Origin of the sequence: Neobacillus novalis NBRC 102450 (assembly GCF_001591805.1) — a bacterium.
Taxonomy (GTDB): Bacteria; Bacillota; Bacilli; order Bacillales; family Cytobacillaceae; genus Neobacillus; species Neobacillus novalis.
On sequence record NZ_BCVP01000023.1, the window covers coordinates 57,672 to 115,342 of the forward strand.

At 40.0% G+C, this 57,671-nt stretch carries 52 protein-coding genes and 1 pseudogene (2 of these 53 cut by a window edge); 16 read left to right on the forward strand and 37 right to left on the reverse strand.

Annotation, left to right across the window (positions count from 1 at the left end; all coding sequences use genetic code 11):
* Positions 1 to 356, forward strand: the 3' portion of a protein-coding gene (locus BANVL01_RS17200; RefSeq protein WP_066095915.1) for a guanine nucleotide exchange factor domain-containing protein. Its footprint begins 130 nt before the window's first position; only the last 356 of its 486 coding nucleotides appear in the window; the start codon falls outside the window, past its left edge; the stop codon is at positions 354 to 356.
* A 193-nt stretch (positions 357 to 549) separates the two neighbouring features.
* Here the strand turns inward: BANVL01_RS17200 and BANVL01_RS17210 are convergent.
* The 4 genes and pseudogenes from BANVL01_RS17210 to BANVL01_RS17225 form a co-directional block, all read right to left on the reverse strand.
* Positions 550 to 1,910, reverse strand: a pseudogene (locus tag BANVL01_RS17210) (arsenic transporter).
* Between the two features lie 293 nt (positions 1,911 to 2,203).
* Positions 2,204 to 3,202 (reverse strand): DUF418 domain-containing protein, encoded by a 999-nt coding sequence (locus BANVL01_RS17215; RefSeq protein ID WP_066095910.1) that lies wholly within the window; start codon positions 3,200 to 3,202, stop codon positions 2,204 to 2,206.
* Between the two features lie 31 nt (positions 3,203 to 3,233).
* Entirely contained in the window at positions 3,234 to 3,734 is a 501-nt protein-coding gene (locus BANVL01_RS17220) for a hypothetical protein (protein WP_066095907.1), read from the reverse strand.
* Positions 3,735 to 3,757: 23 nt separating this feature from the next.
* Positions 3,758 to 4,372: a class I SAM-dependent methyltransferase gene (locus tag BANVL01_RS17225; protein WP_066095904.1), complete on the reverse strand. Its 615-nt coding sequence runs from the start codon at positions 4,370 to 4,372 to the stop codon at positions 3,758 to 3,760.
* Positions 4,373 to 4,628: 256 nt separating this feature from the next.
* Here BANVL01_RS17225 and BANVL01_RS17230 point away from each other — a divergent pair, with 256 nt between their 5' ends.
* Positions 4,629 to 5,447 (forward strand): PRD domain-containing protein, encoded by an 819-nt coding sequence (locus BANVL01_RS17230; RefSeq protein ID WP_066095901.1) that lies wholly within the window; start codon positions 4,629 to 4,631, stop codon positions 5,445 to 5,447.
* Between the two features lie 47 nt (positions 5,448 to 5,494).
* Here the strand turns inward: BANVL01_RS17230 and nagE are convergent, their stop codons facing one another.
* From nagE to BANVL01_RS17280, 11 genes are all read right to left on the reverse strand, one after another.
* Positions 5,495 to 6,943 carry an N-acetylglucosamine-specific PTS transporter subunit IIBC gene (gene nagE / locus BANVL01_RS17235; protein ID WP_066095898.1) on the reverse strand — a complete coding sequence of 483 codons (1,449 nt, stop codon included), beginning with the start codon at positions 6,941 to 6,943 and terminating at the stop codon, positions 5,495 to 5,497.
* A gap of 199 nt (positions 6,944 to 7,142) precedes the next feature.
* The gene (locus BANVL01_RS17240; protein ID WP_066095896.1) at positions 7,143 to 7,631 is read right to left on the reverse strand and encodes a PTS sugar transporter subunit IIA; all 489 of its coding nucleotides are present in this window, start codon (positions 7,629 to 7,631) and stop codon (positions 7,143 to 7,145) included.
* A gap of 288 nt (positions 7,632 to 7,919) precedes the next feature.
* The gene (locus BANVL01_RS17245) at positions 7,920 to 8,636 is read right to left on the reverse strand and encodes a Crp/Fnr family transcriptional regulator (protein ID WP_425311858.1); all 717 of its coding nucleotides are present in this window, start codon (positions 8,634 to 8,636) and stop codon (positions 7,920 to 7,922) included.
* Between the two features lie 69 nt (positions 8,637 to 8,705).
* The gene (locus BANVL01_RS17250) at positions 8,706 to 10,613 is read right to left on the reverse strand and encodes a heavy metal translocating P-type ATPase (RefSeq protein ID WP_066095890.1); all 1,908 of its coding nucleotides are present in this window, start codon (positions 10,611 to 10,613) and stop codon (positions 8,706 to 8,708) included.
* A gap of 162 nt (positions 10,614 to 10,775) precedes the next feature.
* The gene (locus BANVL01_RS17255; protein ID WP_066095888.1) at positions 10,776 to 10,997 is read right to left on the reverse strand and encodes a heavy-metal-associated domain-containing protein; all 222 of its coding nucleotides are present in this window, start codon (positions 10,995 to 10,997) and stop codon (positions 10,776 to 10,778) included.
* A gap of 129 nt (positions 10,998 to 11,126) precedes the next feature.
* Positions 11,127 to 11,684 carry a hypothetical protein gene (locus BANVL01_RS17260; protein ID WP_066095886.1) on the reverse strand — a complete coding sequence of 186 codons (558 nt, stop codon included), beginning with the start codon at positions 11,682 to 11,684 and terminating at the stop codon, positions 11,127 to 11,129.
* Positions 11,681 to 12,319 (reverse strand): SCO family protein, encoded by a 639-nt coding sequence (locus BANVL01_RS17265; RefSeq protein WP_066095883.1) that lies wholly within the window; start codon positions 12,317 to 12,319, stop codon positions 11,681 to 11,683. Before BANVL01_RS17265 ends, BANVL01_RS17260 begins: the two co-directional genes overlap by 4 nt.
* Positions 12,320 to 12,400: 81 nt before the next feature.
* A complete protein-coding gene (locus BANVL01_RS17270; protein ID WP_066095880.1) occupies positions 12,401 to 14,077 on the reverse strand; it encodes a cbb3-type cytochrome c oxidase subunit I in 1,677 nt (558 codons plus the stop codon).
* Between the two features lie 15 nt (positions 14,078 to 14,092).
* Entirely contained in the window at positions 14,093 to 14,554 is a 462-nt protein-coding gene (locus tag BANVL01_RS17275; RefSeq protein WP_066095876.1) for a cytochrome c oxidase subunit II, read from the reverse strand.
* A 13-nt stretch (positions 14,555 to 14,567) separates the two neighbouring features.
* Positions 14,568 to 14,705 carry a cytochrome c oxidase subunit 2A gene (locus tag BANVL01_RS27375; RefSeq protein WP_156482348.1) on the reverse strand — a complete coding sequence of 46 codons (138 nt, stop codon included), beginning with the start codon at positions 14,703 to 14,705 and terminating at the stop codon, positions 14,568 to 14,570.
* Between the two features lie 829 nt (positions 14,706 to 15,534).
* A complete protein-coding gene (locus tag BANVL01_RS17280) occupies positions 15,535 to 16,839 on the reverse strand; it encodes an MFS transporter (RefSeq protein WP_066095873.1) in 1,305 nt (434 codons plus the stop codon).
* 120 nt (positions 16,840 to 16,959) lie between these two features.
* Here BANVL01_RS17280 and BANVL01_RS17285 point away from each other — a divergent pair, with 120 nt between their 5' ends.
* The 3 genes from BANVL01_RS17285 to BANVL01_RS17295 all read left to right on the forward strand — a co-directional run bounded on the left by BANVL01_RS17285 (position 16,960) and on the right by BANVL01_RS17295 (position 20,034).
* On the forward strand, positions 16,960 to 18,183 hold the full coding sequence (locus BANVL01_RS17285) for a helix-turn-helix domain-containing protein (RefSeq protein WP_066095871.1): 1,224 nt from the start codon (positions 16,960 to 16,962) through the stop codon (positions 18,181 to 18,183).
* 158 nt (positions 18,184 to 18,341) lie between these two features.
* Positions 18,342 to 18,920, forward strand: a complete 579-nt coding sequence (locus tag BANVL01_RS17290) for a TetR/AcrR family transcriptional regulator (protein ID WP_066095868.1) — start codon at positions 18,342 to 18,344, stop codon at positions 18,918 to 18,920.
* Between the two features lie 25 nt (positions 18,921 to 18,945).
* On the forward strand, positions 18,946 to 20,034 hold the full coding sequence (locus tag BANVL01_RS17295) for a serine hydrolase domain-containing protein (protein WP_066095865.1): 1,089 nt from the start codon (positions 18,946 to 18,948) through the stop codon (positions 20,032 to 20,034).
* A 192-nt stretch (positions 20,035 to 20,226) separates the two neighbouring features.
* Here the strand turns inward: BANVL01_RS17295 and BANVL01_RS28000 are convergent, their stop codons facing one another.
* The 3 genes from BANVL01_RS28000 to BANVL01_RS17305 all read right to left on the reverse strand — a co-directional run bounded on the left by BANVL01_RS28000 (position 20,227) and on the right by BANVL01_RS17305 (position 22,448).
* Complete coding sequence (locus tag BANVL01_RS28000) at positions 20,227 to 20,379, reverse strand: hypothetical protein (protein ID WP_174524281.1); 153 nt, start codon at positions 20,377 to 20,379, stop codon at positions 20,227 to 20,229.
* A gap of 169 nt (positions 20,380 to 20,548) precedes the next feature.
* Positions 20,549 to 21,706 (reverse strand): ABC transporter permease, encoded by a 1,158-nt coding sequence (locus tag BANVL01_RS17300; protein ID WP_066095863.1) that lies wholly within the window; start codon positions 21,704 to 21,706, stop codon positions 20,549 to 20,551.
* On the reverse strand, positions 21,696 to 22,448 hold the full coding sequence (locus tag BANVL01_RS17305) for an ABC transporter ATP-binding protein (RefSeq protein WP_066095860.1): 753 nt from the start codon (positions 22,446 to 22,448) through the stop codon (positions 21,696 to 21,698). The genes BANVL01_RS17300 and BANVL01_RS17305 overlap by 11 nt, the downstream gene beginning before the upstream one ends.
* A 169-nt stretch (positions 22,449 to 22,617) precedes the next feature.
* On the opposite strand from BANVL01_RS17305, the gene BANVL01_RS17310 reads away from it, so the two are divergent.
* Together BANVL01_RS17310 and BANVL01_RS17315 are read left to right on the forward strand one after the other, a co-directional pair.
* Positions 22,618 to 23,319 (forward strand): LytR/AlgR family response regulator transcription factor, encoded by a 702-nt coding sequence (locus tag BANVL01_RS17310; RefSeq protein WP_066095857.1) that lies wholly within the window; start codon positions 22,618 to 22,620, stop codon positions 23,317 to 23,319.
* A 22-nt stretch (positions 23,320 to 23,341) separates the two neighbouring features.
* A complete protein-coding gene (locus tag BANVL01_RS17315) occupies positions 23,342 to 24,313 on the forward strand; it encodes a sensor histidine kinase (protein ID WP_235845644.1) in 972 nt (323 codons plus the stop codon).
* 41 nt (positions 24,314 to 24,354) lie between these two features.
* On the opposite strand, the gene BANVL01_RS17320 is transcribed toward BANVL01_RS17315, so the two are convergent.
* Entirely contained in the window at positions 24,355 to 26,073 is a 1,719-nt protein-coding gene (locus BANVL01_RS17320) for a metallophosphoesterase family protein (protein ID WP_082805042.1), read from the reverse strand.
* A 452-nt stretch (positions 26,074 to 26,525) separates the two neighbouring features.
* Entirely contained in the window at positions 26,526 to 28,439 is a 1,914-nt protein-coding gene (locus BANVL01_RS17325; protein WP_066095854.1) for a Xaa-Pro dipeptidyl-peptidase, read from the reverse strand.
* 373 nt (positions 28,440 to 28,812) lie between these two features.
* On the opposite strand from BANVL01_RS17325, the gene BANVL01_RS17330 reads away from it, so the two are divergent.
* Positions 28,813 to 29,718, forward strand: a complete 906-nt coding sequence (locus BANVL01_RS17330; RefSeq protein WP_066095851.1) for an EamA family transporter — start codon at positions 28,813 to 28,815, stop codon at positions 29,716 to 29,718.
* Positions 29,719 to 29,842: 124 nt separating this feature from the next.
* Entirely contained in the window at positions 29,843 to 30,991 is a 1,149-nt protein-coding gene (locus BANVL01_RS17335) for an acyl-CoA dehydrogenase family protein (RefSeq protein WP_066095848.1), read from the forward strand.
* Between the two features lie 61 nt (positions 30,992 to 31,052).
* Here BANVL01_RS17335 and BANVL01_RS17340 read toward each other — a convergent pair whose 3' ends face one another.
* The 9 genes from BANVL01_RS17340 to BANVL01_RS17380 form a co-directional block, all read right to left on the reverse strand.
* The gene (locus BANVL01_RS17340) at positions 31,053 to 31,781 is read right to left on the reverse strand and encodes an amino acid ABC transporter ATP-binding protein (RefSeq protein WP_066097229.1); all 729 of its coding nucleotides are present in this window, start codon (positions 31,779 to 31,781) and stop codon (positions 31,053 to 31,055) included.
* Positions 31,782 to 31,808: 27 nt separating this feature from the next.
* Positions 31,809 to 32,474, reverse strand: coding sequence for an amino acid ABC transporter permease (locus BANVL01_RS17345; protein WP_066095846.1), 666 nt, complete (start codon positions 32,472 to 32,474; stop codon positions 31,809 to 31,811).
* A gap of 35 nt (positions 32,475 to 32,509) precedes the next feature.
* Positions 32,510 to 33,289 (reverse strand): transporter substrate-binding domain-containing protein, encoded by a 780-nt coding sequence (locus BANVL01_RS17350; protein WP_066095841.1) that lies wholly within the window; start codon positions 33,287 to 33,289, stop codon positions 32,510 to 32,512.
* A 1,091-nt stretch (positions 33,290 to 34,380) separates the two neighbouring features.
* Positions 34,381 to 35,136 carry a class I SAM-dependent methyltransferase gene (locus BANVL01_RS17355; protein ID WP_066095838.1) on the reverse strand — a complete coding sequence of 252 codons (756 nt, stop codon included), beginning with the start codon at positions 35,134 to 35,136 and terminating at the stop codon, positions 34,381 to 34,383.
* A gap of 260 nt (positions 35,137 to 35,396) precedes the next feature.
* Complete coding sequence (locus BANVL01_RS17360; RefSeq protein WP_066095835.1) at positions 35,397 to 35,768, reverse strand: MmcQ/YjbR family DNA-binding protein; 372 nt, start codon at positions 35,766 to 35,768, stop codon at positions 35,397 to 35,399.
* Between the two features lie 23 nt (positions 35,769 to 35,791).
* Positions 35,792 to 36,187 carry a VOC family protein gene (locus BANVL01_RS17365; RefSeq protein ID WP_066095832.1) on the reverse strand — a complete coding sequence of 132 codons (396 nt, stop codon included), beginning with the start codon at positions 36,185 to 36,187 and terminating at the stop codon, positions 35,792 to 35,794.
* Positions 36,188 to 36,394: 207 nt separating this feature from the next.
* Positions 36,395 to 36,790: a hypothetical protein gene (locus BANVL01_RS17370; protein WP_066095829.1), complete on the reverse strand. Its 396-nt coding sequence runs from the start codon at positions 36,788 to 36,790 to the stop codon at positions 36,395 to 36,397.
* A 519-nt stretch (positions 36,791 to 37,309) separates the two neighbouring features.
* Complete coding sequence (locus tag BANVL01_RS17375) at positions 37,310 to 37,741, reverse strand: hypothetical protein (RefSeq protein ID WP_066095826.1); 432 nt, start codon at positions 37,739 to 37,741, stop codon at positions 37,310 to 37,312.
* A complete protein-coding gene (locus tag BANVL01_RS17380; protein WP_066095821.1) occupies positions 37,738 to 37,947 on the reverse strand; it encodes a helix-turn-helix transcriptional regulator in 210 nt (69 codons plus the stop codon). Before BANVL01_RS17380 ends, BANVL01_RS17375 begins: the two co-directional genes overlap by 4 nt.
* A gap of 206 nt (positions 37,948 to 38,153) precedes the next feature.
* On the opposite strand from BANVL01_RS17380, the gene BANVL01_RS17385 reads away from it, so the two are divergent.
* The 6 genes from BANVL01_RS17385 to BANVL01_RS17410 all read left to right on the forward strand — a co-directional run bounded on the left by BANVL01_RS17385 (position 38,154) and on the right by BANVL01_RS17410 (position 42,673).
* Positions 38,154 to 38,474, forward strand: coding sequence for a PadR family transcriptional regulator (locus BANVL01_RS17385; RefSeq protein ID WP_172800890.1), 321 nt, complete (start codon positions 38,154 to 38,156; stop codon positions 38,472 to 38,474).
* 30 nt (positions 38,475 to 38,504) lie between these two features.
* Positions 38,505 to 39,263 (forward strand): HAAS domain-containing protein, encoded by a 759-nt coding sequence (locus BANVL01_RS17390; protein ID WP_066095813.1) that lies wholly within the window; start codon positions 38,505 to 38,507, stop codon positions 39,261 to 39,263.
* A gap of 184 nt (positions 39,264 to 39,447) precedes the next feature.
* On the forward strand, positions 39,448 to 39,783 hold the full coding sequence (locus tag BANVL01_RS17395) for a L,D-transpeptidase (protein WP_066095807.1): 336 nt from the start codon (positions 39,448 to 39,450) through the stop codon (positions 39,781 to 39,783).
* Between the two features lie 171 nt (positions 39,784 to 39,954).
* Complete coding sequence (locus tag BANVL01_RS17400) at positions 39,955 to 40,785, forward strand: DegV family protein (protein ID WP_066095804.1); 831 nt, start codon at positions 39,955 to 39,957, stop codon at positions 40,783 to 40,785.
* A gap of 407 nt (positions 40,786 to 41,192) precedes the next feature.
* A complete protein-coding gene (locus tag BANVL01_RS17405) occupies positions 41,193 to 41,924 on the forward strand; it encodes an ABC transporter ATP-binding protein (RefSeq protein WP_066095799.1) in 732 nt (243 codons plus the stop codon).
* Complete coding sequence (locus BANVL01_RS17410; protein ID WP_066095798.1) at positions 41,921 to 42,673, forward strand: ABC transporter permease; 753 nt, start codon at positions 41,921 to 41,923, stop codon at positions 42,671 to 42,673. The genes BANVL01_RS17405 and BANVL01_RS17410 overlap by 4 nt, the downstream gene beginning before the upstream one ends.
* A gap of 88 nt (positions 42,674 to 42,761) precedes the next feature.
* Here BANVL01_RS17410 and BANVL01_RS17415 read toward each other — a convergent pair whose 3' ends face one another.
* From BANVL01_RS17415 to BANVL01_RS17430, 4 genes are all read right to left on the reverse strand, one after another.
* Positions 42,762 to 43,871 carry an FtsZ/tubulin family protein gene (locus BANVL01_RS17415; protein ID WP_066095793.1) on the reverse strand — a complete coding sequence of 370 codons (1,110 nt, stop codon included), beginning with the start codon at positions 43,869 to 43,871 and terminating at the stop codon, positions 42,762 to 42,764.
* A 229-nt stretch (positions 43,872 to 44,100) separates the two neighbouring features.
* Positions 44,101 to 45,501, reverse strand: a complete 1,401-nt coding sequence (locus BANVL01_RS17420; protein WP_066095790.1) for a purine-cytosine permease family protein — start codon at positions 45,499 to 45,501, stop codon at positions 44,101 to 44,103.
* Between the two features lie 411 nt (positions 45,502 to 45,912).
* Complete coding sequence (locus tag BANVL01_RS17425) at positions 45,913 to 46,371, reverse strand: universal stress protein (protein ID WP_066095789.1); 459 nt, start codon at positions 46,369 to 46,371, stop codon at positions 45,913 to 45,915.
* 82 nt (positions 46,372 to 46,453) lie between these two features.
* Positions 46,454 to 47,830 carry a DHA2 family efflux MFS transporter permease subunit gene (locus tag BANVL01_RS17430; RefSeq protein ID WP_066097227.1) on the reverse strand — a complete coding sequence of 459 codons (1,377 nt, stop codon included), beginning with the start codon at positions 47,828 to 47,830 and terminating at the stop codon, positions 46,454 to 46,456.
* Positions 47,831 to 48,160: 330 nt separating this feature from the next.
* Here BANVL01_RS17430 and BANVL01_RS17435 point away from each other — a divergent pair, with 330 nt between their 5' ends.
* Positions 48,161 to 48,661, forward strand: a complete 501-nt coding sequence (locus tag BANVL01_RS17435) for a CarD family transcriptional regulator (RefSeq protein ID WP_066095786.1) — start codon at positions 48,161 to 48,163, stop codon at positions 48,659 to 48,661.
* A 115-nt stretch (positions 48,662 to 48,776) separates the two neighbouring features.
* On the opposite strand, the gene BANVL01_RS17440 is transcribed toward BANVL01_RS17435, so the two are convergent.
* The 4 genes from BANVL01_RS17440 to BANVL01_RS17455 all read right to left on the reverse strand — a co-directional run.
* Entirely contained in the window at positions 48,777 to 49,229 is a 453-nt protein-coding gene (locus tag BANVL01_RS17440) for a MarR family winged helix-turn-helix transcriptional regulator (RefSeq protein WP_066095782.1), read from the reverse strand.
* Between the two features lie 287 nt (positions 49,230 to 49,516).
* Positions 49,517 to 50,707: a macrolide family glycosyltransferase gene (locus BANVL01_RS17445; RefSeq protein ID WP_066095779.1), complete on the reverse strand. Its 1,191-nt coding sequence runs from the start codon at positions 50,705 to 50,707 to the stop codon at positions 49,517 to 49,519.
* 293 nt (positions 50,708 to 51,000) lie between these two features.
* Positions 51,001 to 55,827: a S8 family serine peptidase gene (locus BANVL01_RS17450; protein ID WP_066095777.1), complete on the reverse strand. Its 4,827-nt coding sequence runs from the start codon at positions 55,825 to 55,827 to the stop codon at positions 51,001 to 51,003.
* A gap of 488 nt (positions 55,828 to 56,315) precedes the next feature.
* A protein-coding gene (locus tag BANVL01_RS17455; protein ID WP_066095774.1) for a sensor histidine kinase crosses the window boundary here: on the reverse strand, positions 56,316 to 57,671 show its 3' portion. 24 nt of this gene lie beyond the right edge of the window; only the last 1,356 of its 1,380 coding nucleotides appear in the window; its start codon lies off the right edge, out of view — the gene reads right to left on this strand; it ends in the stop codon at positions 56,316 to 56,318.

Below are 57,671 nucleotides of genomic sequence, written 5' to 3' on the forward strand. Positions count from 1 at the left end.
AAGCGGCTGCTATCTCTGCCTATGAGGGGGTTGCAGGGGCCAATTATCAGGATGATCAAACGATGTACGATGCATTAACGAAAGTGGTAATTCCGAATTACAATGAATTTATTAAAGAGCTTGACTCGGTTTCAATCGAAACAGATGAGGTAAAGGAAATCCACGAGATTTTTATTACGGGGGCAGACATCCAGTTTAAAGCCTTTGGAAAAGTTAAGCAAGCACTAGAAGATCAGGATGCTGCTCTAATTGAAGAGGCCAACGATATGTTTGCTGACGCCCGAAAACAAATTCGTGATTACAAAAGTAAGCTGGATAAACTTGCAAAGAAACATGAGGTAAAAATTGAAAAATAGACTCCCAATCCGATCAATTTTTTTTAAAAAAGTGAACATGGTGATTTCAAAAAACAATCCATCCTTTGTCAGCAAAATGAGGGTGGATTATTTTTTTCCTTATTCTAAGCTGGCTGCTGCATTATCACAATTTGGTTTCCGTCATTTTACATGGTCCACGGGGAAAAAATTCATTTCCTCACTTAGCCCCCAATTACCTTAGTGCGCCGCCAAAGAGCGATGATACCCAATAATATAAAACAACTAATGTAAACAGTGTTGCTGGTGGAATAACCACAAACGTGATTTTCATATATTCCCACCATGTTATCATGATTTTCCCTTTCCTTACGATGTGCATCCACATCAGCGTGGCAAGTGTTCCCATTGGAAGCAGCAACGAGCCCATGTCACTGCCGATAACGTTGGCAAGATACGATACCTTCAAGGTAAGCAGGTCAAGGTTCATATTCATTAACGTGAGCGTGCCAACCATGAGTGCCGGGTGATTGTTAAATATATTGGAAAGAATTGAAAGTAATACCCCCATCAACACACTTGCGTGAAGCAGGCTTCCGGACACCATCGGCCGCATAAATCCAATCAGCCAATCCGTCAGACCGATATTATTCAGACCATAAATAATGACATACATACTGAATGCGAAAACGAGAATATACCACGGCGTTTTTTTCAACATATCAACAGGAGGTAGTTTTAAGTAAGCCCACCTCCAGCCTAACAGGATAAGCGAGCCAATCACCGCCATAACTGAAACAGGGATAGCGAAATAGGATGCGATAAACAGGCTGACACGCACTGCAAATACGAATAGAAGGACATTTCGCATGAACTTGGATCGTTCTTTTTCGGAAGAATATGTGGTCCGGGCTTTAGTGGATGATAGGATGAGTGGGACAGTCCGGTTACCTTAGTAGGAATCTTTTTCGGCAGTACTTTTCTAATGCGAAGGAACAGCAGGAAAACTAATAATAGAAGCCCAAGTGTTGCCGGAACAAACATCATCGCTGTATGCAAATAAAGGCTCATATCAACAATCTTCAAAGCAATCAGATTAACGATATTGCTAACTCCGATAGGGGCACTCGAAGCTGTCGCAATTAAACCCCCGGATAATAAATACGGTATCTTTTGATGATTTTTCAACCCCATATTGTTTAGCAGCATAACCAGAATCGGCGTAGTGATTAATATACTGCCATCATTATTGTAAAAAAGCGTCATTAGGAAACATAACAGATTAACATACCAGAATAGGCGGATACCGGATCCGTTTGCTTTGGCCGCGAGCTTCTCTGCCACCCAATTAAAGAAGCCGAAGCTTTCTAAGACGATTGCCATGACAATCGTTGCAATAATGGTAATCGCAGCACCGCTGATTGTTTCCGTAATAATACCTAAGTCTGTCAGCGAGACACTGCCGCTGATGAGGACAAGGATCGCACCGATTGTTGCTGGAATAGCTTCAATTATTCCTCGGGGCCTCCAGAGGATAAAGATGAGGGTGGCCACAAAAGAGAATATGGTCATCCACACCATTGGTTCAAAATGCATAATAATCTCCTTTCAAAACTAGTAATACATAATTGTCATCATAAGACAGTACTGCCTTCTCGCAGAGTTAATCCGCTAATGCCACTCCCTTCCATTTATCTCTCTTGGTACTGTGTACTCTATTTATATGTGTCCCATCTGAGACAGGCTCTGGGTTTGTACCCTTTTCCCGATAAATCCACATGAATCTAGATATAAAAGCGCAAGCGCCCTAAAAAAAGGGTGTCAGGCACCATGTGAAAAAATTCACATGGTGCCTGACACCCTTTTGGGACAACGGCTTATTTATTTGTTTACTTCCTTAGTGGCGGTATTTCAAAATAGGTTACGATTCTCCACATCCATTCCAAGGGACCGAAGCGAAAGAAGCGCAGCCAAACTTGGCTAAAAATTAGCTGGACCCCCAAAAGGGACAAACATAAATATAGTGATTGGACATAGGTAATATTGTTGAATAAATGCAGTACTTTCCCCGTGAATAAAATGATGGCAGTTTGTGAAACATAGTTAGTTAGTGCCATTCGTCCATAGCTTTTTAACGGTGATAATAATTTCTGGACAAGCGGGAATTGTAAAAGCCAAATCATGAGCCCCGCATAAAAAGCCGAGACGATCGGACCGACGGTCATTCCAATCTTTAAAAAGCGCTGGGTCTCCTGGAAATTCGCATCTGATACATTGCCGAAAACAGACGGCGCATAATGATATTGATAGATTAGACCGATGATGCTTAAAACCAACATGATACTCGTAAAAATGACGATCTGATTACGGTTTTTAGCCAGTTGCTCAAACACATGAAATTGTCCCGCGGCAATTCCCAATAGCATAAGCGGAAGAACCATGAAGAGTTTGAAAGAAAAAATGCCCATAACAATTAACATCGCAGTGCCACAGACTAGATTGACACTCTTTTTAACTTTGTAAAATGGGATAATTAAGAGGCCGCAAACAGCATAAACAGTTAGCGCTTCCCCCGGAAGGAATTGGACATGGACATAACCGATGATAAATAAGGCGATAATCCTTCTTAGGAATAAAACATACCCATTCCTTCCTTTCGCATCGGCTCGAGTGATAAACACATGAAACCCAACCCCAAACAAAAAGGTAAAAATCGTATAAAAGCGCCCTTCGACAAACAAATAAAGAAACCTCAAGTAAGACGCATTTACCGTATGTGGCGCAGGCAGCGGCACAGACAACATTGGGATAATATTCACAAAAATGATGCCCATCAACGCAAAACCCCGCAAATAATCCAGCGTATCAATCCGTTTATCGAAATCCATGGCCTCCTCCTTATTGTGGTGCCAATACCCTTTAAATGAATACAAACATATGTAGAAGAAACGCACCGAGAAATGTTAACGCTGTGAAATGGTGGAATTTCCGGCGAAAGCCTGAGGCTTTTTTATGCCGTAAGTATCCAGCAATCAAGGTTAATCCTAATAACAGCACAGCCAGATAGCCGCTCAACAATTTCAAATGGTTGTAGCCAACCAGCGGGCCAAATACATAGAAATTAATCAATGCATGTCCAGCAATGATTGTTGCACCTAGAACAGCAATCTTAATATGCCATTTCATTAGGTGGCGTGAAAATTTTGCGAGCCGGATTTTTACCTTCCGGATTGATGTCTTTCGAATCACCAAAAAGATAAAATACATATTGATATTGATGAAAAAGAGAATGAGCGCTGCCTGTGCGAGCACCTGCCCTGTCACAACTAATGAACTATCATGCGGGCGAAAAAGCCATATATACACAATCGAAATCACAACGAGTAAAATGTTAGCTAAAGTCCATATACGGTGATACATAAAAACCCATCCATCCCTTCCCCCTAATATTCCAGCCGATAGATCAAAAATCGCTCATTCGGGTTATGTTCGTACAAAAATGGCAGGATGACTTCCCTTTTTAATTCAAAAGAAGTATCGTTCTCGAGAAAATAAATATAATCCTCAGATGGGTAATACAAGACCAACTCAATCTCACGCTCTGATGTTTCCACTGACAGCAGGATGTTGTTTACGATTCTTCTAAACACTTGAATCGTAAACGGATTGAAGAAATAAAAGCGATTATATCCTGCCTCAATCTCAAATTCTTCCGCCAAGCAGCAATAAAACTGAATGGATTTTCGGCTGCTTTTCGTTCTCCTCACATAACTCCCGCGATTTTCGATGGCAGCCTGATAAAGGGTCTCATTCATTTCCACCCCGGTCACAGAAGCATGAAAGAAATAATGGATATAAAAGTTTAACCGCCCTTTCCCGCACCCAAAATCAACCACCCGATCAGTGCTTTTCACATGATAATGACGAAATAATTCCTCGAGCGCGCTATATGGCGTCGGTTCATAAGGATGATAATGCAAGGACTGGCTGGAAGGACCCCCATGCAGATCCCCGCTCGTTTTGATGTTCAATAATTTATCATAATAATGTTCTTTCATCGCCTACACCTATCAAAATATATTTAGTACTTTGGCATGCCATTTTTAGATTAAACCATTTTTTGAAAAAAAGACATGAAAACAAAGCAAGCAGTCGATTTTCCCTGATAATCAGACAATAAAGAAGGAAAAAGTGGTATAATGTCGAAAGTCTATAAATATAGAGGAATGACTGTGTACAGGTAGAATCATTCCCAACCAAATGCTTAATCATTAATCCTCTGTTTGACGGAAAAAAACAAGGAGCTGTTTTCGTGTGAAAATAAAAAAAATTCTCAATAACAATGCCGTTGTGGTTTCCGATAATAATCAAGAAAAGATTGCCATTGGCGCAGGAATTGCCTATCAAAAGAGGAAAAATGACATTATTAACCCGAGTAAGATTGAGAAACTATTTGTCATGAAAGAAAATGAGAAATTTCAGAAGCTGCTTCTCCAAATACCCGAAGAACATTTTGCCCTCTCAGAAGAAATTATCACTCACGCGGAAGAATCCCTTGGAGCCAAATTAAACGACCATATTCACATCGCCCTTACCGATCACTTATCATTTGCGATTGAACGAGTAAGGGATGGAATTAAGCTGAAAAATAAGCTTTTACACGAAATAAAAATCCTCTATAAAAGAGAATTTGATATCGGCATGTGGGCAATCCAGCATATCGAAAATAAGACAAACATTAAAATGCCGGTTGATGAAGCAGCCTTTATTGCACTTCATCTGCACACCGCTAAACTAAAGGGCGGTGATTTGAAGCAAACACTAAGGCAAACTGCAATCATCGGGAGCATGGTTCAGACCATTAAGGATTCCTTAAACATTGAAATTGACGATGATGACCTTTCCTACCAGCGCTTAATCACTCATCTTCGTTTTGCCATTTCTCGAATCAGCAGTCCTGAGCCGCAAACAATCGATGATGAAATGCTGAAAATGATCACCAATAAATTCCCTGCCGCCTACAACTGTGCAAGGAAAGTCGCTAACGTTCTATTGAAAAATCACGGCATTCTCCTGCCAGAGCATGAACTTGGTTACTTAACCCTTCATATCGAAAGATTAAGAAAACGATAAAAACGCTTGGACCCCATTCGTGTCCAAGCGTTTTTAACAATCACTTTTTATCTTTTCTTGCGGATTTTCATAATTTCATCAGCAACAAATTGTACATTTGTTCCGACAATAACTTGAATGCTTTCCGGCCCAACGATATTAATCCCTGGTACACCTGTCGCCTTAATTTTCTTTTGGTCGACGGCTTTCATGTCTTTTACTTCCATTCTTAGACGTGTGACACAATTGTCAACTGCAGTCACGTTCGCATCGCCGCCTAAGCCTTCATAAATTTGCGCTGCCATTACTGCAAATTTACTATCTCCTTTAGCAAGAGACATTTCATCAGCATCTTCATCATCTTCCTCACGGCCTGGAGTCATTAGGTTGAATTTTGTAATGATGAAGCGGAATAAGAAATAGTAAATGACCGCAAACACTAAACCTTGAACAAGTAACCAATATGGTTGATTCGCAATTGGAATTTTCAAACTTAACACAAAGTCGACAAGTCCGGCACTAAAACCAAAGCCTGCTGTCCAATGGAACATTGCAGCAATTGCTAAAGAAAGACCTGTTAACACAGCATGAACAAGATATAGCATTGGAGCAACAAACATAAACGCAAATTCAATTGGTTCTGTTACCCCAGTAAAGAAGGAAGCGAAACCGGCAGCGAGCATTAACGAAGCCACTTGTTTTTTCTTCTTCGTTTTTGCTGTATGAACCATCGCTAACGCGGCTGCAGGCAAGCCAAACATCATAACAGGGAAGAATCCAGCTTGATACATCCCCGTAACACCTTTTTCCCCTTTACTTGCCCAGAAGTTTTTAATATCATCAATTCCGGCTACATCAAACCAGAACACGGAGTTCAAGGCATGGTGCAGTCCGGTTGGAATTAATAATCGGTTGAAGAAGCCATAAAGGCCGGCACCAAAAGCACCTAACTTACTAATTCCTGTACCGAAAGAAACTAATCCTGTAAAAATGGCAGGCCATACAAAGAACAATACGACAGAAGCAACAATCATTGAAACCGCTGTCATAATTGGCACCAACCGTTTGCCACTAAAGAAGGCCAAGAAATCTGGTAACTTAACCTGACTAAATCGGTTGTACATAATCGATGCAACGATACCTGAGAGAATACCAACAAAGGCATTTCCAATTTTTCCAAAAGCGGGATCAACTTTTGCTACATCAATTCCTTGTAGCATCGCTACTGAATCTTTTGAAAGCAAAGTTGTTACAACTAAGAAGGCAACTAATCCACTAAGTGCTGCCGAGCCATCTCTTTCTTTCGCCATCCCGAGTGCTATACCGACAGCAAAGAGAATGGGGATATTGTCAATGATGGAACCTCCGGCTTTAATTAAGAACGATGCTACCGGACTGTCAGCTCCCCAGCCTGAAGGATCGATCCAGTAACCAATACCCATCAAAATGGCGGCAGCCGGTAATACGGCTACAGGCAGCATTAATGAGCGGCCAAGTCGTTGAAAATACTTCTTCATCTTATTACCTCCAATTAATTTTGATCAAACTACTAAACATCCGAAAATACGACCAATGAAAATAAATGATTTCAGCAAAAATGTGACGTATAGCAGCCTTGTGTTTATCTTACTTTTTTTATTAATCACCTCCTTAAGGCATATTTTTTTTAAAAGTGAAGTGCTGCCAGTCGAAAGCAGCCCTTCACTTTTTAGCACATTATTTAGCTGAAGCAGTGAATAAAACTGTCTTGCCGGCAGTACCTTCCTTTTCCTCGGTGAAAACATATTGTTTTTTGCCGTCTTCACTGTTGGTAATCACAATCGGTGTGATTGTGCTTTTGGCGTTTGTACTAATATATTCTAAGTCAACCTCTATAAGTAGCTGCCCTGCTGAAACTTTGTCCCCGTCTTTAACAGCAACATTGAAGCCCTTTCCGTCCAAAGCAACGGTTTCCAAACCGACATGAATCAGAATTTCTGTACCATCGTCGGCACGGAGCCCAACTGCATGCTTAGTAGCTGCCACAAGAATAACGGTGCCATTTACTGGAGAAACTATATTCCCGGCTGACGGAATCACAGCCAGACCGTCTCCCATCATCTTTTGACTGAAAACAGGATCTGGAACCTCCTCAAGCGGAACGATCTTGCCGCTGACTGGTGTATAAAAATCCACTGGTTCTTTTTTGAAAAAATTAAAACGCATATCCATTACTCCTTTGTTTTTTTGTATATGGTTCCCAAAAGATGCTAACAACAACAAAAAAGGCATGGGGGTACAAATAAACGGATTTAGAATCCATTCATTTTACCACCATGCCTGATCGTATCAGTAACATGTGATCAATATTAAACTGCACAACTTAATCATACCACTAATTCCTAATAAAACAATATGTAAGCGGTAACATTTTTTTAGTTATACACCAACAGACGAAAAAAAGAGCGCCGGTTCACCCGCACTCATCAAAAATCCTCCAGAATTGGCCCTGTTTCAGACAAACAGCAGTCCATCTAAATCTAAAATTTCAATTCGTTTGCGCGGCTTCTGCTTAATTAAGCCTTGATCTTCAAGATCAGCCAGCTTGCGGCTAATTGTTTCCGGCGTCGTTCCCAAATAGGAGGCTAAATCTTTTTTACTCATTGGCAAGACAAACTCTTTTGCATCATTTTCACTATCTAAACACTCAGCTAAGAAAAGGGCAATCCGTGTTTCAACTTTCTCAGTTGCAAACCGGGCTGTCTGCTTTTCTGACTGTTCTAGCCTATTGGAGAATTCGGTTAGTATTTTTAAAGAAATTGACGGGAATCTCATTAGAAATTGCTGCAGGTCTGAGCGATTAATCAAACAAACCTTAGTTTCTTCCATTGCTTCCGCATAAGACTCGTGAACAGCTTCTTTAAATAAAGCAAGCTCTCCTGTGAAATCCCCCGGTGTCAAGATCCTCACCAGCTGTTCTTTTCCTGACTCCGACAGGCGGTAAATTCTGATCTTCCCTTTGTTTACAATATAAAGCGAATCGGACTGGCCGCCTGCATGGTAAATGATTTCCCCTTTTTTGTACGAAACTGATTGTGCCGTTACCATGATTTCCTCCATTTGTTCCGCTTCCAAATGATTAAAGATTGGAACAAGCGAAACACACGCTTTCTGAGAGCCTATTGCATGACCATGGGCGTGGCAATGGGTATTCGTCTTTTTTTCCTCCAAATTTTTCACCCCTATCCTAAATTCATTAACAGATTACTGAAGGTGATTCTATCCTAAGATTACCACAAGTTAAACTGAAACTCCTTCAAAAGCAGCTTGTGATTTTTCTTCGACTTTTCTCCCTTTACGATTAAATCTGATTAACCTCATGGCATTTAAAATAACCAGTAGCACACTTGCTTCGTGGATAAACATCCCGGATGCCAAGTGAACCGAGCCAAAGAGAACCCCGAACAAGAGCACAAACACGATTGCAACCGCGAAATAAGTGTTTTGCTTCATATTGCGGATGGTTGCTTTTGAGAGGGAGTACGCATGTGAGAATTGCACGAGCTTATCGGCCATCAAGACCACGTCGGCCGTTTCCATTGAAACATCGGTGCCGCCTTCGCCCATCGCTAAGCCAATATCGGCGGTCGCAATCGCAGGGGCATCGTTAATGCCATCCCCGGCCATCGCAACGACATGTCCGTATGCCTTTAATTTTTTCACGTAGTTTACTTTATCTTCCGGCAGTAATTCTGCATGACATTCATCAATGCCAAGTTTAGAAGCAACTAATTCCGCTGTGTGTTTATTATCACCTGTCAGCATCACAATCTTTTTGATACCATTTTTTCTCATTTCGGCCAACGCTCTTGGGGCATCTTCGCGGATTTGGTCAGCAATAGAGAAAATTCCGGCCACCACGCCATCGACTGCGGCAAAAATGGCGGTGTTTCCTAGTTTTTCACGATTGATTGCATACAACAGTGCTTTTTCCGTAATGTGGATGTTTTCTATATTCATTAATTTACGGTTTCCTACCGTTACCGTACGTCCCGCCACCTTCGCGCGGATTCCCATGCCTTTGATAATCTCAGCATCTTTAAGTTCACCGTCGAGGTTTACTCTTCTTGCCTTTGCTTCCTTCACAATTGTCTGCCCTAAATGATGTTCCGAAATGGTTTCCGCCTGTGCCGCCAAGGTTAATAATTCCTTGGAATCAAGATGATGGAACGTCTTAATGTCGGTCACTTCCGGTTTCCCTTTCGTCAACGTCCCAGTTTTATCGAATACAAGTGTGTCCACTTTCGCGAACCGATCCATGACATCAGAGCCTTTAACCAGGACACCATTTTTCGCGCCATTGCCAATCCCGGCGACACTTGACACCGGCGCACCAATAACCAAGGCTCCGGGGCAGGCAACAACTAAGAAGGTAATCGCTAAGTGAAGTTCCCTTGTCACCGCAAAGACGATGATGGCTAATAGTACGACTGCCGGCGTATAAAAATTTGAAAACTTATCTAAAAATTTTTCCGTCTTTGATTTTGACTCCTGTGCTTCTTCCACCAATTCGATGATTTTAGCAAACGTCGTATCATCGCCGACCTTTTCCGCAACAATCTCGATATAGCCATTGTCGACAATCGTGCCGCCAAAGACTTTATCGTCTAAGGCTTTCATTGCCGGCACCGATTCACCTGTTACGGCTGCTTCATTCAATGCTGCTTGACCCTGAACAACCCTTCCATCCACAGGAATTTTTCCTCCTGAGCGAATGATGGCACGGTCCCCTTCCACGACCTCTTCAATGGAAATGGTCATTTCGATTTCATCACGAATCACAACCGCTTCCTGCGGCGCCATATCGACTAGCTCTTTTAAAGACGAACGTGTTTTTTCTAATGTACGTGCTTCCAAGTACGCTCCAAACAAGAATAAGAAGGTAACAACCGCCGATTCCAAGTACTCGCCAATAAAGAGAGCGCCGACAACTGCAATCGTTACTAATAATTCAATACTAAAGGCTTTCATCCGCAGTGCCTGACACCCTTTTACAGAAATTGGAACACCCGCGATGATTGTTGCGATAATTAGTGCGGGAGTCCTTAGTGCGCTGACACCTAGCAGACTTGCGGCAAAGGCAATGCCGATTAAAATTCCGGACGTAGCAGTTATATGGTTTTTATGTTGATGTAAAATGTTAATCACTTGATTCTCCCCCTTTTTCAATTCCCTTACCTATATGGTAAAGCAGTTACCATTTAAAAAAATTGACGGTTATCAAGAACAATAGAAAAAGACTGATAACCATGACCATTGCCAGTTCGGAGCAATGCTGATTATCAGTCTTTAAGGGTGCCGCCAAAATGATTAAGAAACTTTCGCTGATAATACCGGGTATCCCAAGTTTTTAATTACATCTCCTACCTGAGCTGCTTGAATTTGTGCTCCATCAAATTCTGTTTTCACCTTGCTAGAATTAAATAATACTCTGGCTGAATCGACACCCGCTGTTTTATTAAGTGCGGTTTCAATTTTTTTAATACATGACGGACAAGTTAATGGTTCTAATTGAAAAACAGCTTTAGCCATTTTCCTAACCCCCTTCGTTTTTATACTCTCATCATAGTCCACTTAGGCATTTTAAAAATTGACCGCCATCAAATTTGAACTTTTTTTAAAAAACAAAAGCCAGTCGATTGACTGGGACTTATGTTTTCATTATTCATATTTTGTTGGGTCCGTAAAGGTGACGTATAACAGGTAGATGACCAGGCAGATTGCTGTCGTTAAAAATCCCCAGCCGAGCGTTAATTGGTCGATAATGAGGTAGTTGTTACATAATTGCACGGGTGCCTTAATATATAACAATCCCATCCCAAAATACTTAATGGTAAATATAACGATAATCGCATTTTTTCCTATCGTACTAAGTTTTTTCCAGCTATCACGAAGCGGTATCCCTGCTAAAATGGACAAACTGAAAAATTTAAATACCTCCATACTAGGGAAGGTTAATGCTTCATCCATTGCTCTTGGTATCGTCCAGAAAACTACGATGATGAGAAATAAAATAATTCCCGGGATGCCATTTCCATTCCATTTTTCAAAAAAGGCTGGAAAGCGCAGTTGAAAAAGACGTGCCATTAAGAACCCAGCAATAACCAGCATCGGCATTTGCATATGCATGTGGACAATCATAATCGATTCCAATAAATGGGCAACCGGAGGGAGTGCTAAGAAAATAAGCAGCAGTAAACCATAAAAGAATTGGTTCATCGCTTACTCCCCCTATCCTTGTTAAGAATGTTGACAAGTTTCTTACCTGCTTCATCAATCTTTTTATAGTCCATGACATCGATGAGCGTGCCTTGTTTATCCACTAAATAAAAGGCAGAGTTATGGGCAAAGTTCCCATTTTCATCAGGAATTACCGTGACTCCAAATGCCTTTAACAATGAATCTAATTCCGCTTGGTTCGAAATCCTTGCCATCCGCCAGGTTTCGCCATCACTTTTGAAATAGCCGCGATATTTTTCCAATGTAGCCGGATCGTCTCTTTTTGCATCAAAGCTGATGCTTAAAAAAACAATATCTTTGCCGATATATTTGTTTGGCAGCAAATCATACACTTTGGACATGTTCATTTCTAATTTAGGGCAAACCGTTGTACAGGATGTATAAAGGAAGGTAATGAATACGTATTTATCCTTAAACTCAGAAATTGAGTATGTTCGTCCTTTGCTATCCTCAAACGTGACATCGGGGAATTTAGGCTTATTGTCGATTAGTTGATTAACCCTCGCTGTTTCCGCTGTAAAAGCAGTGAATCCAGCTGTCCCAAGATAGAACAATATACATCCAAAGATGATAACAAGAAAACTTGCGAATGCCGTATGCCGGTTCTTGATCACGGAGATCACTTCCCAAATCTATTTTTACTTTAAGTAGAAAGAGATAGCTCTAAGCCTCGAGCTATCTCTTTTTTTGAAAAATCACCAAGTCTTAAACGGCGGTGATCCTGGAGGTGCGTTAACGATAAATTCTGTTAGCGGGATCACATAAGCCATACCGACAAAAATCAGCATTATTACAATCCATAGACCCCAGCGCTCTGTCCAATATGGAGTTTTCGAAGCGCCCTCTTCCTCTTCAGCAATCGGGAATTCTGTCTCTCCTTTTGGTGCAAAGAACATCATATTGATAACAGCATACACTTGAAGCAGAACACCAATAATTAACAGTGTGCCGCCGACAGCTAACATGAGCAAATATGGATCCCAGCCTAACGCTGTGGCATTGTCACCATAGGTTGTATAAGAGGTTCTTCTTGGTGAACCAAGCAATCCGACCGTATGCATGGATCCTGACATAATAATCATACCGACTGTCCAAATGATGGTTTGGATAACACCCAATTTATTGATTGCTGGTGTTAAGACACGTTTTGATACATAAGGAACTAACCAATAACTAATACCAAAGAATGTCATGACCACTGACATACCTAATGTTAAGTGGAAATGTCCAACAACCCACATCGTGTTATGAACAACCTGGTTTAATTGGTTCGTACTTTGAACGATTCCGCCTGCCCCTGCTGGAATGAAGGCCAACATGGCAATAAAAGGTGCAAGGAAACGAACATCGCCCCATGGCATTTTTTTATACCAGCCGACTAATCCTTTTCCGCCATTCTTTCTTGCTGTCCGTTCAAATACCGCAAACATCGCCCATGCTGTCATTAATGATGGGAAACCAATCGCTAAACTCATAAACACGTGCATAAATTTAACGGATGCAGAAATACCTGGGTCAATGATTTGATGGTGGAATCCACCGGTAATGTTCATAATAACTAAGGCAATAATAACAATACGAGTTAATAGATCGCTCCAGCGTTTTCCGCCGATAATCTTTGGAACAATAACATACCATGCTGAAACGGCTGTCAGATACCAAATGTTAACTAATGTATGACCAAAGGCCCAAAACAATGTCCGGGCAACCATAACGTTGATGGTTTTCACCCAGCCGAAAGACCAAGGAATAATCATTACGATTACTTCGATTGCTACAGGCAGAGAACCGAAGAATAATAGGATAAAAACACCAGTTGCAAAGAATGATAGGATTGGAACATGTTTTCCTTTATTATTTTTTCGCCAATTTGCCACTTGGATAAACGCTCCAAATGCACACATCCAAACGCCTACGACAATTAATGCCAGACCAATATAGAACCATGGTGAAGCGGCCATTGGCGGATAAAAGGTATACATAACCGATGCGTTACCCCTTAAGATAGGAATTACTGCAAACACAAATCCGACAATCTTCAATCCAAAACCAATCCAGGCCATCTTTCTTACTATTGGAAGCAGCCCTCCTAAAGTATGGGAAAGCGCGGCATAGAAATAGCCTATCGTAAAGAAAGCTGTTAACACAAGAACCAGTAGTAAACCATGTGCGGTCAGGACTTGATAATAATTAAGCCATGATGGTAATTCCAGCAGGCCAGCCCGGTTTAATCCTTGCAGTAAGCCTAACAACCCACCAACAAGTAAGGCCATAAAGGCCACAAATAAATAGGTTTTCGTAATTCTGGCATCCTCCGTGCTGATACCCATCGCTTTATTTGCTTTTTCTTTTAAAGTTTTTGGTATTGCCATTTTATCTTCCCCCCTTTATTTAACCGTAATAGTTGTACTCATCATTTGGTGGCCGGCACCACAATATTCATTACATAGAACTAAATAAGTTCCTGGTTTATCGAATTTCTGAGTAATTTTTTGAATATGCCCTGGCGGAACCATGGCATTAATGTTTGTTCCGGCAACTTCAAATCCGTGGACAACATCTTTAGAAGTCAGTGTAAAATGGACCGTTGATCCGGCTGGAACTTCAATATTGCCTGGATTAAAACTAAACACTTGTAAGGTCATGACCACTTCATATTCCTTGTCACCAATTTTTGTAATACCAGGTTTATCAAATGGTGCGATTTGATCTACCTTTTGCGGGTCAATGATATCTTTATTACTTGGTGGTGCCATTCCTTGAGCAAATGCTTGATAACCAGTGATAAACATAAAGATCATAATCATACCGAAACTTAACGTCAGCCATATTTTTTCTTCGCGATGCATCTTCTTTCCCCCCTTATACTCTAGCCATGTAAAGCCCGTATAGTACGAAATACGTTACAAGAATAACTGCGCCAACCACTGTTACGGAAAAAATCGTCCCTTTATAAGATTCTTTTTCAGGCTTTTTCCTGTTGACTTTTGAACCTCCCATCGAAATCCCTCCTAGTTCTGTTGTTACTTATATGATAGTTGGGAACGGTTTTCAGTGAAGTGAACTGCATCACTGCTAATTGATTTTTTATGAAACGAAATTATTATAGGACGCAAATAAATAGGATCTAGAATGCTGGGAGTTCTATTAAGGAAAACAGCAATAGCACTGTTGTTAAGTGGTTTATTCACTATATTGAAAAATGGAAAGGAATGAAAAGGGGATTTACTTCGCAAGGTAATTGTGACAAATTATTGAAAAACAAACTAAATGGACAGCGCTAATAACTTTTAAAGGGTTCCACACTTATCGGTTAGGGAATCAGGTTAAGCGCCCGATCTGATAAATAGAGGTAAAATTCCGCTTAATAAGTAATTTTTATTAAAAAAAGCCTAAATAGACGGAGGGATTCCGCCTATGGAGTAATTATTATTAAAAAAGGCTTAAATAGACGGAGAGATTCCGCCTATTGAATCGAAAAATTCGAAAATGGGGGATTTTTCTTGGCATAGTCGGAAAATCTCCCCTTATTTACCCCGAAACGAGCTCCAATCTACATTTAACCGGAAAATCTCCCCTTATTTTACTTTTGCTGGTTACTCGATTAAGGATCAGACATCTTATTTAAAAGGGAGTGAGTTTTATCTCAAAAATCCAGATGGTGAACCGTATTACAAGTAAGTGGGGTTTTAGATAAATAAGGTTTTTGTATTCCTAACTAAAGAAACTCGCCAATTATGGCGAGTTTTACATTTTTATTTACCAATAAGACTGTCATTTCGGCACTTATTTTAAGAAAAGCACCACAAAACGGAGCCCTTTAATTAACTTATGCGCTGCCTTTTTTGTAAGAATAGTTGAAGGGCCTGCTTCTCTCTAACTCAGGATGTGCATCCCTTATAACTGAAGGACGTGCAAGGATAAGAATAACAACAAGAAATGCCCCTGCTGATATAAGTAAAATCCATTGCGGCGCGAAAATATCGTACAAAAAGCCGTAAAGTACCATACCAAGCGGCATCAGGGCCATTGACATCGTTTCAAGAATCGAAAAAACACGGCCTTTGTAATCATCATCGATTTGCTTTTGCATCATCACTTGGATTGGTGTATTAACAATAATTACCAGAGCACCAAGACTAAACATCATAAATACGTAAAAACTAAAAACTAACCCATACGTCATTTTGATCATCAGTGGAACCGCAATCGACCCCATAACGAACCCCATCCCAATAATGGCCCGTTTTGAAACAAGAAACGGAAATTTCACTTCTTTTCTTACAGAGAAATAGATTGAAAAGAGTAGCATTCCCACCGCAAATGCCCCTTGGGTAAAGCCAAAATGCTGGGAAACCATTTTTAATTTTTCAATCAGAATAAAGGAATAGCCAACCTCAAATGCGCCAAAGAGGAAATTAATTAACAGGGAAATCCAGATGATGGCCATTAGCAGCGGCTGCAATTTCAAATAACTAATTCCTGCCCTTATACTTTGCCACATGGATTCTTTCGGTTGACCTGACACAATCTCTTTTCGGTTCGCAAACAGTTTAAAATTCATCGTTGATTCAAGAATGACAGCTGCGATGGATGCCGACATATACATAATGAGAAATACCGGCATCGAAACGGCCCCATATAACAGTCCCCCTACTGCCGGACTGGCAATTGCGGCAAAGGAGATAGACATTTGGTTTAATGACATTGCACGCTGGACTCGTTCTTTATCCACTAGCCCTGTGATCGAGGATGTAAACGTCACCCCGGAAAACATCGACGTAAGGGACAATATACAGGAAGTGGTATAAATCGCCGCGAGTGACAATCCTGATGTGAAACTTACGACCAGTAATCCCCCTATCGCCATCGTTGTAGCAATTTGTGCTAAAACGACAATCATTTTTCTTGAATACTTATCGGCCATATAACCGGCGAATGGTGCCGCAAGTGTTCGAGGCAAAATATTGCAAATTAAGTTCGCGGCAAAACTGGTCGCCGACCCGGTTGCCTGTAAAATATAAAAACTAATGGCAAAAGCATAGACTTGTGCCCCAAAGGAAGAAATCAGTTTGCTTATCGTGAATGTCCAAAGATGATACGTTGCTTTGCGAAGCTTTTGTTGATCATCCAAAAAAATCCCACCCTAAATGTTTAATTTGGTTAAACAAATCATAACACGCAGCCTCTTTCTTTTCAAGTAAAAGTTTAATATAATTAAACAAGTTAATAAATTTAGGGATGTGCTTTTTAAATGTTAGGCGAACGAATACGTGAAATAAGAAAAAAGAAAAAGATGACACTCGAAGAACTGGCGGGTAAAGAACTAACAAAAGGAATGCTCAGCCTAATTGAAAATAATAAGGCCAATCCTTCTATGGAAAGCTTGACATACATTGCTAAGCGGCTCGATGTCGAGGTAAGTGATCTTTTGGAAGAGATTAGTACAGATGAATTGAGGGGGACTCTCGATAAAGCTGAGGAACTATTTAATGTTGATGCTGAAAAAATGACTGATAAATATAAGCAGCTTATTCTTCTTATCGAACCCTTCGTCCCAAATCTTACTCAAGGGTACGAATCGGCACGACTATTGGACATTTATAGCCGCAGTCTTTTTCGTGAAAAAAAGGCAGGTTGGGAAGCTCTTTCTAATAAGGCCGCAAATATGTACGATCGGATGAATCTGACAGCCAAACGGGCAAGTATCGGTATCTTTTGGGCGATGGTGAAATTTATCGAGCATGACTACCCACAGTCACTTCAAATCCTTTTAAATGAACGGAAAAAAATCGAATCGAACCATGCTTACATTGATCCGATGACGCGAGTGGATTTTTACTATCATGAGGCGATTTTGCATTTTGCAGTTGGTGATTCGGAGGCAGCTGCACGCGTAATGGAAAACGGGATTCATTTTTCAAAAAAACACCGGATCTTTTACCGGATTGATGATTTATATCGACTCGCCTCCGCACATGCAGAAATGACGCACAATAAAGAATTGGTAGCACATTATATCAAGAAGTTAAAACAATTTGGCGAATTTGCCGACGATCAACAGTCCCTATTGGTTTATGAGCTCTTTCAGGTTATGTCGCTCATTTCAGAAAACCATGATTATCAGACAGCAATAGAAATCTGTGAGGAGAACATAGCAAATCCAGAAACGAGTGAGATTTACAAGACTTTTTTTATCCTTGAAAAAGGAAAGGCTTTATATTTTCTTGGCAGCTTTCAGGAAGCGATAGAATGCATGGAAAATGTTTCAATTCCACCCGGTATTCATCATCCTTTTGATTTATCATTGTTATATGTAAAGGACTCGTATAAAGCACTATGCCATTTTGAGCTGGGAAACTTGAACAAGGCCCTTCAATTGGCCACAAATGCGGTGGAAAATTTCACTTCGCTTCCTCATACACCATACAAAGACTTTGCTGCTGCGACGCACAATAAAATAAAAGCAAAGCAGTAGCAGGTGCCTGACACTTGTAATGAGCCGCCTTGATTAATATTTGGGCGGCTCCTTTTTTATGAAAACATATTATCCATCTTTACAAATTGTTGGAAATAACATAATATATAACATATGTTATATATCAATTGTTATATATATTAAGTAAGGAGATTCCCATGGCACCAAAAAAGAAATTTTCAAAAGATGACATCATTGAAGCAGCATTTGAAATAGCACGAGAAGAAGGCATTGATAATATTACGGTAAGAAAGGTTGCTGATAAAATCGGGAGTTCCATCGCACCCATTTATGTAAACTTTACCGATGTTGATGAGCTAAAGAACGCAGTATTAAAAAAAATCCATGATATTTCACAACAGATGTTAATGACGAAATACAGCGAAAATCCATTTCTCAATATCGGAATCGCCAGTCTGAAATTTGCAAGAGAGTATAAAGTGCTTTTTAAAGACTTGGTGATGAATAGCAATACACACTTAAAAAATATACAGCCACCAGACAGCAGCCTGCTGGAACAAATGAAACAAGGATCCCGGCTGGAAGGTTTCACAGATGAGGAGCTTGCTGACATTTTGTTCAAAATGAAGGTGTTTCAAATGGGGCTTTCCGTGATGGACGTCTATGGATTCCTTCCAGAGGAATTTTCGGAAGAGAAGTTGATCGAGGTATTGGAAGGCGCCGGCAAGGACGTCATAGCAGCAGCCCGTTTACGCCAGGCTGGAAGGTTGGATTAACAAACTATATTGGGGGGTCTAAGAATTGAAAAAAGAACAAGTGGAGACATCGATTAAAGAGCTTTTTCGAAAAACCGTACAGAAGGATGCGAAAATACACAATGCCTATTTGTTAGTCGATTCTGCTAAACTCGGAGTTCATTTGAATTTGGCAGAGGGAGCAACGGGCAGTGCTGCATGCGCACAGCAACCTTATTATATTGCCAGTGTGAGTAAGTTGATTACATCCGTACTTACTAGTATTTTAGTAGAAAAGGAGATGATTTCGTACGAAGATCCCATCTCTCGGTATTTAGAACCCGATCTGTTGCACAACTTGCATCTGTACAAGGGAAAGGATTATACGAGCGATATTAAAATAAAGCATTTATTGAATCACACGTCCGGTTTACATGACTTTTTAGAGGATTCGCCGAAGCAAGCAAAATCATTTGTCGACCACATTATTGATGAACCCGATCGTCTCTGGACGGCAAAAGAAGCAATTGTCTGGGCTAAAGAGCATTTAGAGCCTCACTTTCCTCCAGGTCAAGGATTTCATTATTCAGACACAGGCTATCATCTGCTCGGGTTAATCATTGAAAAAATCACAGAAAAACCTTACGGTGAAGTGCTTCGGGCTTATATTTTTGAACCTCTTCAGATGAAACACTCCTATTTAGCTCCTTCTGAACCAATGGAAAAAAGTGAATACCCTTTAGCCGATTTATTTATCAGCAACATCAATATCACCCCATACAACAGTCTAAGTTTTATGCACGCCGGGGGCGGAATCATTTCGACGAACGGAGATTTACTCAAATTTATGAAGGCGTTGGTCCAACATGAAATTATCAGTGAAAAGTCGCTTTCACAAATGAAGCGGGATTGGGGCAAGTTTTTTATCGGGATTGATTATGGGTACGGCGTTATGAATTTCAAAACGATTCCGGTCTTGATGCCGCAAAAATATAATGTGTGGGGGAATGCCGGCTCGACCGGAACATTTATGTTTTACCATCCAGCCACTGACGCATTCTTAATCGGCGGGTTAAATCATTTTCGCTACCATCGAAAAGGAATCAGATTAATGCTCAAATCAATTGATAAACTATTAAAATGTGATGTTTCTTAGGTTGTACTACTGCTATTCTAAAAAAACACTCTCACACAAGCAACATAGGGCTGACCGCTTTTTTTGAGCAGTCTGCCTTTTTAATTGATTGTTGATAGATTAACACCCAACATTCGTTTATAATGGTAGAGTTTTAGGAAACAGTACTTTACTAGGTTTCCTTTACACTTACATAATCGATTTGACGCCATTTTAGAAATAACCGGGCAGTTCTTTTATGTGTTCGCCATGGCCAAGAACGCCATCATTGCCGCACCGCTCATTGCATCCTACAGCATTTTTTTCGGTCATCCTGTCGCGCATTTTCCTAAAAGAAAAACTGAGTAAACAACACTTTGCTGTCATTGTAGTTGTGATGCTAGGTATCGCCCTGCTTGGTATGGCGGATGAACTATGAGAAAACTTGAATCATCATTACATTACACAACTAATTCACAACATTAAAGTGTCCACGGGTGGTGCCTGACACCCTTATTTGATACCCCTATTGCAACACCCTTATTGACACTCTTATTTAGTTCATCACCCATTTGTCCTTCAGGAACAGGATTCTTCCGATGATAAAGAGTATGATCATGGAAATTAGGTTACTTGCGATGGTGATTAGGATGTGTTCGTAGTCGATGATGCCAAAGACTAGTTCTTTCAGCAGGCTGAAAAGGTTCAAGATCGGAACAGCAAAGTGCTGAAAGGACAATTCATTAATCCCAATACTTGAGAGAATCATCGTTGGAAACATCGCCAGCATCATAACCGGCGTGCTATAGCTTTGTGATTCCTTTACGGTCTTACCGATAATGCTGGTAAGCATCAGAAGTGAAGCAGTAAACATGGCATAGATGATCGAGACCAACACAGAAAGCACAACGATAACAATGGCATTGTCTCCAAAAGAAACGGCCTTTTTTAGATTTTCAGTCAGTAAGTTAATCTCTAAAGCTACAACAAGTAAGGTGATCATCCCGGTAACCGAGCCAATCGTGGCGATTGTCAGCCATTTAGAGAATAGCAAGGTTGATCGCTTTACCGGTGTAATTAATAAGGCTTCCATTGTCTTCTTCTCTTTTTCACCTGCAAATAAATCAGAGGCAGCAGGACTGGAACCCACACCAATGGCGATGGCGAGAATCAACGGAATGAGCATCGCAAGCAAGTTGGCATTCGGATTTTGATCAGAAATTTCCTTTTGTTCAATTGTGAAGGGCTCAACGAGGTTCCGATTGGTTCCTTTTGCCTCCAGCCGTTCGGAAATAATCGACTTCTCGTATACACCGAGCGCATTTTGGACAATATTCTTCAAATTTGATGATTTTTGGCCGAAGGAATCGCCGATAATCGTGGCCGTTGCCTTTTCCCCATTTTCAATATCGCTGGTAAAATTAGGACCAAGTATAAGTGCAGCCTGGACTTTCCCCTCTTGGAGCGTTTCCTCAGGATTAGCAGTTTTAACAAGTTCAATATTCTTAAAGCCGGAAAAAATATCCTCTACCTCACGATCAAACTCTTCATTTACGGCTAGCTTATAGCTTTCCTCTTCGCCATCAGAGACCAATTTTTCATAAAAAAAGGTTAATCCAGTCATCATGATCACCGGCAATAGCACGGTTAATAGCAACGTCCGGCGGTCGCGGAAGCAGTCTTTGATTTCTTTTAAATAGATTTTAAGAAGCATAATGTTCGTTCCCCCTTACAAGCTTGCTCATGAATATATAATTTAGGTCGCGGCTTCCTTCGGATTGGTATAGCGACTCAAGGTTACCGTGATAGACAAGTTCCCCTTTATGCATCATTGCGACAGAATCGCACAAGAGCGTTACTTCCTCCATAATATGGCTAGAAAAAATAATTGTCTTGCCCTCCCGCTTCAGCTGATGCACAAGCTGGCGGAACACATTTGAGGAGGTGATATCTAATCCGGTTGTCGGTTCATCAAAAAGAATAATCTCGGGATTATGAATTAGTGTTCTCGCGATTGCCACCTTTTGACGCATACCTTTTGAGAAGCCGCCAACTTTTCTGTTCAAATAATCGCGCATACCGAACATCCTTGACAAGTCATCAATCCGCACCTTGGTTTCATGCTTACTTAATCCGTATAGCGCAGCAAAGTATTCTAGATTTTCGCGGGCAGTTAAGCGATCATATAAACCCGTTTCGCCGCCAAACAACACGCCGATTCTTTTTTTGACTTCGTTTGCATTTTTGATGGTATCATAGCCAGCAACCGTTATAGCCCCCTCCGTCGGCGTAAGCAGTGTGGCCATCGTTCTTAGCAGCGTCGTTTTTCCGGCACCGTTCTCTCCGAGCAGACCGACCACTTGCCCTTCCATTACGGAAAAAGAGACATGCTTCAGTGCCGTGATGAATTTCTTTTTATCTTGAAATTTTTTCGTTACCTCATGGATTTCAATCATTTTTTCCACCTCATCTATTTTGTTTCTTGATGTCATCATACAAATAAACCGAGGAGAAATCTGCACTTATGTCGCGAAGCATCCATTTCATGTCGTGAATATGCCAAATTCCACCTTAAAGATGGTAAAATAATATGTGAAACTCTAGAAAGTTAAAGGTGTGGAGAATATGATGAAGGTTGGTCTGGTCGATGATCGCGACTTTGATTTAGATAAATTAAATGGGATAGTCGCTGGAATTCCCGATGTAGAAATTGTTTTCTCAACTACATCAGCTGAGGAGGCATATGAGCAAATCAAAAAAGAAGCGATTGATCTATTAATCGCCGATATTGAAATGCCGAGTTTATCGGGATATGAGCTGGCCGATATTATTCATTCGCATGCCCTCAGTATTTCGGTTATCTTTGTTACGGCCAACAGCGGCTATGCCGTCCATGCCTTTGAATTGAATGTCCATGACTACATCATGAAGCCCTATTCGAAGGACCGTTTAATTAAATCGATTGAGCGTTTAAAGGAGAAGACAATTTCGGCTGAGATTGCCGGCAGGCTATATATTAAACAAAAAAACGACATTCATATCATTCAGAAGAAGGATATTATTTTTATTGAAAGATCCGGGCGTTCCTCCACGATATACACAAAGTCCGAAGCGATAAAAACCTATCAGACTCTTAACGAATTAGAGGGTGAACTTAGGGAACGTGATTTTATCCGCTCCCACCGCTCCTTCATCATCAATATCCATTATGTAAAAAACTTTTCTCTTTATGCGAAAAACTCCTTTGTTGTATCGTTCGAAGGAATCGAAGAACAAGCGATGATTACAAAGGAAAAGGTAGACTTTCTACAGGAAAATTATTTTTAAAGGCGGGAAGAACTTGAAGCCGGTGATTATGTATTGGGTGGCAGCAGCGGTACTGGGAATCATCCATCTCCAGGCACTGCTAACAAATATACCCTGGAAAGTTCCCATCTATGTCACTTGTATGCTAGTAATAGGAACGGCCTATTTCTTTAATAAAAAAAGCATTATTTGCATTTCCGTTTTAGGCGGCAAATGGAATGTCCTGCTATTTGGTCTACAGTTGTTACTGTTACTGTTCTATTTCTCTATCAAGCCATCATGGATTTATTTAGTCCCATTGATCGTCTTTATTGGAATTGAATCGATCAGACTGGGATGTGCGCGGAAGCTGGCCGCTTTAAACCAAGAGAATCAACAGTTCAAAGAACAGACAGCCCATTTTAGTGAAACTTTTCGGATTGTCCGCAGTGAACGGCATGATTTTCTCAAGCATGCGTCCGCGATTCACTTCATGCTTGAGAATGGAAAAAATAATGAGGCAAAAGCCTATCTAGATGAATTGGTAGATGGATATGAGGAAACGAATTTATCCATCAAAGGTGAGCGCGGGACAGTCGCCGGTATATTAAACCAAATGTACCGGCAGGCCAAAGCCGCTGGGATTACTATGGTCTACGATTTCGACCTGCCGCTGTCAACGTTACCACTCGCTGATAAACACATGGTAACACTGCTGGGAAATCTGTTAGCCAATAGCATTGAGGCCTGTGAAGACTGGCAAACTGAGCATAAGCAGGAGGCCCTTATCACGTTGCAATTTTATAAAAGGAGCGGCTTGTTTTTGCTAATTTGTAAAAATAATAGTCTGCCCATTCCCACTCCCATCTTAGATGCATTGTTCCAAACCTACGGAAAAACAACAAAAAGGAACGGTCATGAGGGGCTTGGGACAAAAATGATTCACGATATCGTAAGTGAACACCACGGCTTTTTAGATTTTGTCTATAAAGAACAAGAATTCACTGTAAAAATCAAATTCCCGGCGATCCAATAGGCACGATAAAAGCCCATCCCTTAAGATGGACTTTGTCGTGTTTATTTACTTACAACTGTGAATCTTGTTTCCGCAACAGCGTCATACCCGCTGCCATAGAAATAAACGAATTTGTACGCTCCGCCTTCTTTGTATCTTGCTGGATAGAGATTATTTTTTGGATCATAGGTAAATTTATATGTTCCGTCGGTGACTTTCGTATACATCCACCAGATGGAAGCAGTAGTATTCCCGGGATTTTCACTCACTTCATAGAGTCCAACCCAGTCGCCATTCGGAACTCTAACATTTTCAACGACCACATCTACTTTATCATTGATTCCATTCAACGAATCTTTTGATAGGGTTATTGCCGGCCCTTGTGATGTTTTCCCCATCACCTTCAAAAAGTTTTGACTTTCATTGCCGAACGCATCAATCGCATGGACCTTCATCTCATAAAACGTATTCGATTTCAATCCATTGATTGGCAAGGTAAGCGGATTTGGGATTGGATCCTTGTAAAACTCGGAAAAGGCGAGCAATTCTTTCTCTACTTTCCCTGTTTCAACATCAATCGCACTTATTTTGTAATCATGGACAAGCAGGTCATCTTTCGCTTGCGTGAACATAACCGCAAGACCGGAAGCTGCCGTTTTGTCATGAACAATCGATATCAGCGCTTCATTCGTAAAGAATGGTGCTTTTTTGTCGCGGTCTTCGGTGTATTTAAATTTATTCTTCTTAGCAGGGTAGTTAAGTTCAAACGGCTCGCCTGTCCAATCGTTGTTATGAATATCCCGGCGTTTAATTATTACTTTGTTATTATGTACCTCAACAATCAAAGCTTGGTTTAGAACATCTGCTCCCTCTGGCACCTCCCCTTGAATCCTGCCACTGTCAAGCCACAAATAGGCCCCTGTCGAAGTTCCAATCGAAGTAAAATCTTTTTGATGAATGATTCTCGGATCATCTAACGGATAATGGGTATGGCCGGAAAAAGAAATGACTTGCGGATAGGCCTTTAATGTATCGTAAAAGAGGTCTCTATTTTTTGAAAAGCCCCATTCACTTCCATAAATTGTCCCTTTAATCGGTTGATGGTGGAAAACAAAAATCGGCTTATGCGGGTCATCAGCGTTTGCCTCCTTGAGCCGTTCAGCTAACCATCCAATTTGACTAACTGAAAAGGTTCCTTCCGTTAATCCATCTTCCGTACCAAGGACAATAAAATGATAGCCTTTTATTACCCGATGATAGTAGATTGATTCCATCCCTGATTTATCGAGGTATAGCTTTTGGGCATTTGCAACCGATAATCCATTCCAGTAATCATGATTTCCGATGGCAAACATCGAAACGGCTTGTGTTTGTTTTCTGGCATTATAAGCGGTAAAAAACTTATCGTATTCTACGGTATAACCGTTATCCGTCAGATCTCCAACCACGACAAAGGCATCCTGCTCCGGAACCGCTTGATTCAATTGTTCCAGCGTGCTAACAAACTTATCCAAGTTAAAATTATTACTCGATTGTATATGGACATCACTAATCACTGGGAAAACTAAATCAGGTTTGCTGCCATTTGAATTCATAACAGATGTACTGGATACGGCACTAACCGGCAGTCCGCCCGTTAGTGAACTTACTAGGGATGCTCCGACGGCAACCCCCACCATTTTCGTTGTCTTCTGTAAAAAGACACGTCGATCCATCCCCTCTTTAAATGGGTCCTTTGTTTCCTGTAAACCTGTCTCTTTCATGCTTTTTTTGTCTGTCATTAATCTTACTCCTTCCTTTAAAAACTGAAGGGATGGCCATTCACCTGGTATTTCATACCTTTAATTCTTTATAATAAATAGCATCTTTATTCCTTCAGCAAATCAGTTTAAAGAGTAATTCGACATTTTATGATAAATTCCTTCAAAATATGAATATATTTTTGTTTTTAGTATTCATATTTTGAACCTATTTTCCAAATCAAAAAAAAGAACCCTATTTCTTAAGAAATCAGGCACTCATTGCAGGGGCTCTAAATGTTTTCTTTATAATTTGGACTACTATGCAGCAATTAGGCAGGTAATTCCTCATCCTCCCACTTCTCCACTCTTTCCTGAAAAAGCGGAACCTTCATTAATATGTACCTTTTGGCTTGAACCATAGTTTTATTAATGAATTATCCTTAAACAAAAGAAGGCTTAGTCATTTGACTAAGCCTTCTTTTGTTTGTGTTTTATTGTTTAAAGGCGTTACGACCGCCGACAATTGGCAATGTTATTTCACTGCGAGTTGGTGTAACCGATATTTTTGTACCAGCATTTGGACGTATTGTATAGTCATAATCACTGGCTATGAGAACAATACCAATTCGGTGTCCCGCCTTAAATACATAGTCCTTAGGCTGCATTTCCCATTCGAAGGTGTAGTCTCTGCCCGGCACAAGTGATTCTGAACGATCTGCTGAATGAAGATTTTGCGGATCGACCCAGCCCCGGGATACAATGACAGGATTTGAACTACTGTAGTCAACAAGCAAAGCTGTTAAGTTTGCAACAGGACGGTCAATGCTTGCTCGTATACTTAATTTAGGCGTCCCACTCAACCGAGCCTCACCTGTTAATTCGGACGTTACATAAGCTAATCGGTTTGAAGAATTTAACTCTGGATTTGCTATAAGTGTATTTGCCTTTTTCATAGGATCATCAATGATTGTTTGCGTATTATGCGGTTGGTTAGGAACAGGATTTAGATGTAATGAACCTAAATCATTACCCATGCCCGTTAAATGAAGCGTTGTAGCTACTGTTCCTGGTGCCGGCCAGCTTGCTTCCTTGCTCCAAGTCTTATCCTCACGCTGGATGTCAACGGCTGGCTCCTTCATTATCCCATTTTCAATTCCATAGAGATAATAGTCAAACCATCTATTTTGTAATTGTGGCCAGTTATTTCCTGATGGGCTTGAATGGGCACCCTGATGGAGCCACAATCTGCGAGGGACATTGTTTTTTCCTAATGCTTCCCACCACTGTGCGAATTGTTTTGTCTTGACGTTCCAATCATTAAGGCCATGAACGACGAGAACACTGGCTTTCACCTTTTTGGCGTCCTTGACATAGTCGCGGTGAGCCCAGAAATCACTATAATCACCAGTATCTCTGTCTTGAGCAGCTTTTAGCTCAGCAATAACATCTTTACATACCTGAGGATTGCTACGAGTCAACACGGCTTCAGCCATATTATCAGTATCTTCACCTTGGTAACCGCCCGGGGCAATGACTGCACCGTTTGCACGATAATAATCGTACCAGCTGCTGATTGCGGCAACTGGAATAATTGTTTTCAGTCCATCCACACCGGTTGCCGCTACCGCATTTGGCAATGTTCCGTTGTAGGATGTACCTGTCATCCCCACATTCCCAGTTGACCAATCAGCGGAAACTACTTTTCCATCCTCGGAATATGCTTTAGCCCTGCCGTTCAACCAATCAATAACTGCTTTTGTACCAAGAATTTCTCTTTCATCGCCAGTTGTTGGACACCCATCCGATTTGCCTGTCCCAATACTCTCCGCAAGAATTACTCCATAACCACGGGGAACATAGTAGTTACCTAAGGAACCTAGATTGGCTGCTTGTCCTTCTGCTAACGCAAATGGCTTGCCGCCACGTCCGTTCCCGTTACCAGGGTGCTTAACTGGAATTAAGTCCACATCAACATTAAAAACAGGAACATCGAGAATTCCTGATCGGTAGGGACTCATTTCATAGATGACGGGTACTTTAATCCCAGGCTCTGTTTTAGGACGGTATACCTTAATGGAGACCCGGTCACGCTTACCGTCTCTGTCGCTGTCAACCTCTGTTTCAACAAACAAGTTTTCAATGATTGCGTCATCGGTAGAGTAGATTGGTTTTGTCATCCCATTATCAAGTTCAATTTTTGTTGCCTCTGACGCTGTTTCCGGGATCAATCCATTAAGAGGAATCCCTTTCCACTCCTGGACCTTTTCTTTACCGTTTGACTTGGATGCAGTTGCAGTTGCGTGATTTTGTTTACTCTCTGCATTTACTGTCCAAGTATCTACCCCTGCTACTAATGAAAGCGAAAGAACAGAGCACAAACTGATGGACAAGATTTTTTTCCTCACTACTTTTCCCCCTTTATGCATGATTTGAGGCAGTTAACTTCATCCTCTATTATATAACTGAATCTTTAAAAAGTTTGAAAAACTATGTTAAATAAGGAAAATCAGGGGAAAAGTGCTATTTTTCGAAAAAGCTTTATAACGAAATAGTCCCACTTTTCCTTTTGTTGAAATGCAGTGCTTAAGCCATTTGGGCTATTTCAGTTAAACCTTCTAGTAATGCACCTTATGAATCTACTTTAACTAAAAGAAACCTTTAACCTATAAATTAGATAGAATTGGTTTCAGCATTGGGTTATAATGATAAAGTTTTGGAATCTAGCGTTTCTCTTGGCCTCATTACCATTACATAAACTATAAACAAGGAGATATTACGATGTGGTTTGTTTTTTCACTTTTAACAACCCTTGCTTGGGGCGGGGCTGACCTATTTTATAAAAAAGGAACCGATAGTAATGATAAATTCAGCCATCTTAAAATTGTCATCATGGTCGGCTTGGTTATGGGTCTGCACGCAACGGCATATTTGTTCATTAAAGGGCTGGCATTTAACCCTATCGATCTACTAAAATACTTGCCTGTATCGGCCTTTTACATTTTATCGATGACGGTCGGTTATATTGGGTTACGTTATATTGAGCTTTCGATTGCCTCACCCGTGCAAAACTCTTCTGGAGCCATAACGGCTATCTTATTATTTATCTTTTTCCCGCATGAGCTTGGCATTGTACATATCGCAGGTGTGGCCATTATTACTGCAGGCGTGCTTGGGCTGGCCATTTTAGAGAAGAAAGCCGAATCAGCAGCTCTCAAACTCAAAAACGTCCAGATTGATAAAAAATATCAAATTGGCTTCCTGGCGATTACCTTTCCAATAATCTACTGTATACTCGATGGACTTGGAACCTTTGCGGATGGAATTTACCTGGATGAGTTGAAACTCATCAGTGAGGATGCTGCACTAATTGCTTACGAATTTACCTTTTTCATCTGTGCCGTGCTTTCATTCATTTTCCTTAAAGTCAAAAAAGAGAAATTTCAGATTTTCAAAGAACGCGACAAAGGATATGCCGCTATTTTGGAAACAACCGGCCAGTTCTTCTATGTCTTTGCTATGGCAAAGAACGCCATCATCGCAGCACCGTTGATCGCATCCTATAGCATCTTTTCGATTATCTTATCGAGAATCTTCCTAAAAGAAAAACTAAGCAAACAGCATTATGCAGTTATCGTGATTGTGATGCTCGGTATCGCTTTGCTTGGTTTTGCAGACGAACTATAGACCAAAGTGTCCACCCCAGGAGGACAAATGTCCACGAGTGGTGCCTGACACCCTTTAGATGGTAAAATATGAATTATAGAGTTCTGGTCAATAATTCGTATTGATTAGCTAAGGGAGGTTTCTTGTGCTTAATTTATTCGTAAAGACTGCAATTCAACAGACATGGTTACAAAAATTGCGTCAGAAAGAAGATATATTTAAAAGTAAATCGGCGGAAATTGATGAAATGGCTGCTTTTCCAGAAGAAAGTATTCAGGATTTAGTAGAGATGGGCTATACAAGTATTACCCTTCCAGCCGCTTATGGCGGAGAAGGATTAAACGTCTATGATATGGTCCTCTTTCAAGAAACACTGGCCAGTTTTGATGGAACTACCGCCCTTTCGATTGGCTGGAATCTTGGGGTTGTTGGGGAGATTTTTGAAAGAAAACTTTGGGAACCTGAGAAATTGAATTTCTTTGCAAAAGAGATTCTTAATGGGGCTCTAGTAAACCGCGCGGTAAGTGAAGCGCAAACAGGAAGTCCAACTAGAGGCGGACGCCCTGGAACAACGGCTGTCAAAAAGAATGGAGCATGGGTAATAACAGGGCGGAAAACTTTTACAACCATGTCGCCGGTCTTAACATATTTTCTAACCTCAGCTTGGATTGAAGAAAAGCAAAAGGTGGGCTTCTTTCTCCTCCATAAGGATTTAGAAGGACTAACGATTGATGAGACATGGGATGTCATTGCCATGCGGGGAACAGGGAGCCATGATCTTGTCCTCCACAATGTCACGGTTGATGAGACACAACTTGTTGAACTTCCGGAAATGCCGCGTGGAGGCAAACTGAATGGCTGGATCCTACATATTCCTGCTTGTTATCTTGGTATTGCCCAAGCGGCACGCGATTATGCTGTTCATTTTGCCAATCACCATGCGCCAAATAGTCTAAATGGACCAATTAGCCAATTACCTAATGTCCAACAGCTGCTAGGGGAAATTGATCTAGAATTAATTAGAGCGAGACATCTTATCTATAGTGTTGCAGCAGCTTATGATGACGAAGGGCGCCGAGATTACCTTGAAAATGAACTGGGGGTTGTCAAGCACACGGTTACGAATTCGGCGATAACGATAGTTGATAAAGCGATGAGGATTGTCGGGGCAAAAAGTCTTCAACGCACAAATCCCCTGCAGCGGTACTACCGCGACGTTAGGGCGGGGCTGCACAATCCGCCTATGGATGATATGACCATAAAAAAATTAGCATTGTCTGCAATTAAACAATAAAGCGATCAGATCCCCGGCACGGAAATGCTTTAGTGCGCCGGGAGTCTGACCCTTTTAATTTCTATTTAAGCATCGTTGCTTTAAGGAATTCTATTGTACGTTCTTCCTTCGGATGATCAAAGAATTCTGATGGTCTATCTTTTTCAACTATTTTTCCATCATCCATGTAAACAATCCAATCAGCAACCTCACGGGCGAAGCCCATTTCATGGGTTACAACCACCATAGTCATTCCTTCATCAGCCAACTCCTTCATGGTCGCTAACACCTCTCCAACCAGCTCAGGATCAAGGGCTGATGTTGGCTCATCAAAAAGCAAAATATCCGGCTTCATAGCCAGTGATCTTGCAATCGCTACACGCTGCTTTTGCCCGCCGGACAATTTGCTCGGATAAACATCCGCCTTATCCTCGAGGCCCACCTTTTGGAGCAGCTCCAGAGCTTCTTCAGTCGCCTGAGTCTTAGAAAATTTCTTCACTACGGTCGGTGCTTCAATTATATTTTCAAGAACTGTTTTGTGTGGAAAGAGGTTAAAATGTTGAAAGACCATACCCACCGTTTGACGGACATGGTTAAGGTTATGGGTATCTGGTGATACCTTTTCCCCACGGATAAAAATCCCCCCATTGTCCTTTTTCTCCAGAAAGTTAAGACATCTTAGTAATGTACTTTTTCCAGAACCGGAGGCACCAACAAGACACACAACCTCACTTTCATAGACAGACATATCAATATCCTTTAACACGTGCAATTTCCCAAAAGATTTATTTAAGTTTTCTGTTCGAATCATTTCTCGTCCATTCACTTCTTAATCCTCCTATCGATCACTGACTGCTAATTTCTTTTCAAACATGCTCACTGCCATTGTTAACAATGCAACTAATACAAGATAATAAATGGCAACAATTAGCAAGTAAGTCATTTCATCAAAATTGTTCGATCCTAGCGTTGTAGAAACATTGAACAATTCATTCATAGAAATAAAGGCTGCAAGCGATGAATCCTTTAGACCAATAATAAATTGGTTACCAAGGGGAGGCAGTGCCCTCCTGAAGGCTTGCGGTAGAATAATACGACGTATCGTAACACCTCTAGTCATTCCAAGGGAACGGCCCGCTTCCATTTGCCCTTTATCAACCGACTGAATTGTACCGCGGAAAATTTCTGCAATATAGGCACCGTTATGAAAGGCAAGCGCAAGTGCTGCTGCCCAAAAATCGGGGATTAGAAACAGCCCGCTGAAGCCAAAATACAGAATGAAAATCTGGACAATTAGCGGCGTTCCACGCACAAGGAATACATAAGCATTTGAAACATATTCAAGTATTTTTACCCTCGAAATTTTTAATAGTGCAAAGAATAATCCAAAGATAATCCCAATCAAAATAGAAACTAAAGTAAGCTTTAATGTTAAAAACATTGCATCAATGAAAAGTCCCTTACTGCTATTCAATGTATGAAAAAAATGCGAAAAACTAGGCAAACTCACGACTTCCTTTCTGTCTGTTAATCCATCTATTATTCTGGTTTTTTCGTTATATCCTCATCGAAATACTTTTTGCTGATTCGGGTAAGTGTGCCATTGTCACGAAGTCTTTGAAGTGCATCATTTATTCTCTTAAGGAGTTCGGGATTGTCCTTTGGAACAACAATCGCCTGCTCGCTTCGCTCAATTAGCTGCTGCCCTATAATTTTAAAACCTTCCTTCTTTGCACTTTTCCCAGTAACAAAATCGGTAATTACAGCATCATGCCGCCCAATGCTAAGCGCTTTTAACGCCGTAATATCACTGTCGTACATTTTAAGATTGCTCGTATACTTTTTGGCAGTATCTGCATAGGTGGACCCTTTCGCTACGGCCACTTCTTTCCCTTTTAAGTCTTCTACTGTTTTAATATTGCTGTCAGGTCTTGTAAAGATTTGTGGTCCTGAGTAGTAGTACGGAGTGGTAAAGGATACTTGTTTGGCACGAGCGGTGTTGATAGTGTGGCTGGCAACGGCTGCATCTGCCCTGCCTGTTTTGATACCCTCTATGAGCCCTTTGAATTTCATCCTCTTCTGGATTGGTTCAAGCCCCAATTCCTTTCCGACAGCGTTCCCTACTTCGACATCGAAACCTGTCATCGATAGATCATCATTCAGATAGCTAAAGGGTTTAAATTCACCAGAAGCTGCAAAAATAAATTTCTCCTTGTCTATCAGCTTGGTTCCATCTGAGAGCTGGTTTTTTTGGACACAGGCAGTCAGCATACCAATCATAAACAAGCTTACTAGCAAAAATATGTATGATCTTCTCATGCTTGCTCTTTTCTCCTCTCTTTATTATGCGATACTGTTATATACCCATAATGTTTGAGTTTTAATCACATGGGGGAGAAAGCTGAAAAACCCAGTATTTTAATGGTTCCTTTTGAAGCTAGACAATTCTCTATGTCGAATTTATATATTCCTATATAGTGAAAAAAAGCCCTTTTAGGGCTCGTAAATGAATGAAGAGATGCAGGTAATCTGTAAGTCTTCTATTTTCATATAGATCCAAAACCCTCTTTAAATGGTTATATTCAACAATACCCTTTTCAGAGATGGGATAAACACTACTAACCCTTCTCCTCTTGATACGCTTCAAAGGTGATAGAAAATAAAAAAGACCATAAGAAGAGCAACGGGTTCCGTTAGCTATCACAAACATTAAAAATGTAAGTAAAAATGAGTGTCAATCTGCATATGAAATTGGCGCTCATTTTTTATTGGTGCATAGCCATTCGGGTGGAAATTACATAAAAATTTGTATAGGGAAATGCACCCCAAATTGTAGGGGTACAATGGCTGTTGTGCCCCTACAATTTTACCCTCAATTTGACATACAATTAATCTTACAAAAAATGCTTAGAAAGTACGTTATAAATAGATATACTTGGTTTTTTTGAAACAAAAGAGGTCCTATCCTTAATTTAGTTATTAGTGATGGTTAAAATAAGCGGAGGTTTTCCGGCTAAATGCAGAATTGAGCTCGTTCTGGGGAAAATAAGCGGAGATTTTCCGGTTAAGCAAAGCAAAATGACCGATTTTCACGTTTTTTGGGTCAATAAGCGGAATTTCTCCGTCTATTTAAGCTACTTTTAGCGCTATTTCATAATTAAGAGGAATTTCTCCGCTTATTTATCAAACCATGCTGATTCCCTCAACTTGGTCCGCCCCTTTACCAAAAATTAGATGGCTCAGTGAACTGAGCCATCTAATTCTTCATTACAAAAGAAGATACAAAATACAGTACAAATTGAGCTGCATTTTCATGTTTTGCGACAGGAAACGGAACCCGTTATAAGAAGAGAGTGTCTTCTTACAGTCTTTAATACTCAGTGGTGTACCGGGGGTCTGACCCTTTTAAATTAAACCTCTCCCAAATAACTCCGAATGACATTGGGAATGATAATTTTCCCGTTATTGCCGTATTTTTCGAATAAATTTGTAAAGGCAGAAATAAAGGGCTCATGCTCCTTGTCGGTTTTTTTCGGAGCATAGGAAGCAGATAAGTACCTGCCCAAAAAACCTGCAAAGTCAAATTCCAAATCATTGCGAAAACGTCGAAAGTCATATTTTCCATTTTTATAAAACTGTTTAAATACGTCCTCGGTTTCCCCTATTCCACCGCTAAAACCTTTAAAATTAGGGCAGTACCTTTGACAAATCTCCGCACTTTCTATATTTAATGCACTTGATCCATCCCGACTATTCCATACGAGGGCAACTTTCGCACTTGGCCTTAATATCCGTTGGCATTCCAGTTTAAACTTTTCTTTATCGAACCAGTGAAATGCCTGTGCGGCAGTTAATAAATCAACGCTTTTATCATCTAAAGTGGTGTGTTCGGCAGCGGCCTTCATCGAAATAAAGCGGCTATTCTGTTTCAACAATTGCTCTGCTATTGTTCTCATATCGTCATTTGGTTCCACCCCGATGACAGTTAAGCCGCTTTCAAGTAATTGCCGACTTAATATCCCAGTACCTGATCCGATATCTGCCACAACATTTCCTTCATTCAAGCTAGTTGCGGTTAGTAAATATTTAATATATTCATCTGTATATCCGCGACGATGCTTTGCATATACCTCTGCCTTGTCCGTAAATTTTTCTGTTGGTTTCATAAAATCATCCTTTCTTTAGCCGTTCTCTATTGTTAAAAGGGGACAGGCTCCTTGTCCCAGACTGTTTTGCAGAGGTAAACGGCTCGTACCCTGGAGTTTTCTTCCGAAAGGAAAACAAAAAACCGTGCCTGTCCTTTGAACAATGCAACGGTTTCCGTTTTCTTAATGTAAGGTCGTGGTTTAAGGGGTGACAGGTCTACTGCCTCGATGATTTAATTGCTTTTTAATACAATTTTAGCGACCATTTCAACATGTTTTCTTCACTTTTTATGCAGCTCATTCCAATGCTTAACCAAACGCTTCGGTGCCGCACGTAGATAGGCCTCTTGAATTAAATCGGTCAATTCATCCCAGTCTTCCCCATGCGGATTTTGAATCGAAACCCAGCCGTGCTGTCCTATGTATGGAGTTTTGAAAAAATGCTCCTTCTGCAGCAGCAATTCTTGTGTTTCCCGATCTGACTTAAACGATAAGTTGAATCCTTTGTCACTTTCACCTGAAATCACGAATGATTTTCCATTGATTTTAAAAGTATTGTGACCGAAACCATCGATATGTTCAATAGCTTCGGGCATTGCCAGACAGATATTGCGTAAGTTTTCAAGCATGCTTGCAGCGTCTTGTGATTTCATGTTTTATGCACCTATCATAGATTCTATTTTGCATTCACATCGGGTTGATGAATTCCGAATATATTGCCTTCAGTATCGATATAGTACCCTTGCCAAGCCATTCCAGGCAGGGCATATTTGGCCATAGCGACCTTGCCGCCATTCTCAACAATTTTTGCTTCCGTTAAATCGTAATCCTCCACTCCCATTGTACATGCAAAACCATTTAAAGCTTGGTTTGGTTCCGGAGGAGCACTTTGCCGCTGCATCAAAGCACCATTGATACCAAGTTCATTTTCATCTCCAGTCACTGCTCCAAAGTAAGGCATTCCTGCATACTCACTCCAATCTTGAAATGACCATCCAAATACCTCTCCATAAAATTTCTTCGCCCGTTCCATGTCACTCACATGAATTTCGAAATGAACTAATCTTCCCATAATTACCTCCTATTTTTTCAAAAAATAACTACTTCCTTAAATCATTATTAACCTCTTTACATAATTAAAGTACTTAATTCGACTAATAAAATTAAAATCCTCCCTCAAATACTTTGAAATACAGAATTACTCTATCAGCTTAAATTTGTTTATTCACTTTCTCCAGATATATCGTACCCTTAGCATCAAAATTATTGAGTCTGGCCCTTAATTTAGAATTTCTTTTGCTTTTTCCTTCATTTCATTGTAACGTTCATTAAAAAGTTCGAGGAACGTGCCGTCAGCGGTAAAATACATAACGATGGCTTGTATTTCACGTTTACTGAATCTGCCGCGATCATGTATTTTATATCCTCTGCCATTAAGTTTTAGCCTTATCATAAAACTGTCAGCTTTCGTGCCATCTTTCGGATAGGCCTGAACAAAATTAAGAACCGCCTCTTGGCATGTACAATCCGGGTTCATACAATATGAGTCAGCAATTAAAAATAACTTTCCAATATAATTTAAGTGGAAATAATCGTTGTTTTGATCGGGATCGGGGAAAACCTCTGAATAACAAACTGTGATGCCTTTAACCATCTTTTTCAGCACTGCATTCATACTATCGCTCCTTTTTTATAACCTCGATTGACCGGCAACGCTCCCATTTATTCTATTAGTTATATGAATTTATTCGCATCAGCATTTTAACAGGAAGTTATTAAAGAGGCGCATGATAGTGGGTTTAAAATGATGAGAAATTAAAGGGGAAGATTGCAGGTTTAATAGAAGGGAATCCAACTTTTAAAAATAATATTTATTGTTCTTTCGACATTTTTCCACCTCCATTCCTGAAAAATTATATCACATTGAATTTCAAAATAATTTTGTCTTTTCTAAAAGTTTTCTACAGTTTTGTGAACACACCGTTTTCATCATTGACCAGTGTTGGGGAAGTATTTTGACAGGGGGGTTCAAATACAGCTACTACCTGAGCTGTTAGCGACTTATATAGTTGCAAAAACACATGACCTTTTTTCGTGTCATGCGTTTTTCGATAAGGAGTGATGTATTATTTCCGCCAAAAATTCGTATATTCTGCTTTATCCTGAATATTAAATTCAATCATTTTCTCTCCTTTTATTCAACGAAATTTTCATCCTGTCGTTTTGTTCGTAAATAATATATATAAATTAATGGCACAAGACCACAAATAAATAGTATTCCTCCCATAATTACCCCATCAATTATCGTAAATCCCTCAGTAAATGTAACAAAAAAACCGACAATAGTAGAAATAATTACTAATACAAACAAAGAAATACTAAGACTCTTTTTCGGGGACTTTTTATTATTTTCATGATCTGCACTAATACTCATTGATAAGTATGCGGAAATAACAGTTGTTATCATGAATGCAAGCCATAATGGATTTTCTCTCATGCCATCTAACCCTTTTGTAACTAAATCATATCCTAATATTCCAAGAATACCGACCGTTTGAATAAGGTATGCGATGCGAGTGTTTTGCAAATTTTTTAAAATTAGACGTTCGTCTCTAATCTTTTTCATTTTTCATCTCTCTCCTTTTCTACCCAAAATATTTCATCTAATCTTTTATTAACGGTATAACAAATATCAAGACACAACTTTAAGGTTGGATTATATTTTCCTTTTTCAATTAAACTAATGGTTTGGCGAGTGACACCTATCTTTTCTGCCAGTTGTTGCTGTGTTAAATTTACTTGAATGCGAGCAATCCGAACTTTATTCTCCAAATGATGTAATCCCTCCTAAAAAGTATTGTAACATATATATTGCACCATTCAATATATATGTTACATTCATTGTGATTTTACCGGCCTCTCTTATAAATTTACTGACCTGCTCAATTTTTTAATCTATATCTTGCATTACAAGATACCAAATGATATGATATTTTCAGTACCTTGCAATGCAAGAGTAATGAAGAGGTGAACGCTGTTTGTCTAGCACACAAATGTTAAAGGGTATCATTGATGGATGCATATTAGCCATCATCCATGAGAAAGAAGTTTATGGGTATGAACTTGCGGAAAAACTTGAGCAATATGGCTTTGACTCCTTTAGTGAAGGGACGATTTATCCCCTCCTGATACGAATGCAAAAGGAAGAGTTGGTTTCGTCTACCTTAAAAAAATCAACAGCAGGTCCAAAACGGAAGTATTATACACTCACACAAAAAGGCGAAGATGAATTGCAGCAATTTATTGCTAGATGGGAGAAGCTCCAAAGTAACGTAAACCTTTGTTTACGGAAACAATGAACATAATCAAATGAAGGAGATGGAATAAGAATGAAGCATGGTTTATCTAAAAAAAGCCAAACATTTTTGGAAAACTTACGACTATACCTATTTTCTAATGGTAAAGATGAAAAGGAAATTAATGCAATTGTTGAAGAATTAGAAGACCATTTAATGGAGGCTGAAGCGAGAGGAAAAACAGTCGATCATATTGTCGGTGAATCACCAAAACAATATATGATGCAGTTATCAAATGAAATGACCACAGACACAAAAACTTGGGTTAAATTTATCATCTTGATCCTATTTGGTGCTCTCTCCTATTCCATTTTAACAAATGCTGTTAATGGGCAGCTATCCTACTCCCTGCTTGAAATTCTTGGTTCAATTATGATTAGTTTGATTTTTATCATTGCTATAAGAAGTCTTTTTAAATCTGTTGCTGCAAATAGCTTATCAAAAGCAAAAGAATTTACGCTTTTTTATGTGGTTGGCCTTTTACCCATAGCGTTATTTGTCGGATTATTTTATTTCAATCGTCTAATTGAAACGCCAATATTCCACTTTGGCAGTATTGGAACCATTTTAGCTGTGGTATTGACACTTGGCTTTTTAATTGGCATGTCACTTTGGACAAAGACATGGGTAATGCTGATTATTTTGGCCTTACTCGTATTCCCAGATTTTCTTTTTCGTTACATCGATATTAGTCCAGAAACACAATTAATCCTATCCACCATTCTCACATTTGGCGGCATTTCCCTCTATTTATATGTGAATCACAAAATGAGCAAGCAACAAACTAACTAAATAACTAAAAGCGACAGCTTTGATTTCATACAACTAAATAATTTTAACTGTTATGAAAGAAGATTAAAGGCTTGAGTGAAAAACTTTGTTCATTCTGCCTTTTTACTCCCTTTTTTATCACCTGTGTATCACAAATACCCACTTCAATTCATACACTATTCAAAAAAATGGGAGTTGTTTTTTCATGGCAAAATGGATTAACGTATCGACGGCGAATCATCAATTAAAACTGTTTGATGGCAATAAGCTTATAAAAACTTATCCTATTGCAGTTGGAAAAATATTGACCCCCTCACCTTCTGGGACTTACACGATCATCAATAAACAGCGTAATCCAGGCGGACCTTTTGGAGTACTCTGGATGGGCTTGTCTAAACCGCATTACGGAATACATGGAACTAATAATCCAGCATCCATCGGTAAGAATGTCTCACATGGATGTATTAGAATGTTTAACCATGATGTTCTAGATTTATCATCTAGAGTTTCGATTGGCACCTCTGTTGTTATTCATAAATGACTCTGTAAATCCTGCTCGCTTTAATACATAGTTGGAGGATAGTGCGAAGGAGAGTCCAATTAAAAGAATAAAGACCCAAAAGACCTCAACTGAGAGGTCTTTTATGCGATAAAAATTCTGAAATGTTATACTTACATTATACTGTTATAAAAATTAGAGGTGGAAAAGGCAATGATAAAGATCATTACAGACAGTTCGGCTGATCTGCCTAAGGAATTAATAGAGCAATATGATATCACGATGGTCCCCTTGACAGTTACGATTGGGGAACACGATTATTTAGAAAAAGTTGATCTTACACCAAAAGAATTTTTTACGAAGATGTTTTCTTCAGATGTCCTCCCGAAGACATCCCAGCCCTCCCCTGCCTCATTTGCAGACGCGTTTACCAAATATGATAGTCCAGACAATGAAATTCTGTGCTTTACCATCTCCTCAGGGCTTAGTGGTACCTATCAATCAGCATGCATTGGAAAAGAGTTATCCAATGCAAAGGTTACGGTATTTGATACATTAGCAGGCTCTTTAGGGCATGGTCTCCAGATTATCCGTGCGGCTGAACTTGCCGGTCAGGGACATACAATAGAAGAAATCGTTGAAGAGTTAATCGCTTATCGGGATAAAATGAATATCCTTGTCCTTTTAGACACATTAGAAAATATCGTAAAAGGCGGACGATTAAGTAAATTTAAAGGATCACTTGCCAAAATACTCAATATCAAGGTGATTTTAGAAAGAGTCGCCGGAGGGAAAGTAGAAATTCTTGAGAAAATACGAGGGAAAAAGAAGTTCCAAAAGAGAGTACTAAATATCATTCAGGAAAGAGGATCTGATTTCTCTAACCTAACATTTGGAATCACACACACAGGAAATGTAGAAGATGCCGAGGCCATCAAACAAGAACTTATTGAGCAGTTTCACCCAAAAGCAGTCATTATTAGTTATATGGGAGCTACAATGGGAACGTATGCCGGTAAAGATGGAATGATTATTTCCTTCTGATTTAAGTGCCTGATAAATGAAAATAAAGTTGAAAATGGGGGTCAATTTGTTCCTAATTCAACATTAGAACGGCCTATTCGTTGGAATGGGCCCAATTTCTTTTCCTTTAATCTAATGAACTAAGCAGATGTATTTTCTCTTCTAATAGAGACTTTTTAGTTACTATTTTATTAGGTTTGGCCGTGATTAATGCTGCATCAAATCAGTCAATAATTGTTTCGTAAAATGGTTTCCTCTTCGTATTCTTTCATCTCTTTCCCCGAAATAAAATTATGTATAATAGCATTATATCCAATTTGTTTGAGAGAATATCAAAAGAAGGTGCATGGCACTGTTTGCCATGGCTAAATTGTTTTCTTAGACGAATGGGACAAGGAGCCATGTCCCAGTAAGGAGTTATGTACCGAATGACAACAGATTATAAACCAGCGGTGAATTTTAATCATGTAAATTATTCTATTGAAGATGCCCATATTTTGAAAAATATTTCAGAATCTTTCCTGGAAGGCAAAATCACTACTCTAGTAGGTCCTTCGGGAGCTGGGAAAACTACATTGCTCAAATTATGCAACGGCTTGCTGTCACCTGATTCAGGAGAAATTTTTATAAAAGGCAAAAATATCAGTAGCTATGATCCCGTAGAATTACGCAGACTTGTCGGGATTGCGCTTCAAAGTGCACCGATGATCAACGGGAGCGTACTGAAAAACCTAGCATTGCCGTTAGTGCTGCAAGGAAAGCAATTAGCTGAAGATGAGGCAAGGAATTTATTACACGATGTCGGATTGGAGGCGGAATTTTTACATCGGCCTATCAAGGATTTGTCAGGCGGACAGCGCCAAAAAGTATCAATTGCCCGCACACTTGTTAACCATCCTCAAGTTTTATTGCTCGATGAAATCACCTCCTCGCTAGACCGTGTCTCACAGCAGGAAATCGAAGAACTAATTGGAAAAATCAATCGAAAGCACGGAACCACGATTATTTGGATTACGCATAATTTACAGCAGGCACGAACGGTTGGACACTATACGTGGGTGATGATGAATGGGGAAGTCATCGAAACAGGAAAAAGCGAATTGTTACATTCACCTGTTAATGAAAAAGTCAGGCTTTTTCTAAAGGGGGAAGTGGAATGAGTTATCTCCATTTATCAATCGCACTTATTTTCGTCATCCTTCCGATTGTCTTATCTAAAACGCTAAACTTAGGTTTAGAAAAAGATACCATTATTGCAGTGATCCGTTCTATCGTTCAATTGTTGGCCGTCGGGTATATTCTTAAATTTGTGTTCGATTCCGAAAATATGATTTATATTTTACTGATGGTGACAATCATGATTTTTGCCGCCACGCAAAATGCCCGAAAAAAAGGGATAGCGATTAACGGCATCACATGGAAAGTGGCGGTTACTTTAGTTGTGATTGAAGTACTGACACAAAGTATTTTACTTGGATTCAACATCACGCCGCGCACGGCCCAATACATCATTCCCATTAGCGGTATGGTAATTGGTAACTCTATGGTGCTTGCAATCCTGTTCCTCAACCGCTTTACGGCAGAGATAGAAGCGCATCAAGATGAAACCGAACTCATTCTGTCGCTCGGCGGGACGCCAAAACAAGCGATTCACACCCAGCTCATTACTTCTATAAAAGCGAGCATGATTCCGACAATTGAAAGTCAGAAAACAATCGGCCTCGTCCAACTGCCAGGAATGATGAGTGGCCAAATCATCGCAGGTGCCAATCCGATTCAAGCGGTGCAATTCCAATTGCTCATCCTTTTCCTGCTAATAACAACCGCATCCGTCACTAGCGCCATGCTCGGATATTTATCATACCCTAGCCTGTTCAACCAGCGGATGCAGCTGTTGAGGAGAAAATAAGGGCCCTTCTGAAATTTAGCAAGGCTAATAGGTCAGTCTCCTGCCGCTTTAGACAGCGGAGACTAACCTATTAGCAGTTTATATCTCTTTACCTCTGATGCTTCGATAACTTCGATGAAATAGTTCCTGTCTTTCTTTCCTGTGGTCTAGCCTTTAGGTTGGAAGCCCAAGATATTCGCGACTCATATGTCTGGGTAAATTCTTTATTAACTAATTTCTGTAACCGGTCCTTGTTCTTTTCGAGCGATTCCTCAAGAGCCAGCATCCGCCGAGCAGGAAACGGAAGCCCTGAAAGGATAGTTGTTATCGTAGGATCCGCTTCCGAGATATAGGTTCCTTCGAACAGTTCCAGCGGTTCACCCACCCTTTCAAAAACAGCGGGGACATTAATAAGTTTAGCCATTGTTTCTGACCCTTCATAGATTAAACCTGCGCGAATGACACCTGTTGATTCTACAGGACAAAAGATCGAGTTTGCCCAAGATTGTTGTATTTTACTAGCAACGTCTGAGGTTGTCTTTGCATCTGTTAACGTGGCGGAAGAGACAAGTGTTACACCTCTTGTACCGAGGATATTCATCAGGTCGGTTTCATCAAAATTTCCGTATACAGAACTCTTTTTCGTTACCTGGAGCACATTATTAATTGCTTCCATTACTTGATGATTAGAAGAAAGGTAAATTTGATGTTTACTGGATTGCGGGTTCAACTTTCGCATCTGATCATTGTCGACAAGGAACACCGATGAGAGCGAGTCTATTTTGGAAAGCTCCTCGATACACTCAGCTGCATTGATTCGGTTACCCGCTAACACGTTTCGATCAGGAACAATCGCAATTGCACCAATGTTGACGCCTGGCAGTTGGTCTAAAAACAGGTCAATTAATAACGGGCTCATACCTGATCCGGTGCCCCCGTCGGTAGAAAAGGCCACTAGCAAGAGCTTTATATTCTTAAAGGACCGCTGAACAAAGTCAATGATCTCACGATAATTTTCATTTACCGCCCTTAATCCAATTGATCGATCTTGTCCGGCACCATTATACCCTGGGACAAAATACTTCCTTTCTACCTTCGTGTTCACTAAGCCATCGCGCTGATTCGTGTTGATAAGCGCTGTTTGAAAACCCATGGTTGATGCAATCTCAGCTATATTCCCGCCCGCCTGGCCTACACCTAAAATCCCAATTGATTTCATCAGATCGCCTCCTTCTCTTACTAAAATAATACTCATGATTTATAAAATTAGACTTTTTCCTTTATAAATGGCTAAAATTAGTTGAAGAATAGAGGCGGCGGGACAAGGGGACAGGCTAAAGAAGACCCTAGTTACTATTTATTTGTAAATTAAAAAAGACCATAAGAAGATGGTTTCTTCTTACAGTCTAAAAAAATCGGTGCCTATAATTTATTTAAGGAGACGTAAGCTATGATGCGATGTATTCTTCTTCCGGTATATCATCAGATTTACACTTACTGTAATATTTTCCTTTTGTTAAAACAGCGAAAATTATAGTAAGAATAGAAGCTAGAATTGCTGCAAAAAAGGCAGCCGTACTTTGTAAGAACGTACCCATATATCCTAATGCAGCGATTGTCCCTAAAACACTTGCTACAATTAACGGAACAACCCCAACAGGATTCCATTTATACAGATTCTCCTGCCTTGCCTCATAATAATCAGAGCCAATCTTCAATCTTTTTTTCACTACTAAGGCATCAGTTACCAAAATAGCAGCCCATGTCAAAAGAAACACTCCTTGGAATGTCATGGCAGTATCTAAATGATCCAGTATTCCGCCAAGCATCAAGGCCATGGATATTACCCCCGCGACAACAATCCAAAATCGTCTGCCTGGTTTAAATTTAAACATATTCTCAAAAAAGCTAGAAAGCGATAGTGAAGCACTATATATATTGGTAATATTAATTCTTATTTGAGTTAACAAGGTAAATAGAACTCCACCGAGGCCAAGGAGTGATACAATGTAAACACCCGGGTTAGATTCTCCTAAACGAACCCCAAACCATATACCAAGACCTCCCATAACGCCAAAGCAGAAAATTTGTGGGACAAATCCAATCATGAATGACCCTATTTTAATGTCCTTTGGTTTAAGAAAACGTGCATAATCTGAAGCAAGGAGTGCTGTTAAGCCCATTATGCCGTGCTGCATCCCGATACAAAGCAATAAAGCTGTCCCGCCTGCTTGAACACCCTCGGGCATATACGTCCAAAAGCTTCCTTCGTAAAGGGAAGTTTTATTGAATGCGACTATAATAGTGGTGATTAAAAAAACACCGAATATTGGCAATGACCATTTTTGCAATTTATCTAATTGTTTTATACCAAACCAATTTAACGGTATAACAATTGAACCAAAGACGATGATTAGAAGCCATACTGGTATGATGGGGAAAAATGCATGTATAGCAGCAACTAATATCATGCCTTCAAATGCACAATACATGATAAAGTTGGATGCATAAATGAACGAGGTTAATGAAGCGCCTATATATCCAAATCCTCCTCTAGATAATAAATTTACATTCATACCAGATTTAGCCGACAAATAGGCAATGATTGTTCCAAGGATCCCAGCAACAATGATTGCATAAATAGCTGAAATGATTGCGTTAACTGCCCCGAATTGAAGTGCCATTACACTTCCCATTTGAAAGTAAAAAATTGCCGTTGCAATTCCAAACGTAATATTTGTAATACTAAACCAGCCCATATTCCTTTTTTCTGTTGGTACCCTATCATATGAATAATCATCCTGCATCACTTCTTTTGCTTTGAGATCTGCTTCTTGTCCAGTTCTCATTCAATCATTCCTTTCATTTGTGAACACTTTCACATATAGTTTTAACTTTTTTTTATAAAATCACAATATTGATAAAATAATTCAACAAAATTGAAAAGTATCAATACGTGGTAATTAGGATTTTTTTATGATTCATCATTACTGCAATAGAATCATTCGATCGTTTCAATCAGATCTAGGTTATACTTTTCGGAGAGAATAAACCGCAAATTTCAGGTAGCAAAGGGTAAGTTGGAGGATAATTTAAGCTAAAAAACCGAATAATTTTGCATTAATCCTAAATTAGTATATCACAATCAGTTTACATAATCAAACAACAGAGATGTGGCCAACCGTAAGCATTGGTTATAGAGGATAAGATTGAGTATTAAAAAAGCATCTGCTAAGTTACTTGCAGATGCCTCTTCTATATTAGTTTCTTCCTTTAACAGCATGTAAAACAGGTCTGCGAATCACTAAAACATCACATTTAGCTGACCGTACAATTGCTTCAGATACGGAGCCAGTCAAAAAACGTTCAACTGCATTTATCCCTGTAGCACCACACATAATTAAATCAGCCTTGGCTAAGTTAGCCATTTCTCCAGTAATCAAAATTTTCGGAGAACCATATTCAATTACTACCTTTACATTTTTAACACCCTCCAACTCAGCTTCTGACTTATAGCCATTTAACAGCTCCTCTGCTGACTTCTGTGCTCGCTCAACGACTGTGCGGTCATATGCTTCGAATGAACGAGTATTGATAATGTTTACGATGGTTAAAATGGAATTTTTGTTACGTTTTGCAACATCAATTGATTTGCGAAATGCGTATTCCGCTTCTTTTGAACCGTCTACGGCTACTAAAATGCTTTTATAGTGATTCATCTGCCATGCTCTCCTTCTAACATGATTTGAAAGTGGTTCTAAATACTACCCCCTACTAAAAGATAGGGCGTAGTAGTTAAGATTATGCCTTTACATTATTAGCAGCATTAGGTTTTTTCATGAATAAAGACAGTACGACATTTACCACCGCTAATCCTAAACTGATAGTAAAGACTAATGATGATCCAGCTGCTGTTGCCTGTTGCAGGTCATTGGCAGTAGTTGCTAGATAACTATTTTGTTTAGCTGATAGAAGCGAAACAATTACGGCAATACCAATAGCACCAGCTACTTGTTGGACCGTTTGAGTGATAGCGATGCCATCAGGATAGTACTGTTTTGGAAGAGAATTTAACGTGTTTGTTTGTACAGAAGCAAGCACAGCCCCTATCCCTAACATCATGACAATGTGTGTTACTACAATCATCCATAAAGCCGTGTCTGTACCAAATTGTGAATAAAATACATAACCCATCGCTACTAAAATGGTTCCTGGTGTAATAACCGCTTTCGGACCATATTTATCAAATAAACGACCAATGGTTGGAGCTAGTATACAGTTAAGCAAGCTTCCTGGCAGCAGGACGAGACCCGTTGTAAATGCGGCCATTACTAAAGCCGCTTGCATATACATCGGTAAAATAACAAGCATCGACAACATATTAAAGAACGTGATAAAACTTGAGATAACGCCAATTACGAAAAGCGGGGTTTTAAATGCGCTTAAATTCAGCATCGGATTCTCCATCTTCGTTTGACGAATAGAAAAAAGAATGAGTGCTGCGAATCCAATGATAATAGATCCAAGAACAGGTGCGCTCGTCCAACCGGCATCACCCGATACACTGAATCCGTAAACGACCCCACCGAATCCAATCGTCGAAAGAATCACCGATACTGCATCAATCGAAACCTTACGAACCTCATTCACATTTGGTACATACTTAATCCCGAAAAGTAGAGAAAACAGCAAGAAAGGTACGGTGACCCAGAAAATCCAATGCCAGGATAATGTATCTAAAATAAGACCGGCAATTGTTGGGCCCAATGCTGGACCAGCCAACATAACTAAGCCCATAACTCCCATTGCGGCGCCTCGTTTATTTGGAGGAAAGATGGTGAAAATAACATTTTGCGTTAATGGAAGAGCAATGGCTAATCCCGCTGCTTGGATCACACGTGCCACCAATAAAAGACTAAATGCAGGTGCTACTGCAGCTATTATTGTTCCGATTATGGATAGTGATATCGAAGTCAAAAACATTTGTCTTGTTGTAAACTTCTGCATCAAAATGCCTGTTACCGGTACTAAAATACCTAATGTTAAGAAATAGCCTGTCGCTAACCATCCGATAGTCGTTGCACTAACGCTAAATATTTGACTTAAATCTCCTAAGGCAATATTTAATGCTGTTTCACTAAAAAGTCCGACAAATCCTGCTACAAAAAGAGCAGCCATGATCGGGCCTGTTTTGAATTGTTGTTTTAGGACTGTTTTACTTTGTTGATTCTGGCCTGTGTTGATTTGCTTCTTCGCTGTATTCATTTGTTGATTCACTTATTAAAACTCCTTCAATTAAAATTCGTTTACCCCTTTGTTGCTTTCCTGCTGAAATAAATATTTCGTGATTTCCACTATCAGCAATAATCCAACTCCGTAGTACACCCCCGGATACTAAGCGATTTGTTAACTATATCAAAAAATTTTTCTTTATGTCAACTTAGTTGACAATATTTTTACAATAAGTTATAATTAACTTAATTGCTAAGATATATGGGGAGTGAGCAAATGTTTAATATTGGAGATTTGGTCATCTATTCCGCACATGGTATTTGCAAAATTGATGATATTTGCGACAAAACCGTTTCTGGTATTACAAGAACCTATTATGTATTACACCCTTTGGATAATAATCATCAATTAACCATAAGTACTCCTGTTAATAATGATAAAGTACTCATGCTTGAACTTATCCATCAAGAAGGAGCCAATAATATCCTTGAATCTTTTAAATATCCAGGGATAAAATGGGTTGATAATCCTAATATACGTTTCAAGTTATATTCTGATATCATAAATACAGGTAATCGAAAAGAAATTGCTACAGTAGTAAATACGCTTATACAGAAACAAATCGAAGCTGAACGTCATGAAAAAAAACTTTACGAACAAGACCGTAAACTTTTGAATCATACACAAAATATCTTATTTAAGGAATTAGCTATATCATTGAATACTACTTTTGAAGAGATAAATGAAAGGGTAATCAGGTTGATTAAGGCTTCTTGAACAAAGTCACTAATTAATCAACCAGGTTGACCATCTGATTGGAAAGAAAAACCCACGCTTCGTCACCTAGATGAACAAAGCGTGGGTTTTTAGTTGCTTTCCGCAGACGTAAATTTTATATTTTCCAGTCTAACTTTAATAAATCTTTAAGAATCTGTACTTGTTCAGTACCTATTTTTTCTGCAATTCTATTCTCAAGCTGGGCTTTAAGAGCCTCGTTTTTTTCGTAGCATTCTTCTCCTAATGCGGTTAACTGAATACATTTTTCTTTCTTATTATTCTCCACATTTTTGATTTCGACTAATCCTTTTTCGGAGAGATTTTTGATAAATTTATGTATCGCCTGACGAGAAATTTCTACATTTTTTGTCACATACGAAATGCTAGGCTGTTTTTTATAAATCCTAGCCATGATATACCATTCAGAATTTGAAATATAAATCTCACTTTGATCATTCCATGCTTTTTCTGAGATTTTTCGAACCAAACTATGACGCTCGCTTAATAGGTCGATAAGGTCCAAATTTTGTAATTCAGAGTTTGAAATCAAACGATTCACTCCAATCATCATCTTCGCCACTTACTATACAACACTTTGCGGGGCCTGTCACGACCCGAAGTGTACCATTGCAGAAATATCGATTTTTAAATAATACACCCTATCTCAAATAAGAGGAGTCCAGTTAAATGCCCACGGACAAGTTGATTTTAAAACATCTAGATCAAACCGGACATTCATAACCATATAATGTAAACTGTAATTTTATAAATGATGAGCAAATTTAGTTTTTTTTGCAAATATCAGGCCATCAAACCAGGGTTAAAAAAAAGGCCACCAAAAATGGCAGCTTAAATTTAGATTCCATATTGACTTTTAAAATCAAAAATCTCATCAACTGCTTGGTGATATCCACCCGATTTTTGAAAAGATTTCCTAATATTTGCAACAGCTTTAGGGAATGATGGCTGGTTTAACACATGATCTGCTACATCACTCAGCTGTTTTGCCGTCAAACTCTCCATTTGTAATTGAATACCGGCCCCGATATTGGCAACTTGTCCGGCAATGACTGGCTGGTCCGCACTTTGCGGGATAACAATTAGCGGAACCCCATAATAGAGACCTTCATGGACACTGTTCATCCCGCCATGCGTAATAAATAATTTTGTGTATTTCAACACCTCTGTTTGCGGAACATACTTTTTTATAATGAAGTTTTTAGGTATCTCCCCCAACTCAGAAAATTGAGTTTTTTCCCCAATAGACATGACAACAGTATGTTCTGTGTTCCCAAGTGCCTCGAAACAAAGCGTATAAAAATTTATTGCTTGGTTAAAAACCGTACCGAGTGAAATATAAATTGGGTTTTTCCCTTTGATTGCCGTAAGATCGAAGTTTTCTTGCGTTAATCGTGAAGAGATGGATGGACCCACAAATTTGTAAGTTTGGTCGAAATCTTCTCCAAAGGGTTGAATCTCCCTCGTTGTATAAACGATTGTAAGCGGTGCAGGATTACAAAAGACTTCGTAAGGGGAACGGATCGGGGCGCCATATTTTGCCTTCACCCTTGCCGTCAGCCTTTGGTATTCTGCATTTGTTTCTGCAGGAATTTTTTTAGAAAGCTGTTCGAACATGTTATCGAATGAGCTTTTAGTCTGCGCAAAAGAAGTACACGAATTGATGGCCGGAAGCTTAAGGATTTGGGCAAGTAAACGGCCGCAGCCAAACATAGAATCGTGGATGATGTAATCAAAATGCTCTCCTTCAATTTGCTCTAGAACACTAGGTATCATAATATATGCCGTATGCAAAAGACCGTTGATTCTTTCGAGTAAATTATTTCTCCCTCCTGAGATAAAGGCTTTTAAAAATTCTTGGACATCAAAGGTTCTTACCGTAGCACCCGTCTTCTCAATGCGATCTCGAAAATCTTCGATTGTAAAGTACACTACCTCTTCACCACGCGAAATAAGCTCTTGGACAACACCAATAGTCGGATTGACATGTCCTTCTGAACCGGCATTAATAAATAAAACACGTGCCATTTTCACCACTCCTTAGCTAAAATGTTTTCAAGTTTGTGTATGAGTAAGGGGGGGACTGTCCCATGCCATTGCCAACTTAAATAATGGAATTAAATTTATCATAGTACAATACATAAAAATCTCAAACTTTTTAATCACCCTTTTCATCTAAAATTGAATGACGGGTAACTGGCACTTTTATTATCAGTTTTTTCGCCAATACTGTACCCTACAAACGAATTATGAATAGATTTAGGATTGAAAATTTCAAAAGAAAAAATGAGGCACGAGATACATCCCATGCCTCACTTGTTTTATTTTACCCACTTTCCATTTTGGTTAAAGAAGTAGCGTTTTCCGTTAATGGTAAACCAGCCGGTGATCATTGCGCCGGAGTTTTGGAGGTAGTACCAGTTTGAACCATCAAGGAGCCAGCCGGTTTTCATTGCACCGCTCTTTGCGAGGTAATACCACGTACCTCCACTGTTCAGCCAGCCCGTTTGCATCGCTCCACTCTTTGCGAGGTAGTACCATGTACCGCCGCTATTCAGCCAGCCTGTTTGCATCGCTCCGCTCTTTGCGAGATAGTACCAAGTACCTCCACTGTTCAGCCAGCCTGTTTGCATCGCTCCGCTTTTTGCGAGATAGTACCAAGTACCTCCGCTGTTCAGCCAGCCCGTTTGCATTGCTCCGCTAGATGCAAGGTAATACCAGCTGCCGCCAACATATTTCCATCCGGTCTGCATGATACCTTTTTCGTTCATGTAGTACCATTTTTCACCTTCATTTAACCAGCCAGTTACTGGATTTCCGTTAGCATCATAGTAATACCATTGTCCATTTTCCTTTTGCCAGCCATGTTTATCTGCCCCGACCACTATCAAAACAGTTGCCTTATCTGCTCCATAACTGATAGTAATGGAAGTTGATCCTGTTGCCAATGCTGTGACAATTCCTTTTTCAACCTTGACTATTTTTGAATCAAATCCACTATAGTTTGCTAGATTTGTGACATCTGTTTCCGTTACCTTGTCGCCTATTGTTTCAATGGATTTTACCGTGAGCTGTGATGTATTGCCCTTTTTCAATTCAAGGGATGCTGGGCTTACCGATAGTGTGGTGCTTGCTTCAGGTTCGACCTTGGCTGTTACTGTCTTAGAGTGCTCACCAAACTTAATCGTAATGCTCGTCTCACCAGCACTTAGGGCCGTTATCTTACCCTTTTCGACCTTTATAATCTTTGCATTAAAGCCACTATAGTCGGCAAGTTCAGTAACATCTGTTTCCGTTACCTTGTCACCTTGCGTTTTGATTGATTTTACTGTAAGTTTCTCTGTTGCGCCTACCCTCATATCAAGGGAAGCCGGAGTTACTTCCAATTCAGTTGTAACTGCCTCTTTTACTTCAAATGGGCCAAATGAAGTAATTTCTTCATTCCCTGCCTTATCCTTAACCTTTGCATGCAAATACCATGTTCCAACATCATTAACTGTAGTTGTAAAATCACCGCCGTACGAAGGAATATTCACGTTTTTCCAGGTCCCAGCTGCATCAGGATCTGCGTTTGAAGAAAGCTGATAATCGACTGATGCAACCTCTTCTGATCCTTCCTGAACCTTCACCTTAATATCGAACGGTGCGTCACCGCTTGTTTCTGTAGTTTTTAAAATCGCTTTCGCATATTGGAATGGCTCTTGGGCACCGTAATCGACAACAGCGCGAATCATGTAGTTGCCAACACTCTGATCGGCTTTGAACCATTGGCCTCCGAAATAATCCCAGCTTCGTCCAGCCCAGTTCTTTTTATCCCCATCAGATACAAAACCCGGCACATATGGATAGTCGTCCGCCTGTAAATAGGCGATATAAAAATCATCTTTCACAACCAGGCCTAAATTGGAAAGGTCAACCTCTGTCCATTTGGATAAATTGCGCTGTGCCTTCGCTTTTATTGGTCCAGCAAGCTTATTTCCTGGTGCACCATTCTTGCCCTTAGCATCATAGACGGAAATTAAAATGTCATCCCCGCCGGGCACCGGGATATGTCCAGCCCAGAATTGAAGTTTCGCCCCTTTTAGCTTTGCAGATGTTTCGCCGTCTTTTAACGACATTTTCACCGCAAATCCGCTTCCGGCATTGCCCATGACAAGGTTCTTATTGTAGCTGCCATTATCGTATTTGATTTCACCTGATTCCTTATTGATAAAAGGACTTAATTGAATATCACGTTCAAGATTTTTACCTGGTTTAACATTTATTGTTAAGGTCTTGCTGTAATGGTCCTTTGCAAACACCTTAACAGTATAGGAACCCTCATACGCTTTTAGCTGATAATCCCCATTTTCACCCGAATGACCGGGTTCAGCTTTTTCATCTTCTAACAGAAGAATCGTCGCATCCTTCAGTGCCTTTCCGGATGTATCTGTAACGGTACCCGAAATCGTTTGCCTTGGTAATGGCTCAAGTGTGATTTTCGGATTAACCTCACCTTTACTTGAAACGGTTACCTTCTGGGTCTGTGGCTTGTACCCGTATGCTTGCACCTCAACCGTGTACTTTCCTGGTGGATGATCGATCACAAATTCACCGTTTTGTGGATTTGACATCGTCTTCCAGTCTGTTTCTAAAACCTTAATCGCAGCATCAACCGGCAGCAGAGCAGCATTTTGAGATTCCCTGTCTGTTTTATGAAAGTCCATTAAAGGATAGACTGGATTTTTAAATGCCTCACTGTTCAGCTTAATTTCCTTATAGATTTCATGGTCTGCTCCGCCAGCCGGCGTACTGGCTACAAGTTGAATATCGTCCAAATACCAGCCTGGAACCTTTCCATCATCTGTTTGAAGGTTAAAAGCAATCGTAATCTTTTTACCGGCATATTTCGATAAATCAATCCCGACCTCATGCCAATTATCGTTATTTCTTGTAATTTGGTAAACCTTATCCCACGTCTTTCCGTCAGCAGTTGCAAAAACAGTTCCGTAATCCCAGAAGCCCATGTTGTACCACTGCTTAAAGCGAAGCTGTGTTTCCCCCTCCACAATGACAGGAGGCATCATGAGCGTCATATTGGAGAACATTTCAGTCTGACCGCGCAAATTCGTGGCAATGACATTTTTCCCAGAAGGCGGAGGGGTCTTGGGGCCATATGTTGGAACGCCCCATTCCCATGAGTTATTGATCCCATAGGAGGACCAGCCCTCAGGAAAGCCTTCGAAATCCTCAAAATAGCCTGCCCGAATTCCATCCTTCACGGAAACCTTTGCCTCCGCTGTTTTTACCTGATTACCCGAAAAATCTTGGATCGTCCACCAATACGTTATGGTGCTGCCTTTTACAGCTTCAGCTGGAATAATCGCTTCATATAAGCCATTTCGATAGTCCCCCGCATAACGTTCCGCATTAAAAGCTGCTTCGCTCGCATCCACATATCGGACATGGAGGCTAACCTGATTCACACTAATATTGTCCATTGCTTGGATGGAAAATGGTGCATTTAACCCCTCATAGACCACTTGACGTGCGTCCTGTACATAGGTCGGTGCTTCAGTATCATTGCCTGGCCCAACGACCTGACCCTTAATTTTTCCAATTCCTTGTTCAACGGCCGTTACAGCTGCATTTACATTCACAATTCCGTAGCCATAACCATTATTCGGGGCTTCCGGATAATTTTCATCGGTTTTTGTTACAGCCGTTAGTTTTAAGATATCCTCAATTTGTGTAAGTGACAATGCTGGGTCCGCTTGTTTTAATAAGAGTGCTGCAGCGGCAATATGCGGAGCCGCCATCGAGGTGCCATTATAGCTGCCATACTCAAATGTATTCCATGTCGCCCCCGGTAATGAAGAGCGAATCCCAACCCCCGGTGCAGAAATGTCAGGCTTAACATCCCCTCTTTCAGTTGGCCCTCTTAGGGAGAAGCTTGCTAACTCATCTGTATTCGTCGTTGCTCCAACCGCAAATGACTCCGGATAATTCGCTGGTGAACTTGCTGATCCCGGCATCGCAACCGGATTAAAAAAATCCGTATTTCCAACCGAAAAAACCGGGAAGATTCCAACAGAACGCCACGCCTGAACAAGTGGTCTGAACCAATCATTATTAATCGGGCGTCCTCCCCACGAGTTATTGACAACATCCGGCGCCATTTCGGGATGTGGAACGCCCTTTTCATCTGTTGGCGCTAACACCCATTCAGCTGCTTGAATGATATAAGAATCATAGCTTTCATCATTCGCAAAGGCCCGTGCCGCAATCCATTTTGCATCTGGTGCGACACCAATTTGATTTTGTCCACCAGGCTCCTGCCCAACCATCGTTCCCATCGTATGTGTGCCGTGCCCGTCAGAGTCAACCGGGCTGCCAATTTTGTGAATCGCATCATACCAGTTGAACGTGTGTGATAGTTTATCGGGATTATTCGGATCATACCCGCGGTACTTGGTTTTTAAGGCTGGGTGACTGACGGCAACACCGCTATCGATATTGGCAACAACCGTCCCTTCCCCGGTGATCCCTCGCTCCCAAACCTCCGGAGCACCGACACGGTCAATATTCCATTCAACCGGGCCGCTTTCATCTGCCTGCAGTTTTGCAGATTGCTCCTCCTTTTTGATCGGTTCAAGTGTTTGTTTTTCATCAAGGAGGATTGCCTTTACCTCAGGCAGCTCCGCAAGCTTCGCGGCGGCCTCCTTTGTACCTGTTACGGCAATACCATTAATGATAAAAAAGTTATGAAACTCTTTTATCTTTCCGGAAGCCTTTTCCTCCTTTAGCTGGAGATTAATCCCCTTTTGTGAGAGTTTGGCCTTATCCTGTAAGCCTTGTACAACAGCCTTTTGGACATTAGCCTTCATTTCCTTCTGAGAAATGCTTTTCTTAACAGAGGATTGCTTGGCTGATAAAGCAATTTTTTCCGTATCAGCTTGGTCGCGCAGGACCACGATGAATCTAGCAAATTCATCCTTCTCAAATTTTTTTACTAGTTTCGCATCGATGACTTCACCTTTTGCAGAGCTCATATCCGCCGGGATTACACTACTTGCAAGCGAATTCGTCGGCAGGGCCATACTTAAGGTCATTACCAACGCAAGTAAAAGCATACAAGCTTTTGCCCAAAATCGTTTGGTTCTCCTCATTCTTTCACTCCTCTATTTATTTTTGTATGTATGTGAAAATTCCTAGATGTTATGGTGAGATGGTACTAAGTGGGTAAAAAACAGGGATGATAAAGACATGGTGGATAACACTGTATAAACCTGGTTATCTATTATTCTAGTAATAATCGCAGCAGATAACTATAGGATGATTTCACCAAATTTTCTGAAATCAATAGGACTAAAGAGAGTGTCGGTATGTTTGCACTAGATAATATTTCCTAATAACAGGTATTAGTTTCTTTAAGTACATTCTAATCAAAATTTGTAAATAGAAATGAATTGAATCCAAAATTGGAGATATTCCATATAAAAAGAGAGATAGCTATATAGACGATAAACAAGATGATAAAAAAATAAAGACTGAAAGATTCCAGTCTCTGTTTTTTCTAGAAATTTGGGGTCATGATATGGTTTTCTATTACTTTTTATACAGCGAGCCCGTCAGCTGTTATACCCTATTAAGGATTCTATCTAATCGGCAATTCCACAATAAAAGTAGTTCCTTCATTTTGATTACTTCTTACATTGATACGGCCGCTGTGCAAGTCGATAATTGTCTTGACGATTGATAAACCCAGGCCGGTGCCCTCGATTGTACGTGTACGTGCTTTATCGGCCCGGTAAAAACGTTCAAATATTCTTTCTAATTCTGGATCATTCATCCCAATTCCTGTATCCTCAAAGGTTACGATGACTGTTTCTTCTTTTTTATCAATAGATATCTCAATGCTGCCATTCTGTTTGTTGTATTTAATAGCATTGGATAGGAGGTTATCCCAAACCGTATTGAGCAAGGATGGATCACCGATAATCTCGATATCCGGTAATGAGTAACTCAGCATAATCTCCTTGTCACTTACTGCCCATTGATAGTTTTGCACCAATTTCTTCAATTGCAGGCCGAGATTAAAGGTTTTTTTCTTCATAATATCCTCATTTCTGTCTAATGAGGCCAGAAGCAGCAATTGTTTTGTTAAGGTAGAAAGTCTTTTAATTTCACTGTTAATGATGGATACATATTGGGATCTTTCTTCTTTGCTTATAGAATCAGTTTCTAATAAGCTGGAATATCCTTTTATATTAGACAGTGGTGACTGTATATCATGAGAAATATTCGAAATAAATTCCTTTCTCATGTCATCCATTTGTTCCAACTTTCTCGCCATCCGCAAAAAGCTATGGGAAAGTTCCCCTATCTCATCGTGTCGTGTCACGTCCAGTTCTACATTAAAATTACCATTTGCCAGTGATTTTGTCGCTTTTGTCAGGTTAGAAATCGGTTTTACTAAATATTTTGTATTAATAACAACCATAATGATGGTTAACGTAATGGCTATTCCAAGAATCCATGCAAATAAAATGTGCATCTCGTTGAAGAGGAATTTGATGTCTGGCCTAATAAATAGAGCAAAAGTTTCTCCGTTATATTTTAATGGCACACCAATGGTATTGTTTAGTTCATTGGCAAAAAAGCCTGTTACAAATTTCCCTTGTGGAAATTGAAGTATACCGTGAAAAATATGGCCGTTTATTACATCTTGTTGTGTTGAAATAGAAAGACTTTTGTTCCTGAATGGTTCGCCGAAAAAAGTTCTGTTTCCGTTTGTATCTACTAGGCATATTTGATACCCAACTTTAGTAATGCTGTCCAAGTACTCTGTCAAGCTTATTGTTGGATGACTTTCAGCAAAAGCAGCAATATCTAATGCGACTTTTGTATTTTTATTGTCATTATATGGTTTTAACTTCTGTTGATAATAGGTATTTGAAATGACAAAAGCTAAGAGAAAGCTAATAAACATCATTCCAATAGTTATGACAAT

Bases quoted from the DNA above. Each gene is read 5' to 3' on its own strand.
- BANVL01_RS17215 (WP_066095910.1), bottom strand. From the start codon at position 3,202: ATGGATTTCGATAAACGGATTGATACGCTGGATTATTTGCGGGGTTTT.
- BANVL01_RS17220 (WP_066095907.1), bottom strand. From the start codon at position 3,734: ATGTATCACCGTATATGGACTTTAGCTAACATTTTACTCGTTGTGATT.
- BANVL01_RS17225 (WP_066095904.1), bottom strand. From the start codon at position 4,372: ATGAAAGAACATTATTATGATAAATTATTGAACATCAAAACGAGCGGG.
- nagE (WP_066095898.1), bottom strand. From the start codon at position 6,943: ATGAAGAAGTATTTTCAACGACTTGGCCGCTCATTAATGCTGCCTGTA.
- BANVL01_RS17240 (WP_066095896.1), bottom strand. From the start codon at position 7,631: ATGCGTTTTAATTTTTTCAAAAAAGAACCAGTGGATTTTTATACACCA.
- BANVL01_RS17255 (WP_066095888.1), bottom strand. From the start codon at position 10,997: ATGGCTAAAGCTGTTTTTCAATTAGAACCATTAACTTGTCCGTCATGT.
- BANVL01_RS17260 (WP_066095886.1), bottom strand. From the start codon at position 11,684: ATGAACCAATTCTTTTATGGTTTACTGCTGCTTATTTTCTTAGCACTC.
- BANVL01_RS17270 (WP_066095880.1), bottom strand. From the start codon at position 14,077: ATGGCAATACCAAAAACTTTAAAAGAAAAAGCAAATAAAGCGATGGGT.
- BANVL01_RS17275 (WP_066095876.1), bottom strand. From the start codon at position 14,554: ATGCATCGCGAAGAAAAAATATGGCTGACGTTAAGTTTCGGTATGATT.
- BANVL01_RS27375 (WP_156482348.1), bottom strand. From the start codon at position 14,705: ATGGGAGGTTCAAAAGTCAACAGGAAAAAGCCTGAAAAAGAATCTTAT.
- BANVL01_RS17285 (WP_066095871.1), top strand. From the start codon at position 16,960: ATGTTAGGCGAACGAATACGTGAAATAAGAAAAAAGAAAAAGATGACA.
- BANVL01_RS17290 (WP_066095868.1), top strand. From the start codon at position 18,342: ATGGCACCAAAAAAGAAATTTTCAAAAGATGACATCATTGAAGCAGCA.
- BANVL01_RS28000 (WP_174524281.1), bottom strand. From the start codon at position 20,379: ATGACAGCAAAGTGTTGTTTACTCAGTTTTTCTTTTAGGAAAATGCGC.
- BANVL01_RS17300 (WP_066095863.1), bottom strand. From the start codon at position 21,706: ATGCTTCTTAAAATCTATTTAAAAGAAATCAAAGACTGCTTCCGCGAC.
- BANVL01_RS17305 (WP_066095860.1), bottom strand. From the start codon at position 22,448: ATGATTGAAATCCATGAGGTAACGAAAAAATTTCAAGATAAAAAGAAA.
- BANVL01_RS17310 (WP_066095857.1), top strand. From the start codon at position 22,618: ATGATGAAGGTTGGTCTGGTCGATGATCGCGACTTTGATTTAGATAAA.
- BANVL01_RS17320 (WP_082805042.1), bottom strand. From the start codon at position 26,073: ATGACAGACAAAAAAAGCATGAAAGAGACAGGTTTACAGGAAACAAAG.
- BANVL01_RS17330 (WP_066095851.1), top strand. From the start codon at position 28,813: ATGTGGTTTGTTTTTTCACTTTTAACAACCCTTGCTTGGGGCGGGGCT.
- BANVL01_RS17340 (WP_066097229.1), bottom strand. From the start codon at position 31,781: ATGATTCGAACAGAAAACTTAAATAAATCTTTTGGGAAATTGCACGTG.
- BANVL01_RS17350 (WP_066095841.1), bottom strand. From the start codon at position 33,289: ATGAGAAGATCATACATATTTTTGCTAGTAAGCTTGTTTATGATTGGT.
- BANVL01_RS17355 (WP_066095838.1), bottom strand. From the start codon at position 35,136: ATGAAACCAACAGAAAAATTTACGGACAAGGCAGAGGTATATGCAAAG.
- BANVL01_RS17360 (WP_066095835.1), bottom strand. From the start codon at position 35,768: ATGAAATCACAAGACGCTGCAAGCATGCTTGAAAACTTACGCAATATC.
- BANVL01_RS17365 (WP_066095832.1), bottom strand. From the start codon at position 36,187: ATGGGAAGATTAGTTCATTTCGAAATTCATGTGAGTGACATGGAACGG.
- BANVL01_RS17370 (WP_066095829.1), bottom strand. From the start codon at position 36,790: ATGAATGCAGTGCTGAAAAAGATGGTTAAAGGCATCACAGTTTGTTAT.
- BANVL01_RS17375 (WP_066095826.1), bottom strand. From the start codon at position 37,741: ATGAAAAAGATTAGAGACGAACGTCTAATTTTAAAAAATTTGCAAAAC.
- BANVL01_RS17390 (WP_066095813.1), top strand. From the start codon at position 38,505: ATGAAGCATGGTTTATCTAAAAAAAGCCAAACATTTTTGGAAAACTTA.
- BANVL01_RS17395 (WP_066095807.1), top strand. From the start codon at position 39,448: ATGGCAAAATGGATTAACGTATCGACGGCGAATCATCAATTAAAACTG.
- BANVL01_RS17400 (WP_066095804.1), top strand. From the start codon at position 39,955: ATGATAAAGATCATTACAGACAGTTCGGCTGATCTGCCTAAGGAATTA.
- BANVL01_RS17405 (WP_066095799.1), top strand. From the start codon at position 41,193: ATGACAACAGATTATAAACCAGCGGTGAATTTTAATCATGTAAATTAT.
- BANVL01_RS17410 (WP_066095798.1), top strand. From the start codon at position 41,921: ATGAGTTATCTCCATTTATCAATCGCACTTATTTTCGTCATCCTTCCG.
- BANVL01_RS17415 (WP_066095793.1), bottom strand. From the start codon at position 43,871: ATGAAATCAATTGGGATTTTAGGTGTAGGCCAGGCGGGCGGGAATATA.
- BANVL01_RS17420 (WP_066095790.1), bottom strand. From the start codon at position 45,501: ATGAGAACTGGACAAGAAGCAGATCTCAAAGCAAAAGAAGTGATGCAG.
- BANVL01_RS17425 (WP_066095789.1), bottom strand. From the start codon at position 46,371: ATGAATCACTATAAAAGCATTTTAGTAGCCGTAGACGGTTCAAAAGAA.
- BANVL01_RS17430 (WP_066097227.1), bottom strand. From the start codon at position 47,830: ATGGCTGCTCTTTTTGTAGCAGGATTTGTCGGACTTTTTAGTGAAACA.
- BANVL01_RS17435 (WP_066095786.1), top strand. From the start codon at position 48,161: ATGTTTAATATTGGAGATTTGGTCATCTATTCCGCACATGGTATTTGC.
- BANVL01_RS17440 (WP_066095782.1), bottom strand. From the start codon at position 49,229: ATGATTGGAGTGAATCGTTTGATTTCAAACTCTGAATTACAAAATTTG.
- BANVL01_RS17445 (WP_066095779.1), bottom strand. From the start codon at position 50,707: ATGGCACGTGTTTTATTTATTAATGCCGGTTCAGAAGGACATGTCAAT.
- BANVL01_RS17450 (WP_066095777.1), bottom strand. From the start codon at position 55,827: ATGAGGAGAACCAAACGATTTTGGGCAAAAGCTTGTATGCTTTTACTT.